This is a genomic window from Aeromonas sp. MTB (genome assembly GCF_056632455.1).
The window spans coordinates 4,139,583-4,197,253 of sequence record NZ_CP147026.1 but is presented as its reverse complement, the minus strand read 5'-3'; the positions used below and the strand labels follow the sequence as shown (position 1 = coordinate 4,197,253).

The 57,671-nt window shown below is 59.6% G+C and carries 51 protein-coding genes (2 of these 51 cut by a window edge); 42 read left to right on the top strand and 9 right to left on the bottom strand.

Annotated features, from left to right (window positions below; genetic code table 11):
- A protein-coding gene (locus WBR25_RS19190; protein WP_005348556.1) for an SDR family oxidoreductase crosses the window boundary here: on the bottom strand, positions 1-488 show its 5' portion. It extends 235 nt beyond the left edge of the window; 488 of the gene's 723 nt are visible here — the first part of the coding sequence; its start codon is at positions 486-488; the stop codon falls past the left edge of the window.
- 142 nt (positions 489-630) lie between these two features.
- On the opposite strand from WBR25_RS19190, the gene WBR25_RS19185 reads away from it, so the two are divergent.
- The 5 genes from WBR25_RS19185 to WBR25_RS19165 all read left to right on the top strand — a co-directional run bounded on the left by WBR25_RS19185 (position 631) and on the right by WBR25_RS19165 (position 5,752).
- Entirely contained in the window at positions 631-1,473 is an 843-nt protein-coding gene (locus tag WBR25_RS19185; protein WP_005339957.1) for a LysR family transcriptional regulator, read from the top strand.
- Between the two features lie 101 nt (positions 1,474-1,574).
- The gene (kefF, locus tag WBR25_RS19180; protein WP_005339958.1) at positions 1,575-2,171 is read left to right on the top strand and encodes a glutathione-regulated potassium-efflux system oxidoreductase KefF; all 597 of its coding nucleotides are present in this window, start codon (positions 1,575-1,577) and stop codon (positions 2,169-2,171) included.
- 67 nt (positions 2,172-2,238) lie between these two features.
- A complete protein-coding gene (locus tag WBR25_RS19175) occupies positions 2,239-4,095 on the top strand; it encodes a monovalent cation:proton antiporter-2 (CPA2) family protein (RefSeq protein ID WP_479748971.1) in 1,857 nt (618 codons plus the stop codon).
- Positions 4,092-4,478: a SirB2 family protein gene (locus WBR25_RS19170; RefSeq protein ID WP_005339984.1), complete on the top strand. Its 387-nt coding sequence runs from the start codon at positions 4,092-4,094 to the stop codon at positions 4,476-4,478. The genes WBR25_RS19175 and WBR25_RS19170 overlap by 4 nt, the downstream gene beginning before the upstream one ends.
- A 287-nt stretch (positions 4,479-4,765) precedes the next feature.
- The gene (locus tag WBR25_RS19165; protein WP_005339987.1) at positions 4,766-5,752 is read left to right on the top strand and encodes a helix-turn-helix transcriptional regulator; all 987 of its coding nucleotides are present in this window, start codon (positions 4,766-4,768) and stop codon (positions 5,750-5,752) included.
- 855 nt (positions 5,753-6,607) lie between these two features.
- On the opposite strand, the gene WBR25_RS19160 is transcribed toward WBR25_RS19165, so the two are convergent.
- Positions 6,608-6,919, bottom strand: a complete 312-nt coding sequence (locus tag WBR25_RS19160; RefSeq protein ID WP_005342853.1) for a DUF1145 domain-containing protein — start codon at positions 6,917-6,919, stop codon at positions 6,608-6,610.
- A gap of 109 nt (positions 6,920-7,028) precedes the next feature.
- Positions 7,029-7,658 carry a 16S rRNA (guanine(966)-N(2))-methyltransferase RsmD gene (gene rsmD / locus WBR25_RS19155; protein ID WP_479748968.1) on the bottom strand — a complete coding sequence of 210 codons (630 nt, stop codon included), beginning with the start codon at positions 7,656-7,658 and terminating at the stop codon, positions 7,029-7,031.
- Positions 7,659-7,768: 110 nt separating this feature from the next.
- On the opposite strand from rsmD, the gene ftsY reads away from it, so the two are divergent.
- The 10 genes from ftsY (at position 7,769) to hutH (ending at position 19,755) form a co-directional block, all read left to right on the top strand.
- On the top strand, positions 7,769-9,610 hold the full coding sequence (gene ftsY / locus WBR25_RS19150) for a signal recognition particle-docking protein FtsY (protein WP_479748966.1): 1,842 nt from the start codon (positions 7,769-7,771) through the stop codon (positions 9,608-9,610).
- An 89-nt stretch (positions 9,611-9,699) separates the two neighbouring features.
- Positions 9,700-10,368 (top strand): cell division ATP-binding protein FtsE, encoded by a 669-nt coding sequence (ftsE, locus tag WBR25_RS19145; RefSeq protein ID WP_005339995.1) that lies wholly within the window; start codon positions 9,700-9,702, stop codon positions 10,366-10,368.
- A complete protein-coding gene (gene ftsX, locus WBR25_RS19140; protein WP_005339996.1) occupies positions 10,368-11,321 on the top strand; it encodes a permease-like cell division protein FtsX in 954 nt (317 codons plus the stop codon). Before ftsE ends, ftsX begins: the two co-directional genes overlap by 1 nt.
- Before the next feature lie 451 nt (positions 11,322-11,772).
- The gene (rpoH, locus tag WBR25_RS19135) at positions 11,773-12,627 is read left to right on the top strand and encodes an RNA polymerase sigma factor RpoH (RefSeq protein WP_267513641.1); all 855 of its coding nucleotides are present in this window, start codon (positions 11,773-11,775) and stop codon (positions 12,625-12,627) included.
- A gap of 125 nt (positions 12,628-12,752) precedes the next feature.
- The gene (gene can / locus WBR25_RS19130) at positions 12,753-13,412 is read left to right on the top strand and encodes a carbonate dehydratase (protein WP_005339998.1); all 660 of its coding nucleotides are present in this window, start codon (positions 12,753-12,755) and stop codon (positions 13,410-13,412) included.
- An 11-nt stretch (positions 13,413-13,423) separates the two neighbouring features.
- Positions 13,424-14,128, top strand: a complete 705-nt coding sequence (gene hutC / locus WBR25_RS19125; RefSeq protein WP_041202733.1) for a histidine utilization repressor — start codon at positions 13,424-13,426, stop codon at positions 14,126-14,128.
- A 154-nt stretch (positions 14,129-14,282) separates the two neighbouring features.
- Positions 14,283-15,518, top strand: a complete 1,236-nt coding sequence (hutI, locus tag WBR25_RS19120) for an imidazolonepropionase (protein WP_274161687.1) — start codon at positions 14,283-14,285, stop codon at positions 15,516-15,518.
- Entirely contained in the window at positions 15,511-16,455 is a 945-nt protein-coding gene (gene hutG, locus WBR25_RS19115; protein ID WP_479748963.1) for a formimidoylglutamase, read from the top strand. The genes hutI and hutG overlap by 8 nt, the downstream gene beginning before the upstream one ends.
- A gap of 53 nt (positions 16,456-16,508) precedes the next feature.
- A complete protein-coding gene (gene hutU, locus WBR25_RS19110) occupies positions 16,509-18,218 on the top strand; it encodes a urocanate hydratase (RefSeq protein WP_479748961.1) in 1,710 nt (569 codons plus the stop codon).
- A 4-nt stretch (positions 18,219-18,222) separates the two neighbouring features.
- Entirely contained in the window at positions 18,223-19,755 is a 1,533-nt protein-coding gene (gene hutH, locus WBR25_RS19105; RefSeq protein ID WP_429186642.1) for a histidine ammonia-lyase, read from the top strand.
- A gap of 145 nt (positions 19,756-19,900) precedes the next feature.
- On the opposite strand, the gene WBR25_RS19100 is transcribed toward hutH, so the two are convergent.
- Positions 19,901-20,998 carry a calcium:cation antiporter gene (locus tag WBR25_RS19100; protein ID WP_479748958.1) on the bottom strand — a complete coding sequence of 366 codons (1,098 nt, stop codon included), beginning with the start codon at positions 20,996-20,998 and terminating at the stop codon, positions 19,901-19,903.
- A 310-nt stretch (positions 20,999-21,308) separates the two neighbouring features.
- Positions 21,309-22,835, bottom strand: a complete 1,527-nt coding sequence (locus WBR25_RS19095; protein ID WP_479748956.1) for an EAL domain-containing protein — start codon at positions 22,833-22,835, stop codon at positions 21,309-21,311.
- A gap of 504 nt (positions 22,836-23,339) precedes the next feature.
- Between WBR25_RS19095 and WBR25_RS19090 the strand changes: the two genes are divergently transcribed.
- Positions 23,340-25,268, top strand: coding sequence for an EAL domain-containing protein (locus WBR25_RS19090; RefSeq protein WP_447993277.1), 1,929 nt, complete (start codon positions 23,340-23,342; stop codon positions 25,266-25,268).
- A gap of 76 nt (positions 25,269-25,344) precedes the next feature.
- Here WBR25_RS19090 and WBR25_RS19085 read toward each other — a convergent pair whose 3' ends face one another.
- Positions 25,345-26,268 carry a 1-aminocyclopropane-1-carboxylate deaminase/D-cysteine desulfhydrase gene (locus WBR25_RS19085; protein ID WP_447993276.1) on the bottom strand — a complete coding sequence of 308 codons (924 nt, stop codon included), beginning with the start codon at positions 26,266-26,268 and terminating at the stop codon, positions 25,345-25,347.
- 87 nt (positions 26,269-26,355) lie between these two features.
- Between WBR25_RS19085 and WBR25_RS19080 the strand changes: the two genes are divergently transcribed.
- From WBR25_RS19080 to tldD, 26 genes are all read left to right on the top strand, one after another.
- Positions 26,356-27,219 (top strand): MSHA biogenesis protein MshI, encoded by an 864-nt coding sequence (locus tag WBR25_RS19080; RefSeq protein ID WP_167565636.1) that lies wholly within the window; start codon positions 26,356-26,358, stop codon positions 27,217-27,219.
- 100 nt (positions 27,220-27,319) lie between these two features.
- Positions 27,320-27,913 carry a PilN domain-containing protein gene (locus tag WBR25_RS19075; RefSeq protein WP_479748953.1) on the top strand — a complete coding sequence of 198 codons (594 nt, stop codon included), beginning with the start codon at positions 27,320-27,322 and terminating at the stop codon, positions 27,911-27,913.
- Positions 27,913-28,560: a hypothetical protein gene (locus tag WBR25_RS19070; RefSeq protein WP_005340017.1), complete on the top strand. Its 648-nt coding sequence runs from the start codon at positions 27,913-27,915 to the stop codon at positions 28,558-28,560. Before WBR25_RS19075 ends, WBR25_RS19070 begins: the two co-directional genes overlap by 1 nt.
- Complete coding sequence (locus WBR25_RS19065) at positions 28,553-28,882, top strand: SctD/MshK family protein (protein ID WP_108613788.1); 330 nt, start codon at positions 28,553-28,555, stop codon at positions 28,880-28,882. Before WBR25_RS19070 ends, WBR25_RS19065 begins: the two co-directional genes overlap by 8 nt.
- A gap of 70 nt (positions 28,883-28,952) precedes the next feature.
- On the top strand, positions 28,953-30,626 hold the full coding sequence (gene mshL / locus WBR25_RS19060) for a pilus (MSHA type) biogenesis protein MshL (RefSeq protein ID WP_069555193.1): 1,674 nt from the start codon (positions 28,953-28,955) through the stop codon (positions 30,624-30,626).
- Between the two features lie 92 nt (positions 30,627-30,718).
- Entirely contained in the window at positions 30,719-31,609 is an 891-nt protein-coding gene (gene mshM / locus WBR25_RS19055; RefSeq protein WP_479748951.1) for an MSHA fimbrial biogenesis protein MshM, read from the top strand.
- On the top strand, positions 31,606-32,700 hold the full coding sequence (locus tag WBR25_RS19050) for a tetratricopeptide repeat protein (protein WP_479748949.1): 1,095 nt from the start codon (positions 31,606-31,608) through the stop codon (positions 32,698-32,700). The genes mshM and WBR25_RS19050 overlap by 4 nt, the downstream gene beginning before the upstream one ends.
- Positions 32,701-32,774: 74 nt before the next feature.
- Complete coding sequence (mshE, locus tag WBR25_RS19045) at positions 32,775-34,484, top strand: MSHA fimbrial ATPase MshE (protein WP_005348611.1); 1,710 nt, start codon at positions 32,775-32,777, stop codon at positions 34,482-34,484.
- A 3-nt stretch (positions 34,485-34,487) separates the two neighbouring features.
- A complete protein-coding gene (locus WBR25_RS19040) occupies positions 34,488-35,708 on the top strand; it encodes a type II secretion system F family protein (protein ID WP_005340027.1) in 1,221 nt (406 codons plus the stop codon).
- A 77-nt stretch (positions 35,709-35,785) separates the two neighbouring features.
- Positions 35,786-36,247 carry a hypothetical protein gene (locus WBR25_RS19035; protein ID WP_139740299.1) on the top strand — a complete coding sequence of 154 codons (462 nt, stop codon included), beginning with the start codon at positions 35,786-35,788 and terminating at the stop codon, positions 36,245-36,247.
- A 77-nt stretch (positions 36,248-36,324) separates the two neighbouring features.
- Positions 36,325-36,996, top strand: coding sequence for a prepilin-type N-terminal cleavage/methylation domain-containing protein (locus tag WBR25_RS19030; protein ID WP_129504847.1), 672 nt, complete (start codon positions 36,325-36,327; stop codon positions 36,994-36,996).
- Positions 36,997-37,010: 14 nt separating this feature from the next.
- Positions 37,011-37,469, top strand: a complete 459-nt coding sequence (locus WBR25_RS19025) for a prepilin-type N-terminal cleavage/methylation domain-containing protein (RefSeq protein ID WP_042052555.1) — start codon at positions 37,011-37,013, stop codon at positions 37,467-37,469.
- A gap of 58 nt (positions 37,470-37,527) precedes the next feature.
- On the top strand, positions 37,528-38,019 hold the full coding sequence (locus WBR25_RS19020; protein ID WP_319889068.1) for a prepilin-type N-terminal cleavage/methylation domain-containing protein: 492 nt from the start codon (positions 37,528-37,530) through the stop codon (positions 38,017-38,019).
- A complete protein-coding gene (locus tag WBR25_RS19015) occupies positions 38,006-38,566 on the top strand; it encodes a prepilin-type N-terminal cleavage/methylation domain-containing protein (protein ID WP_479748946.1) in 561 nt (186 codons plus the stop codon). The genes WBR25_RS19020 and WBR25_RS19015 overlap by 14 nt, the downstream gene beginning before the upstream one ends.
- A gap of 38 nt (positions 38,567-38,604) precedes the next feature.
- Positions 38,605-39,495, top strand: coding sequence for a PilW family protein (locus WBR25_RS19010; RefSeq protein WP_319889067.1), 891 nt, complete (start codon positions 38,605-38,607; stop codon positions 39,493-39,495).
- A gap of 37 nt (positions 39,496-39,532) precedes the next feature.
- Positions 39,533-39,958, top strand: a complete 426-nt coding sequence (locus WBR25_RS19005) for an MSHA biogenesis protein MshP (protein WP_244775544.1) — start codon at positions 39,533-39,535, stop codon at positions 39,956-39,958.
- Positions 39,955-43,641 carry a DUF6701 domain-containing protein gene (locus WBR25_RS19000; RefSeq protein WP_479748944.1) on the top strand — a complete coding sequence of 1,229 codons (3,687 nt, stop codon included), beginning with the start codon at positions 39,955-39,957 and terminating at the stop codon, positions 43,639-43,641. The genes WBR25_RS19005 and WBR25_RS19000 overlap by 4 nt, the downstream gene beginning before the upstream one ends.
- Before the next feature lie 204 nt (positions 43,642-43,845).
- Entirely contained in the window at positions 43,846-44,886 is a 1,041-nt protein-coding gene (locus tag WBR25_RS18995) for a rod shape-determining protein (RefSeq protein WP_005340051.1), read from the top strand.
- Between the two features lie 42 nt (positions 44,887-44,928).
- Positions 44,929-45,819 (top strand): rod shape-determining protein MreC, encoded by an 891-nt coding sequence (gene mreC / locus WBR25_RS18990; protein WP_323912351.1) that lies wholly within the window; start codon positions 44,929-44,931, stop codon positions 45,817-45,819.
- Positions 45,819-46,304: a rod shape-determining protein MreD gene (gene mreD / locus WBR25_RS18985; RefSeq protein ID WP_005340054.1), complete on the top strand. Its 486-nt coding sequence runs from the start codon at positions 45,819-45,821 to the stop codon at positions 46,302-46,304. Before mreC ends, mreD begins: the two co-directional genes overlap by 1 nt.
- Before the next feature lie 2 nt (positions 46,305-46,306).
- The gene (locus tag WBR25_RS18980; RefSeq protein ID WP_005340055.1) at positions 46,307-46,894 is read left to right on the top strand and encodes a Maf family protein; all 588 of its coding nucleotides are present in this window, start codon (positions 46,307-46,309) and stop codon (positions 46,892-46,894) included.
- A 95-nt stretch (positions 46,895-46,989) separates the two neighbouring features.
- Complete coding sequence (gene rng, locus WBR25_RS18975; protein WP_005340056.1) at positions 46,990-48,459, top strand: ribonuclease G; 1,470 nt, start codon at positions 46,990-46,992, stop codon at positions 48,457-48,459.
- Positions 48,460-52,353 (top strand): YhdP family protein, encoded by a 3,894-nt coding sequence (locus WBR25_RS18970; protein ID WP_479748940.1) that lies wholly within the window; start codon positions 48,460-48,462, stop codon positions 52,351-52,353.
- Positions 52,354-52,387: 34 nt separating this feature from the next.
- Positions 52,388-52,708, top strand: coding sequence for a Dabb family protein (locus WBR25_RS18965; RefSeq protein ID WP_479748938.1), 321 nt, complete (start codon positions 52,388-52,390; stop codon positions 52,706-52,708).
- Positions 52,709-52,733: 25 nt separating this feature from the next.
- Complete coding sequence (locus WBR25_RS18960) at positions 52,734-53,540, top strand: carbon-nitrogen hydrolase family protein (RefSeq protein WP_179902705.1); 807 nt, start codon at positions 52,734-52,736, stop codon at positions 53,538-53,540.
- Between the two features lie 133 nt (positions 53,541-53,673).
- A complete protein-coding gene (tldD, locus tag WBR25_RS18955) occupies positions 53,674-55,122 on the top strand; it encodes a metalloprotease TldD (protein ID WP_064338892.1) in 1,449 nt (482 codons plus the stop codon).
- Positions 55,123-55,254: 132 nt separating this feature from the next.
- Here tldD and WBR25_RS18950 read toward each other — a convergent pair whose 3' ends face one another.
- The 3 genes from WBR25_RS18950 to WBR25_RS18940 form a co-directional block, all read right to left on the bottom strand.
- Positions 55,255-55,458: a hypothetical protein gene (locus WBR25_RS18950; protein ID WP_005340062.1), complete on the bottom strand. Its 204-nt coding sequence runs from the start codon at positions 55,456-55,458 to the stop codon at positions 55,255-55,257.
- Between the two features lie 159 nt (positions 55,459-55,617).
- Positions 55,618-56,340 (bottom strand): MarC family NAAT transporter, encoded by a 723-nt coding sequence (locus tag WBR25_RS18945; protein ID WP_236381783.1) that lies wholly within the window; start codon positions 56,338-56,340, stop codon positions 55,618-55,620.
- A 138-nt stretch (positions 56,341-56,478) separates the two neighbouring features.
- A protein-coding gene (locus WBR25_RS18940; RefSeq protein ID WP_101531384.1) for an MFS transporter crosses the window boundary here: on the bottom strand, positions 56,479-57,671 show its 3' portion. It continues 127 nt past the right edge of the window; only the last 1,193 of its 1,320 coding nucleotides appear in the window; the start codon falls outside the window, past its right edge; its stop codon occupies positions 56,479-56,481.

The window sequence follows — 57,671 nt, the reverse complement described above, 5'->3', positions numbered from 1 at the left end:
TCTTCCCGGATGTTCTCGGTCAGGGCGTGCACGGCGAACTTGGTGGCGCAGTAGGCAGCATGGTTCGGGAAGGTCTTGCGACCGGCAATGGAGCTGATGTTGATGATGGTACCGCTGCGGCGCTCCTTCATGCCTGCCAGCACTGCGTGGACGCCGTTCAGCACCCCCATCACGTTGATGTTGAGCATCTGTTGCCACTCGGCGGGATCCTGCACATCTGCCTGACCAAGCAGCATGACACCGGCGTTGTTGACCATGCAGCCGACCGGGCCAAATTTGGCTTCTGCCTGCTGGACGGCGGCTTTCATGGCGGCGGTGTCGGTCACATCGACCCCGATGCAGAGGGTATCGGGCAGGTTCAGTGCCTGCATCGGCTCGACCCGGCGGGCCAGCAATAGCAGCGGATGACCGGCGGCAGAGAAGGCACGGGCGATGGCGGCACCGATCCCGGCAGAGGCACCGGTGATCACGACGAGAGATTTGGACATGGGTCTTTCCTTCTGATTCAAGAGTCGGTTTGAGCAAACAGGTGGCTGGCCAGCACGGAACCCAATCACTATAGTCACTGCATCTATAAGTGATAAATATTGTTTTCCGCTGGTTATCATCTGAAAAAACTATGGTTGGTTTATGCTGGACTTGAGATTGCTGCGTTTCTTCATCGCCATCTATGAAGAGAAGAACATCACGGCGGCAGCCGAGCGCTGCCACGTCAGCCAGCCCTCCCTCTCGGCGGGGCTACGCCAGCTGGAAGAGGCGCTCGGTGACAGCCTGTTTGTCCGGGGCAAAAAGGGGGTGGTGGCGAAAGATCCGGCCCACTATCTCTATCCTCACGCGGTCAAGCTGGTGGAGGAGGCGCGCCGTTTGCCAGAGCTGTTTCGCCAGAAAGCGACGCGTGCGAGGCTCAATATCGCCATCATGCCGGACTTGAGTCGCCGCCGGGTGGCCGGGCTGTTGCAGCAAGTACAGCGCGTGTTGCCGCAACTGGATCTCACCCTCTCCGACTACACCACACCCGCCGACTGCCGTTTGACGCTGGATGCCTTGCGCCGGGAGGACGAGATCTTCCTGCCGCTGTGGGAGGAGGATTACGTGCTCTGCGTGCCGGTCGATCACCCCCTGGCCAGTCGCGAAAGGATCGAGCTGGCCGAGCTGCAACATTATGATTTTATTGAGTGCCCGCCCTGCGAAGCCCATCAGCAGACTATCGGCCTGCTGGCCTGTGACCGCCTTACCCTCAATCTGGTGGCCAAGGCCGAGAGCAAGGGGCTGGTGATGGCGCTGGTGCTGGCGGGGGTCGGCATCAGTTTTCTGCCGGACGGGCTGGTCGAGGATGAGGCGGGGCTCTGTACCCTGCCGGTGAGCGGACCGCGGATGTTTCGCCGGATCGGGCTCTGCTATCCCGCCCACCAGACCCTCAATCCGGCGCTGCGGGAGCTGATCCCCGAGTTGGCAGGCTATGGCGCTTCCTGATAAGGTCGCTCTCCTGTGCACCTTTACGATGCAGTTCCCCAGACTCCCCTTTTCTGTTTACCGCGCCTTGCACAGCAAGGCTTTGTTCGGGTGATGTGGTCATGAAACGCATTCTGGTTATTTTTTCCCATCCCGCGCTGCAGAGCTCGCGGGCCAACAAGCAGCTGTTGCAGGCGATTGAGGGGCTGGAGGGGGTCACGGTTCACGACCTCTATCAGCACTATCCCGACATGTTTATCGATGTGAAGCGGGAGCAGGCGCTGCTCTGTGAGCACGATATCATCGTCTTCCAGCACCCGTTTTACTGGTACTCCTGTCCGGCCATCATGAAAGAGTGGATGGATCTGGTACTGGAGTATGGCTACGCCTACGGCCCCGAAGCCCACGCCCTCAAGGGCAAGCAGTGGCTGAGCGCCATCACCACCGGCGGGGCGCCGGAGTCCTACTGCAGCGAGGGGTACAACAGCCGACCGCTGCTCGATTTTCTGCTGCCATTTCAGCAGGCGGCCACCTTGTGCGGCATGAACTGGCTGCCCCCTTTCGTGCTGCACTCCTTTCACAAGATCAAGGATCCCGCCGCCCTGCGCCGCTGTGGGCAGGACTACCGTCAGCTGCTTTGCGCCTTGCGTGACGATCAGCTGACTCCGGAGCAGCTGGCCGGGCGTCCTTATCTGCGCGACTTGCTGGAGGTGCTCTGATGACACACGGGCAGCTTGTTGGCCGAGCTCATGAGCCGGATCAGATGTTCATGCGGAGGGCCGACTGATGGGCCACGGGATCCTGTTTGATGCCTTTATCTACCTCTCCGCCGCCGTCATCGCGGTGCCGCTGGCCAAGCGCTGGGGGTTGGGCTCGGTGCTCGGCTACCTGCTGGCGGGGATCATCATAGGCCCCTTTCTGCTGGGGCTGGTGGGGGAGCAGAAGGATGTGATGCACTTCGCCGAGTTTGGCGTGGTGCTGATGCTGTTTCTGGTCGGTCTTGAATTGCGTCCGGCCCTCTTGTGGCAGCTGAAGGGGCCGATCCTCGGCACCGGCGGCCTGCAGGTGCTGCTCACCACGGCGGCGCTGACCGGCGTGGCGCACCTGATCGGTCTGCCGCTGCAACAGGGGCTGGCCATCGGCCTCATTTTGGCGCTCTCCTCCACCGCCATAGTTTTGCAGAGCCTGCAGGAGCGCAAGCTGATGCAGAGCGAGAGCGGTCGCTCCGCCTTTGCGGTGCTGCTGTTTCAGGATATTGCGGTCATTCCGATCTTGGCGATCCTGCCGCTGCTGGCCATGGCGCCGGTCGCCAGCAATGGTGGCTCCGAGCTGGCGGGTTGGCAGCATGGTCTGCTGGTAGTCGCGGCCATCTCCGGCATCGTGTTGGGTGGCCACTATCTGATGCGGCCGGTGTTCCGTGCCATCGCCCAGTCCCATATGCGGGAGATCTTCGTCGCCGCCGCCCTGTTGCTGGTGATCGCTATCGCTGTGCTGATGGAGTCGGTGGGGCTTTCGCCTGCACTTGGCTCCTTCCTCGCCGGGGTGGTGCTGGCCGACAGCGAATATCGCCATGAGCTGGAGGCCGACATAGAGCCGTTCAAGGGCTTGCTGCTCGGCCTCTTCTTTATGTCGGTGGGGGCGGGGATCGACTTCGGGCTGTTTGCCGAGCACCCCTTCCTGATACCCACTCTGGTGGTTGGCCTGATGGTGCTCAAATGGCTGGTGTTGATGGCGCTTGGCTTCATTATCCGCATCTCGCCGAGTCAACGCTGGACCTTCGGGCTGGCGTTGGCGCAGGGGGGCGAGTTTGCCTTCGTGCTCTTCTCGTTTGCCGCCCAGAACCGGGTGCTGCCCGGTGAGACCATCTCGCTGCTGACGCTGGTGGTAGCGCTCTCCATGGCGCTCACCCCACTGCTGCTGATCCTCAACGATCGGGTGATCCAGCCCTGGTTCGATTACCGTAACCAGAGCGACGCACCGCAGCATGAGCAACCTGAGCTGGTGGAGCATCCGGTGATCATCGCGGGCTTCGGCCGCTTCGGCCAGATCGTGGGGCGTCTGCTGCATGGTCACGGCATCGGCACCACCATCCTCGAGCAGGATGCCAGCCAGATAGAGACCCTGCGCAAGTATGGCTATCAGGTCTTCTATGGCGATGCCAGCCGGATCGACCTGCTCCATGCCGCCGGGGCGCACAAGGCGAAGTTGCTGGTGCTCTCCATCAACGATCCTGCTACCTCGTTGGCGGTGATCGAGATGGTGCAGAAGCACTTCCCGCACCTGAAGATCCTGGCGCGAGCGCTGGATCGACCCCATGCCCACGAGATCCTGCGCCACGGGGTCGAGAGCGTTCACCGGGAAACCCTGGGCTCTGCGGTCGATCTGGGGGGGGAAGCCCTGACCCAGCTCGGTTTTCGGGCCAACCAGGCCTGGCGGGCGGGGCAGACCTTCAAGCAGCACGATAACTGGCTGTTGCGTGAGCAGGTCAACTATCTGGATGACGAACACACTTATATCAACAAGAGCCTGCAATACCGGGAGATCCTCTCCGATCTGTTGCAAGACGACGAGGAGGGGCAGGAGCGTATCCATGCCCACAACTGGAACAGCGGGCTACCCGACGACGACAAGGAAGCAAAATGATTGCCTATTACCCCATGTTCAAACACCTGCATATGACGCTGGCGCTGGTCAGTCTGCTGCTCTTTATCTATCGCTGGAGTCTGGCGCTGGCCGGCAGCGATCGGTTGCAGCAGAAGTGGCTGAAGATCCTCCCGCATATCAACGACACCTTCCTGCTGCTGTTTGGTGTGTTGCTGGCGGTGGCCTTGCAGTTGAGCCCGGGTCAACAACCCTGGCTGATGGCCAAGCTGGTTGCCCTGGTGCTCTATATCGGTCTGGGTGTCATGGCGCTCAAGCGCCCGGCCCGCGGTCAGAAGCTGGTGGCCGGTGTGGCGGCGCTGGCGGTGTTTGGCTACATGGTCGGTGCGGCCATCACCAAGTCAGCCTGGTCGTGGCTGATGTGAGCCAAAGGGGAGAGTCATGCTCTCCCCTGAAATCATATTCTGCGATGAATTAATTAATTGAAGTTTTATGCTGACAATAAATCGCAACATAGAACTTTCATTTGAGGGATTTTTGGCTAATTTTAGCCTCTAGCGGCTCCTTTTTTTAGTGTATTGTCTTTGTAAATCAATTGTTTAGTGTGTTTTGTATGAAAATGGCGACAGTTGTCGCAGCAAAACTTGCGACATAGACTGTCGCAAGTCACGACTAGCATACAGTCAACGCTAAACCAGTGAAGGCAAGCACCATGAGCAAGAAGCTGTTACGACAACTGACCTTGGCGCGTTGCATCCCGCACCGCCCTTACAAGCTGACCGCCAGCCAACTCCAGGTAAAACTGGAAGAGGAAGGCATCCACGTCAGTCTGCGTACCGTGCAACGGGACCTGGAGGAGATGTCCGGCATGGGACTGTTCGACCTCACCTCGGACGAGCGCAGCAAACCCCATGGCTGGTGCTTCGAGCGCCACGGCCTCAACGACTTTGCCAATATCATGCCGCTCTCGCTGGCGGTGGCCCTGAAAACTTGGAGTGATCAGGCGAGCCAACTGTTGCCGGCGAGTGTACTGACCGAATTGAATCCGCTGGTCGACAAGGCGAGTCAGGTGATCCGCGACAGTCAGAGCGAACTGGCCGAACGCTGGCTGGAGAGTGTCCACCAGTCACCGCGCCCGTTTGCCGGCAACCCGGAGATCCGCCGCAGCACCCTGATCCGCGATGCGCTCTGGCGTGGTCGCAAGTTCAGTGCCGAGATCCAGCGCGTGATCAAAGAGCGCACCGTGTGGCTCTGCTACGACCGTATCAACCCGCTCGGCATTCTCAATCAGCCGGACGGTCCGATCCTGCTCTGCACTCTGTCCGAGCTGGATCCCAAGGTCTACGGCATCCCGTTTGACCATATCAAGAACGTGGAGCTGACCAACTTCAGCGCCACCCAGCCGAAGGATTTCAATATCCAGAAGCTGATCCGCGATCAGGGCTATCAGGATGTGAGCGGCCCAATCCGCTTCGTCGGCCGGATCGATGCCAACAGCCAGTCGCTGGTGGATAACCAGATCCCCGGCAACAATCCGCGTATGACCCGCTATGACAAGCGCAGCGTGGTGGTGGAGACCGAAGTGCAGGACACCCCGGAGTTTCGCAGCTGGTTGAATAACATCGGCGGTGAACTGGAAGTGCTGGCACCGGAATCGCTGCGCAAGGCCTATCTCAATCCGGCCAACCGCTTGAGCTGATTAAAAAATTGGAATGTTGAAGAGTCGAGCCTGGTCTCGGCTCTTTTTTTTGCGGTTTTTTTAAGCATATTTATTCAACTAATTTTTAAGTCTTAACGTCAGGATTGAACCGTTTTCCTGCCCCGTTTTTGGGGGCGAAACCCGTGTAAGAGATCTGCCATAGCTACTGTAAGAGGCTGGCGCTTTGAGCCGTACGCGAAGCCATGCCAGAATGATCGAGCTTTCCTGTGAAACTAAATAAGTGGCTGATATTAAAGGGTTAGTTTTTAAGTTCATTTTTTGAGATGGGAGCTGCATCGGATCTTTATCATCGGATGGCCCTTGTTCGGGGTGCGCATTTCCTTAGTATGGGTCTCACAAGGACGGAGCTGGTTCGGCAGGATGCAGGACAGCGCATAAAGATGGAATAGTCCGCAGGATGTGGACAAGGGACACCTCAGGATGAGCTCGATAATCAGGATGATTATCGTCACGGATGAATAAAGGAACACCGCGGGATGCGGCAGGACACTCTCGGGATGGGAGCAGAACGAACGGAACCTCGTTCTTCAGGATGAACAGGACCTCGCCGGATGCGAGAGGAATACTTCAGGATGAAGTGAGATAACCCGGATGGTTATCTGTCAGGAAGACGCAAGGAACCCCACAGGACGTGGTAATGGACACCTCCAGGATGGAGACAGGGAAGCAGTTCAGGATGAATTGCCAGGCCAGGAACGCCGCAGGACACGCCAACGGATTGGAAAGGGGATATTCCAAAGGATTAGGATAACGTCAGGGATTGCAGGGAGCATTGCAGTTCTACGGACAGGACGACACGACTCTAGGGGACGGCTACCGCCGTCCCCTTTTCTTTTATGGTTTGTCCGAGAGATTGCCGCGCTGGGCGGCGTTGACGATCTCTTGCAGGCGCTGACGAATGTCGACCATGCCAAACACACCAAAGATCAGCACAGTGACAAATTCGGCTTTGGTGACCGCGAAGTAGCGTTTGCAAGCTGCCTTGATCATGCTGGCCTGCAGCCAGTGCAGCAGGGCGACGATCACGCCGCAGACCGGCAGAAAGCCGTTGAGTTTGCCGGGCAGCGGGGCAATCAGGCTCACCAGTACGCCAAACCAGAAGAACAGTATCAGCCCCATCGCCAACAGATTAAAGACTCGCTTCATTGTTTACCTCCCTTAGATAGAGTTGGTAGCAGACCTGATTTGATCGACCTGCTTGTCCTTGAGCCATTGTCCAAATTGACGGGGAGGGGCCACTTCGCCCATCCCCCCTTTAAACTGCAGCATCATTCTTGGTGTCCCGCAGATAGAGCTGGTAGCAGACCTGACCGGCCTGTTTGTCCTTGAGTAGTTGCCAGCTGGCAGGCAGCGCCAGATCGGCTATCTCCTTCTCCCGCTCCAGATAGATGAGGGCGTCCGGTGCCAGCCAGCCGCGCTGCTCCAGCAGTTCGCACACCTGCGGCAGCAGCTCGCGGCGAAACGGCGGATCGAGGAATACCAGATCAAACGGCGTGGCCGGGCCTTGCAGCCAGCTCACAGCATCTGACTGGATCACCTGACCCTGACTGCTGCCGAGGGCGGTCAGGTTCTTCTTGATCTGGTCGGCGGCCCCTTTGTCCATCTCGATCAGGGTCACCTGCTCGGCATAGCGAGACAGCGCCTCCAGCCCGAGTCCGCCGCTACCGGCAAACAGATCCAGGCAGCGGGTGCCGCGAATGTGGGGGGCCAGCCAGTTGAAGATGGTTTCCTTGACGCGATCCGTGGTGGGTCTGAGCCCCTCCACATCCTTGACCGGCAATTTGCGGCCTCGCCACTGGCCGCTGATGATTCTTACAAAGCCCGATTTTCCTTGCGGGGCGGGACTCTTGCTCGGGTTGCTACGGCTGGATTTCACTCTGGGCATCGCGTTTCATCGTCAGAAAATAAAGTGGTAGTATAAGGCGGTTCATTTTTATGCCGACCCGCCAAGGGACGGCTATCTTAGCAGTCAGCCTTTGATGTGAGTATTTTTAGATGGCAAAAGGTTTGTTTTCCTGGCTGGGTTTCGGCCGCAAGAAAGAAGAGGCTGAGGCTGTCCAACCACAGACACCCCAAGCCACCCCCGTTACCGTTGAGCCCGAGGTCACTGCTACCCCCGCTCCCGTTTCCGATACCACTGTTTCCGATAGTACGCCGGCTGTTGCCCCCGAAGTGCCTGCCAGCGCACAGAATCCCGTTTTGCAAGATGATTGCTGCCTGCCGACCGAGCTGGACGACCACGGCCCGCTGGTAGTGGAGGAGTGCGCCTCCGATCTGGAGCCGGTGATCGTCAACGAAGCGCTGATCGCCGAAGAGGAGCGTGCCGCTGACGCCGCTCGCACTGCCGCAGAAGCGCAAGCCGCTGAGGTCAAGGCAGCCGAAGAGGCTCGTATTGCTGCCGAAGCCCGCGCAGCGGAAGAGGCTCGTATTGCTGACGAAGCCCGCGCTGCGGAAGAGGCTCGTATTGCTGCCGAAGCCCACGCAGCGGAAGAGGCTCGTATTGCTGCCGAAGCCCGCGCTGCAGAGGAGGCTCGTATTGCTGCCGAGGCTCGCGCCGCAGAAGAGGCCCGCATCGCCGCCGAAGCTCGCGCCGCGGAAGAATCTCGCATTGCCGCCGAAGCCCGCGCCGCGGAAGAGGCTCGTATCGCCGCCGAAGCACGCGCTGCGGAAGAAGCTCGTATCGCTGCCGAAGCCCGTGCTGCGGAAGAAGCTCGCATTGCTGCTGAAGCTCGCGCTGCGGAGGAGGCTCGCATTGCTGCCGAAGCTCAGGCTGCGGAAGAAGCCCGTATCGCCAAAGAGGCCCAGCGCGCGGAAGATATGCGCCTGGTCGCCGCGATGGAGGCTGAGGCCGCCGCACTAGCTGCTCTGCCGTTGGCCGCCAAGGTGGACGACGACACCCAGGACAAACCGCAGCGGGAGGGCTTCTTTGCTCGCCTCAAGCGCAGTCTGGTGCGCACCAAGGAGAATATCGGCTCAGGTTTCTTCGGCCTGTTTCGTGGCAAGAAGATCGACGACGAGCTGTTTGAAGAGCTGGAAACCCAGCTGCTGACCGCCGATCTCGGTGTGGATACCACCACTCGCATCATCGAAGGGCTGGTGCAGCACGCGGATCGCAAGCAGCTCAAGGATGCCGAGGCGCTCTACGGCCTGCTCAAGCAGGACATGGGCGAGATGCTGGCCAAGGTCGAACAGCCGCTGGTGATCGACACCAGCAAGAAACCTTATGTGATCCTGATGGTCGGCGTAAACGGCGTCGGCAAGACCACCACCATCGGCAAGCTGGCCAAGCAGTTCCAGGCTGAAGGCAAGAGCGTGATGCTGGCGGCGGGTGACACCTTCCGTGCCGCAGCGGTCGAACAGCTGCAGGTTTGGGGTCAGCGCAACAACATTCCGGTGATTGCCCAGCATACCGGTGCCGACTCCGCTTCCGTCATTTATGACGCCATCGAGGCTGCCCGCTCCCGCGGAGCTGACGTGCTGATCGCTGACACCGCCGGTCGCCTGCAGAACAAGAGCAACCTGATGGAAGAGCTCAAGAAGGTAGTGCGGGTGATGAAGAAGCTGGACGATGCGGCGCCCCATGAGATCATGCTGACTCTGGATGCCGGCACCGGCCAGAACGCCCTGAGCCAGGCCAAGCTGTTCAGCGAGGCGGTGGGCCTGACCGGTATCACTCTCACCAAGCTGGATGGCACGGCCAAGGGCGGCGTCATCTTCGCGGTGGCCGACAAGTTCCAGATCCCGATCCGCTATATCGGGGTGGGCGAGGGGATCGACGATCTGCGTCCCTTCGTTGCCAACGACTTCATCGAGGCGCTCTTTAGCCGCGATGAATAAGTCCGGCCGCGATGAGTCAGCTCAGCCGTGATGAGTAAGTGTTCCATGCCCCGACTCCGGTCGGGGTTTGTCAATTTCAGGGAACCGTTATGATTCGTTTTGACAAGGTCAGCAAGGTATACAGCGGCGGCCATCAGGCGCTGCAAAAGGTCAGCTTTCACCTGCGCAAGGGAGAGATGGCCTTTCTGACCGGGCACTCGGGGGCGGGCAAGAGTACCCTCCTCAAACTGATCAGCGTGATGGAGCGTCCGACCGATGGTCGCGTCTTCTTTCATGGTGATGATGTCAGCCATATCCAGCGCAGCCAGATCCCCTATGTTCGCCGCCAGATCGGGATGATCTTTCAGGATCACCGCCTGCTGATGGACAGAACCGTGTTCGACAACGTGGCGCTGCCGCTGGTGATTGATGGTTACAGCCATGCAGACATCAACAAGCGCGTGGCTGCGGCGCTGGACAAGGTGGGGCTGCTTGGCAAGGAGCGTTACCAGCCGCGCATGCTCTCCGGTGGTGAACAGCAGCGGGTCGGTATCGCCCGCGCCATCGTCAACAAGCCGCCGTTGCTGCTGGCGGATGAACCGACCGGCAACCTGGACCCCCAGCTCTCCATGGACATCATGCGGTTATTTCAGGAGTTCAACAATTTTGGGGTCTCGGTACTGATTGCCACCCACGATCTGGGGCTGATTGCTCGCATGCGCTATCGCACCCTGACCCTCAAGGCGGGTCGCATGTATTCGGCTGGGGAGGAGCTCTGATGGCTATCGTTCGTCATAAACAACCGCCGCTGCGCCGTCTGATGATGTACGGGGTTGATCATGTGCGGCAGGCGTTTGCCAGTCTCGGGGAGCTGTGGCGCAATCCGCTCGCCTCCCTGATGACGCTGGCGGTGCTCGGCGTCAGCTTGGCACTGCCTTCCTGTTTCCATGTGCTGCTGAAAAACGCCGAGGTGGTGGAGGGGAGCTGGCAGAGCAGTTCCCAGATCTCCCTTTACCTGCGCAAGGATCTGCCGGAGCAGAGCATTCTCGATCTGCAGCACAGGATCCTGCTCTATCCCGAGGTGGATTCGGTCACCTACCTGAGCCGTGACGATGCGTTGCGGGAGTTTCGCGAGATCTCCGGCTTCGGCGATGCCCTCGATTATCTGGACAGCAACCCGTTACCGCCTGTGCTGAGCGTGATCCCGGATCCGCGCTGGCAGAACCCGGAAGGGGCCGCCGAGCTGCTCAGCAAGCTCAATAACGAGGTGGGGGTCGAACAGGGCAAGCTGGATCTGCAGTGGTTGACCCGGTTGCAGGGGATCATGAACCTGCTGCGCCACACCATTACCGGTATCGCGGTGCTGCTGCTTTCCGCCGTGTTGCTGATCGTCGGCAATACCCTGCGTCTCAACATCCTCAACCAGCGTTCCGAGATTGAAGTGCTCAAGCTGGTGGGGGCGACCGATTCCTTTATTCATCGTCCCTTCCTCTATACCGGCATCTGGTTCGGGGTGATCGGCGGCATGCTGGCCTGGTGGCTGACCGAAGTGATGGTGATCTGGAGCGAAGGGGTGGTGAAGGAGCTGGCGGGCTTGTATAACAGTAACTTCCGGCTGGTTGGTATGGGGGCGGTAGACGGGATCAATCTGATCTTGCTGGGCGCCCTGCTGGGGCTGATTGCCTCCTGGTTCTCGGTCCATCGCCACATTCGCGACATCGAACCATCCTGATTACTTTGTCATCAAAGTAAATCGCTGGATTTTGAGAGGCGGATCAAGTAAAAGAGGGGCCGTTTCTGGCTTGGCCCCCATAGTCAGAGTATTCTGAATAACAATGATCTTCCGGATCTTCGCTAGATCCAGTGAACCTTCTGATTTATAAGCAGTCTATTAAAGCTGAAGCATTTATACGGGTGTGGCCCCTCTGCCTTGCTCGTCAGACTTGGCAAGCATGTGAAGGTTGCGAGCTCCGCAACAATGGACTTAGCATGCTACTTTTCGGGGGTCCTTCATTGTGACCCCCTTTTTTTGACTGTTCATTCATGATTCATCCTGCAGGCTTAAGATAAGCCGGTCTAAAACTGGGCATGTTCTTTGATACACGCCGCAGAATGGCATCCGGTCAGTAGACAGACCCTCTCAGGGTGTTAGACTGATTCGATTGAAAAGTAAGAGGTAACAGATGGGAACTTCATTGCAGCGCACTATGGCTCTGATTCCGCAAGGTAGTCTGGAAGGCTATATCCAGGCAGTAAACTCTATTCCTGTGCTGAGCGCAGAGGAAGAGCGTGAACTGGCTGAGCGTTTGCAGCAGGATGGCGATCTCGAGGCTGCTCGTCAGCTGGTTATGTCGCATCTGCGCTTTGTCGTTCATGTCGCCAAGAGTTATGCCGGTTACGGTCTGCCTCAGGCCGATCTAGTTCAGGAAGGCAACATCGGCCTGATGAAGGCGGTCAAGCGCTTCGACCCGACGGTCGGCGTGCGTCTGGTCTCCTTTGCCGTGCACTGGATCAAGGCCGAAATCCACGAATATGTCCTGCGCAACTGGCGCATGGTCAAGGTGGCCACCACCAAGGCCCAGCGTAAGCTCTTCTTCAACCTGCGCAAATCCAAAAAACGTCTGGGCTGGCTGAACCACGAAGAGGTTCAGGCCGTGGCGACCGATCTCGGCGTATCTGCCGCTGACGTGACCGAAATGGAAGCGCGGATGGCCAACTACGATCAGGCGTTCGATCTGGTGGGTGACGATGAGGAAGAGGGCGGTTTCGCTCCGGTTCACTATCTGGAGGACAAATCCTCCGATCTGGCCGCCACCATCGAGAACGACAACTGGGACGATCACGCGACCCGTCGTCTGAGCTCGGCCCTCGCCACCCTGGATGAGCGCAGCCAGCACATCATCCGCGCCCGCTGGCTCGATGATGACAGCAAGACCACTCTGCAGGAGCTGGCCGATACCTACGGCGTCTCTGCCGAGCGTGTGCGTCAGCTTGAGAAAAACGCACTCAAGAAGCTGAAAGATGCCATGGAAGCCTGATGCTTCCTCTCATAAAAACAGGGCCTGATGGCCCTGTTTTTGTTTCGCAGGGATCTGGTCGGCCTTGCTTTGGTTACCCTTGAGTGTGTTATGTTGCCGCCACTGCCACATTAGGGAGAGCAGAAGTGAAACTGTTGAACGACCTGTTTACCAACAACCGTGAGTGGGCCGAACGGATCAAAGCCGAAGATCCCGCTTTCTTTGCCACTCTTTCTGCCCAGCAGGCCCCCGAATACCTCTGGATTGGTTGTTCCGACAGCCGGGTCCCCGCCAACCAGCTGATGGGGTTGCTGCCGGGGGATGTCTTCGTCCACCGCAACGTCGCCAATCTGGTGGTACATACCGATTTCAACTGCCTCTCCGTGCTGCAATACGCGGTGGAAGTGCTCAAGGTGAAGCACATCATCGTCTGCGGTCACTATGGTTGCGGCGGCGTCAAGGCCGCGATGCAGAACCAGGAGCTGGGGCTCATCGACAACTGGCTGCGCAACATCAAGGATGTCTACTTCAAATATGGTGAAGAGCTCGAGGCCATCGAGGATGAGCATGAGCGCTTCGACTACCTGTGCGAGCTGAACGTGGCCGAGCAGGTCGCCAACGTCTGCCACACCACCATCATCCAGAACGCCTGGCGCAAGGGGCAGGAGCTGGCGGTGCATGGCTGGATCTACGGGATCAAGGATGGCTTGCTGCATGATCTCGATCTCTGCATCAGCGGCCCGGATCAGATCCCCGACGTCTATCGCGCCTGGCCGGACATGCGTCCGCCCCACCGTCGGCGCTAGGGAGCTTCATGGTGGCGCCAGCCCTCTATCTGCAGATCAAACAGCACATTCTGGACGGGATCCGCGAACGCCACTATCAGGCGGGGGACAGGATCCCGACCGAAGCGGCCCTGTGCGAGCAGTTCACTGTGAGCCGGATGACGGTCAACCGGGCGCTGCGGGAACTGGTGGCTGAGGGGTGGCTGGTGCGTACCGCCGGTTCTGGCAGCTTCGTGGCGGACCGGCGCACCGAATCGCCGCTGCTGGCTATTCGCAATATTGCCGACGAGATCGCCGAGCGTGGCGGCGAGTACAGCGCCCGGGTGATCCGGCTGCAGCGGCTGGCCGCCGACGAGAAGGTGGCGGTGCAACTGGGGCTGCGGGTTGGCGCCCCCATCTTTCACAGCCTCATCGTCCATCAGGCCGATGGCGAGCCGTTGCAGCTGGAGGAGCGCTTTGTCGATGCCGGGCGCCTGCCTGGCTATGGCGAGCAGGATTTCACCCTGCAAACTCCCAACCGCTATCTGATGGATGTCTGCCCCCTCTCCGAGATGGAGCACGTAGTGGAAGCCGTGTTACCCAGCGCCGGTGAGGCGGGATTGTTGCAGATCCGCGTAGATTCCCCCTGCCTGTTGTTGCACCGGCGTACCTGGTCGGAGGGGCATCTGGTCTCCTACGCCCGTTTGCTCTCCCCCGGTTCCCGCTACAAGCTCAGTTCCAAGACTCAGCTGGAGTAAATGTCTATACAGCTCGATTTTGCAAAGCCCACCTCCTGGTGGGCTTTTTTGTGCTTAAACTCTAAGTTTGATGCTGTTATCAGGATGTGAATTTCGCTCTTCCTTTCGTCATAGAGATCGACTATAAGAATATGTATATACATTTGAGGTCGCTATGAACAAGGAACTGTTGAACTGCGAGCGGGTCTGGCTCAACGTGACGCCCGCCACCCTGAATGATGAGCTGGCCGACTACGGCCTGCTGCCGCTCCACGCCATCGGCGTAAAGGATGGCAAGATCCATGCGCTGGTGCCGATGGCCGAGTTGAAGGGGCCGTATCCCGCCCATTGGCTGGATATGCAGGGCAAGCTGGTCACCCCCGGCCTTATCGATTGCCACACCCATCTGGTCTTTGCCGGCAGCCGTGCCGAGGAGTTCGAGCTGCGTCAGCAGGGGGTGCCCTATGCCGAGATCGCCCGTCGGGGCGGCGGCATCATCAGCACGGTGTGTGCTACCCGCACCGCCAGCGAAGAGCAACTGTTCGAGCTGGCGTTGCCGAGGGTGACATCCCTGATCCGCGAAGGGGTCACCACGGTGGAGATTAAGTCCGGCTATGGCCTGACGCTGGATGACGAACTCAAGATGCTGCGGGTGGCCCGCCGACTGGGAGAGGCGTTGCCGATCCGGGTCAAGACCACTCTGCTGGCGGCCCATGCGGTGCCGCCTGAATATCGCGACGATCCCGACAGCTGGGTCGAGACCATCTGTCAGGAGATTATCCCGGCCGCCGCCGAGGCGGGTCTGGCCGATGCGGTGGATGTCTTCTGCGAGCACATCGGCTTCTCGTTGGCCCAGACCGAGCAGGTCTATCTGGCGGCGGATCAATATGGCCTGCCGGTGAAGGGGCATATGGATCAGCTCTCCAATCTCGGCGGCAGCACCCTCGCCGCCCACTTTGGCGCCCTCTCGGTGGATCATCTGGAGTATCTGGATCCGGAAGGGATCCTGGCGCTGGCCCACCGTGGCGTGGTCGCCACCCTGCTGCCCACCGCCTTCTACTTCCTCAAAGAGACCAAGCTGCCGCCGGTTGCCGCCTTGCGCAAGGCGGGGGTGGCGATGGCGGTCTCCTCCGACATCAACCCGGGTACCGCCCCCATCGTCTCGCTGCGGATGGCGATGAACATGGCCTGCACCCTGTTTGGCCTGACCCCGGTGGAGGCCATGGTCGGGGTGACCCGTCACGCCGCCAAAGCACTTGGCGAGCAGGATCGCCTTGGCCAGCTCAGGGTGGGCATGGCGGCCGATTTCCTGATCTGGCACTGCGCCCATCCGGCCGAGCTGAGCTACATGGTTGGCGTCGATCAGCTGGCAAGCCGCATCTTCAACGGCGAGGAGACCCTTCATGGATAAGTTCAACCCGATCGACATGTCGCTCTGGCAGGGGCGGCAGGATCCGGAAGATGGCGAACTGGCCCAGCGCTGGCACGACAAGGTGCTGCCCTGGACCGCCGGAGCACAAGACTCTGCCGGTGTAGTACTGCTCGGTTTTGCCTGCGATGAAGGGGTGCGCCGCAACAAGGGGCGTGTCGGCGCCGCCGGTGCGCCGCAAGCGGTGCGCAAGCTGCTGGCCAACACCGCTTGGCATCTGAGTCGCCCCGTCTACGATGGCGGGGATGTGAGCTGTACCGATGGCAATCTCGACGCTGCCCACGGCCGTCTGGCCGAGCAGGTCGCCGCTGCGCTCGATCTGGGCCACTTCCCGCTGGTGCTGGGGGGCGGTCACGAGGTGGCTTTCGGCAGCTGGAGCGGCCTTAACCGTCATCTGGGTGGTAGTGGCAAGGTTGGCATCATCAATTTCGACGCCCACTTCGACCTGCGCATGAAGCAGGAATTGGCAAGCTCCGGCACCCCCTTCTTCCAGATTGCCGAGCAGTGTGCCGCTCAGGGCACGCCGTTTCACTACGCCTGCCTCGGGGTAGCCGAGACCGCCAATACCCAAGCCCTGTTTGCCCGTGCCAAGGCGCTGGGTGTGTGGCATGTGCTGGACGAGGCGATGACCCAGACCGAGCTGCCAGCCTTGCTAAGCGGACTGGACGCCTTTATCGCCCATTGTGATCACCTCTATCTGACCATCGACCTTGATGTGCTGCCCGGAGCCGTAATGCCGGGAGTGAGCGCCCCCGCCGCCCGCGGCGTGGAGCTGGCGGTGATCGAACCGCTGATCGCTCATATCCGGGCCAGCGGCAAGCTGAGGCTTGCCGATCTGGCCGAGTACAACCCGACGCTGGATCAGGATAACCGCAGCGCCCGCGTGGCCGCGCGGCTGGTTCATCTGTTGACCCGTTAACCCTTTGGCCACCCATCGCCGAAGGCACCCTATTGATACAACAAGGAGTGTGTATGTCTGTGCAACAGCAGGATCCCCGTCATGATCCTAACCGCGTGATCCGTGCCCCGCGCGGCACTGAACTGACCGCCAAGAGCTGGCTCACCGAAGCGCCGCTGCGGATGCTGATGAACAACCTGGACCCCGAGGTGGCCGAGCATCCCCAGTCACTGGTGGTCTATGGCGGCATCGGTCGCGCCGCCCGCAACTGGGCCTGCTTCGACAAGATCGTCGAGGTGCTGACCCGGCTCGAGGAGGATCAGACCCTGCTGGTGCAATCCGGCAAGCCGGTCGGGGTGTTCCAGACCCACAAGGATGCGCCGCGGGTGCTGATCGCCAACTCCAATCTGGTGCCGCACTGGGCCAACTGGGAGCACTTCAACGAGCTCGATAAGAAGGGCCTGATGATGTACGGCCAGATGACCGCCGGCTCCTGGATCTACATAGGTACTCAGGGGATCGTGCAGGGCACCTACGAGACCTTCTTCGCGGTGGCCAACCAGCACTTCAACGGCTCGCCTGCGGGCCGCTGGATCCTCACCGGCGGTCTCGGCGGTATGGGCGGCGCCCAGCCGCTGGCCGCCACCATGGCTGGCTTCTCGATGATCGCCGTGGAGTGCGACGAGACCCGTATCGATTTTCGTCTGCGCACCCGTTATGTGGACAAGAAGGCTCACAGCCTGGATGAGGCGCTGGCCATGGTCGAGGAGGCCAAACAGGGCGGCACCGCCGTCTCCGTCGGTCTGCTCGGCAACGCAGCCGACATGTTCGCCGAGCTGGTGGCCCGTGGCATCACCCCGGACGTGGTGACCGACCAGACCTCCGCCCACGACCCGGTGCACGGCTACCTGCCGCAAGGTTGGAGCGTGGCCAAGTGGCGAGAGCTGCAGCAGAGTGCCCCGCAGGAGGTGAATCTGGCCGCTCGTCGCTCCATGGCCCGTCAGGTGGAGGCGATGCTGACCCTGCAAGAGCGCGGCGCGGCGACTCTGGATTACGGCAACAACATCCGTCAGATGGCGCTGGAGGAGGGGGTGGCGAACGCCTTCGACTTCCCCGGCTTCGTCCCCGCCTATATCCGCCCGCTGTTCTGCGAGGGGATCGGCCCGTTCCGCTGGGTGGCCCTCTCTGGCGATCCGGAAGATATCTACAAGACCGATCAGAAGGTGAAAGAGCTGATCCCCGATGATCCTCACCTGCACAACTGGCTCGACATGGCCCGCGAGCGCATCGCGTTTCAGGGACTGCCGGCGCGGATCTGCTGGGTCGGGGTCAAGGATCGGGTACGGCTCGGGTTGGCCTTCAACGAGATGGTGAAAAACGGCGAGCTGAAAGCGCCCATCGTCATTGGCCGCGACCATCTGGATTCCGGCTCGGTGGCGAGCCCGAACCGCGAGACCGAGTCGATGATGGATGGCTCCGATGCCGTCTCCGACTGGCCGCTGCTCAACGCTCTGCTCAACACCGCTGGCGGCGCGACCTGGGTCTCCCTGCACCACGGCGGCGGGGTCGGTATGGGCTTCTCCCAGCACTCCGGCGTGGTGATCGTCTGCGACGGCTCCGATGACGCGGCCCGCCGCGTCGGTCGGGTGCTGCGCAACGATCCGGCCACCGGCGTGATGCGCCATGCCGATGCCGGCTACGAGATTGCCATCAACTGTGCCCATGAGGCGAAACTGGATCTGCCGATGATTGACGGCGCCAACGGTGTCAAAGGAAAGGTGTAACACCATGTTTGAATTGACTATTACTCCGGGCGAGCTGGATCTTGCCACCCTGCGCCGCGTCAGCCGCGAGCCGGTACATGTTTCACTGGATCCGGCCGCCCTGCCGGGGATCCACGCCTCCGCTGCCGTGGTTACCAAGGTGATCGAACAGAACCGGGTGGTGTATGGCATCAACACCGGCTTTGGCCTGTTGGCCAACACCCGCATTCCGGTGGAGCAGCTGGACGAGCTGCAGCGCTCCATCGTGCTCTCCCATGCGGCAGGGATTGGCGAGTACATGGATGACGCCACCGTGCGGCTGATGATGGTGCTCAAGCTCAACTCGCTGGCGCGGGGCTTCTCCGGCATCCGGCTGACGGTGCTTGAGGCCTTGATGACCCTCATCAACGCCGAAGTCTATCCGGTGGTGCCGAAGAAGGGCTCCGTCGGCGCCTCTGGCGATCTGGCACCGCTAGCCCATATGAGCTGCCTGCTGATCGGTGAAGGCAAGGCCCGCCACAAGGGCGAGCTGATCGATGCCGCCACAGCGCTGAAAATCGCCGGGCTGGAGCCTATCGCGCTGGCGCCCAAAGAAGGATTGGCGCTGCTCAACGGCACCCAGGCCAGCACAGCCTTTGCGCTGGAAGGGCTGTTCCACGCCGAGGATCTGTTCGCTGGTGCCATCACCATCGGTGCCATGAGCGTGGAGGCTGCGCTCGGCAGTCGCCGGCCGTTCGATGCCCGCATCCACGAGGTGCGCGGTCAGCGTGGCCAGATCGATGCAGCTGCCTGCTACCGCCACCTGCTGGTGGATGGCAGCGAGATCGGCATGTCCCATCACAACTGCGAGAAGGTACAGGATCCCTACTCATTGCGCTGCCAGCCGCAGGTGATGGGGGCTTGCCTGACCCAGATCCGTCAGGCCGCCGAGGTGCTGGTGTGCGAGGCCAACGCGGTCTCCGACAACCCGCTGGTGTTTGCCGATGACGAGGAGATCCTCTCCGGTGGCAACTTCCATGCAGAACCGGTGGCCTTCGCCGCCGACAATCTGGCGCTGGCTATCGCCGAAATCGGCTCGCTCTCCGAGCGGCGCATGGCGCTGTTGATCGACTCGCGGATGTCCGGTCTGCCGGCGTTTCTGGTCAACAACGGCGGGGTCAACTCCGGCTTTATGATCGCTCAGGTCACCTCGGCGGCGCTCGCCTCCGAGAACAAGACTCTGGCCCATCCCGCTTCGGTGGATAGCCTGCCCACTTCCGCCAATCAGGAGGATCACGTCTCCATGGCGACCTTCGCCGGTCGTCGATTGGCTGACATGGCCGAGAATACCCGCGGCATTCTGGCAGTCGAACTGCTGGCGGCGGCACAGGGGCTCGATTTTCGTGCACCGTTGCGCAGTACCGAGCTGATCGAGCTGGCCAAGGGACGACTGCGGACAGAGGTGAGCTTCTACGACAAAGACAGGTACTTCGCGCCGGATATAGAAGCTGCCGCCGCCCTGCTGGGCCGTGCCAGCTACAACGACCTGATCCCGGCCGGGGTGCTGCCCAGTCTGTAAGCCTTGATTACCCTTCTCTCCTGGCGGGAGAAGGGTTGGGGTTGAGGGGGACGCCGCTTCACTGGCGCCGGTGAGGGCCGGGAGCCGATAACAAAAGACCGCCCAATCGGGCGGTCTTTGCGTGTCTGACGTTGGTTTAACGCAGTTATTCGTGTTCGAACATCAGGAACAGATAGACCACAAACAACACCAGATGGGTCGCTCCATGGAGCACATTGGTGCGGCCGCTGCTGAAGGTTACTTTACAGACCATCAAAGTCGTGACCAGCAGCACCATATCGGCGGGGGAGAGGCCGAGGCGCACCTCCTGATCCAGCATTGAGCCGATAAAGAGCACGGCAGGCACGGTGAGGGCGATGGTGGCCAGCACAGAGCCGAAGTAGAGGTTCATGGCCCGCTGCAGCTGGTTGTTGAAGGCGGCCTTGATGGCGCCGACTGCTTCGGGGGCCAGCACGATGCAGGCGACGATAAAGCCGCCCAGTGCGGCGGGCGCGTCCATGACATGCACCCCGTAGTTGATGGGGATGGCCAGGGTCTTGGCAAGCAGGATCACTACCAGCAGGTAGGCGAGCAGCAGGATGGTGTGATAGACGTTGCTCTGCAGCGGGCCGTGGTGCTCCTCGTAGTCCTCGTGATCGCTGTCGACGAAGAAGTGGCTGTGGCTGCGGGTCTGGATCAGCAGAAAGACCCCGTAGAGCAGGATCGAGATGATGATCAGCATCCACGACATGGCGCGCGACATACTGCCGATTGCACCACCCTCGGTGAAGTTGGGCAGCACCAGACAGAGCAGGGCCAGCGGGATGATGGCCACCAGATAGGATTTCACTCCGTCCAGATTGAAGCTCTGGGTGTGGTAGCGCCAGCCGCCAAACAGCAGGGTGAAGCCCACCAGACCGGTACTCACCAGCATCACTACCGCAAACATGGTATCGCGGGCCATGGTGGGGTTGGGCTCGCCGGTCAGCATCACCGAGGAGATCATCACCACCTCCAGCGAGATGACCGAGAGGGTGAGGATCAGGGTGCCGAAGGGCTCGCCCAGCTTGATGGCGAGGGCATCGGAGTGGCGCACGACCGAGAAGATGGCCCAGGTGACGATGGCCAGTAGTGCCGCTGAAACCGGAAGATAGATCCCGAGCGGAGTTGTCTCTGTCAGCAGGTCACTGCCCTGGGTCTTGAAAAAGAGCAGGGTCAGCAGGCCAACGGGCAGGGCAATCTCTTGCCGGATAACTGTCTTCATAGGCAATGGTTCTCTATTGGGGGTCTTGACGACCGGATGACATAAACAGGCTGCTCGGTTATCGGTTGCGCAATAACCGGCTCCTTATGATAAAGGTTGTTATCCCCGTCAGGGCAGATCATTTTGTTGCTGAATGTAAATAAGGGGTGGCAGGAGGTGGTTCGACTTCACCACTGAGCCGGGCCTGGGTCTGCAGGGGGATTTACCCGCCTGATGGCCGGGCAGGGTTACGGCGCTACCGCCAGCATCAACCTGATGATGTCGAGCTGCTAGCCAAACCGTTTCACGGCCAGATCCTGCCATATCTGCGTTAGCTGGCCTGCTGGTGTTGCAACTGCCACTCCCGTTGCCAGTGGGTCAGTATCTTCAGCGGCATGGGTTTACCGAAGAAGTAGCCCTGGATCAGATAGACGCCGTGCTGGCTCAGATAGTCGACCTGCAGCTGGCTCTCGACCCCTTCGGCGATCATCTCCATGCCCGATTCCCGACCGAAGACGATGATGGCATCCAGCACGCTGCGCTTGAGGTCGTTGGTGCCTATGGTATCGACGAACATCTTGTCGATCTTGATCTGGCGGATCCCCAGGCTCTGCAGGTAGGCAAAGCCGCCGTAGCCGGTACCGAAATCATCCAGCTTGAAGTGATACCCCATTTGTTGCAGCAGGGTGATCTCCTCGGTGGCCGCCTTGATGTCGAGGATCGGCTTGCGCTCCGTCAGCTCGAAGGTGAGCCGTGCGGGTGAGGGGTTTTGGCTGTGAGCGAGCAGGGTGCGCAGCAGGGGCTGCTCGATATGGGCCGCCACCAGATTGACGCTGACCCACTGCTCTGGCGCCAGCTGCGGCAGGTCGGTGATCACCTGCTCCAGCAACTGTTCGGTCATCGGCAGGATCAGCCCCTGCTCCTCTGCATATTCGATAAAGGTGCCCGGAGGGATCAGCTCGTTTCCACGCTGCCAGCGCAGCAGCGCCTCGAATCCCACCACTTGGTGGGTACGGGCATCCACTATCGGCTGGTAGAGGGGAATAAATTCCTTGCGGATCAATCCTGTTTGCAGCAGTCCCTTGAGGGAGCGCCGATAGCTGCGCAGCAGCCAGTATGTGACGCTTAACAGGGTACCGAGCGCGATACCGAACCAGAGACCGTAGTGATTGAGTTGGTCATGGGCATATTGCTCCAGCGCTTTTCCCGCCCAGACCGTCTGTTTGGTGAGTTCATTGGGATCGAAGAAACTGAGGCTGATATTGCTCTCTTCCTGTTTGATCTCCTTGTCGCCACGGGGAAAGTGGACTGTGCTTGCATCGGCATCCTGTCGGCTGAACTCCAGATAGAAGCAGTGGCTGCAGGGGTGTTGCAGCAGGTCGTGGCTCCAGCTGTTATCCAGCACCCAGTAGGCGAGGTTGTCACCGGATCGGTAAAAGGCCATCAGCTCCTGCTCGGTATTGTATTTGGCCACTGTGGCGGTGATCCCCAGCTTGCCAAACTTCTGCCCGCTGTTCTGGAGCTCTTTGATCAGCGGGATCTCCACCCCCAGGCTGGAACAGCTGTTGCCGGAGGCGAGCTCCAGCCCTTGCAGGCGGATATGAGCGCTGTAGAAGCGCGGATCGCGCAGCAGCTCCATGTCTTTGGCGCCACAGTTGAACTCAAATTGTGCCAGTTGTTTGTTGATGGCAGCATCCAGCTCCAGGTGGCGTACTGCCATGGCTCCCTTGAGCTCGGCAACCTTCTCTTCCAGCATATGAAAGGCCATCGGCTTGGCAAACCACAGGCCGAGAAACTGGCTGCCCACGACAGGCAGGACGAACAGCAACAGAGCGATCCAGACGGGTGATTTACGCAAAGGAAGTACCTGCCAGTTTCATGAGACACAAATGGACTTAGCCATCATAGAGCATTAGTGCAATCAATTTGAGTCCGACTTGTCACACTTGTTGATTGATTTTTTAACTGCATGATTTTAAATGTGTTTATTATTAACTTTGGCTAGATTCAATCGCTGACCTGTCATAAATGACAATTGCTCAGCTTATCCGAACTGCATTAGAGTAGCCCTGCGGTTTGACTCACCGTGTGTTCAATACTCCTGTATCTGTTTTTTGTCAGTAGCACAGAGTGTTAGTTTTGATATGAGTGTTCCTTTTGGTCCCCTTTGAGGGACCATTTTTCTGTCTGTCATCCCGCCCTTTCCCGCGTCTGTAGCCCGTCATCTTTGGTATTCTCCCTCTGCTTTGGGTTATGCTTGCCCGCTTAAATTGCAGAAGCGGGATCTTCATCCATAGCTGTGGCCCGATCGCCGCTGCTACCATGAGGCGACATGGATGATGCTGGGCATACGGAAAGGCGCATGAAACTTACTACACAGCTTGTCTCATTTATCACCCTTTGCGTGATCGCAGCCATGGCGACCGTGCTGATTGGCGGGGTGTTCAGCTTTCGCGAGCTGGGCATGGAGTTGCAGCAAAAGAAGGTCGATGCGCTGGTCGAAGTGATCGACAAGCAGCTCGATGTTGCTCACGACATGGAGGATATGAGCCACTGGCTGCCTACCCTGCTGCGGGCTGCCCATGTGGTCGAGCTGGAGGTGCGCCAGAATAACCAGCGGGTCTACTGGTTCCGCGATGTGCGCAATCCGGTCGACGAGCAGCTGCTGGTGCCATACAGCCACCCGCTGCCCCATCAGGCCGGCATGCAGGCCAACTTCAAACTGGAGCGCCCCTTCAAGGAGGCGGAATACTCCATCAAGGCGATGTCCGGCATCTCGCTGGGCATCTTTATCGTGGTGTTCGGTCTCTGGTACTCCATCCGCTGGCTACGCCAGCAGCTGCGCGGGGCCGAGCTGCTGGGCATTCGCGCCCAGCTTATCCTCGATGACAAACTCTCCAAACTGAGTCATGACCCCGGCGAAGAGTGGCCGGTGGCCGCCAGTCAGGCCCTCGATCATCTGCTCGCCGAGCTGGCGGATGCCCGCAAGGAGCGCAGCCGCTTCGACAACTTCATTCGCAGCAACGCCTTCGTCGACAAGATGACCGGCATCGGCAACCGGCTGTTTTTCGACAACCGGCTGGAGAGCGCCATCATGGAGGCGAGCGTGATGAGCGGCGGCGTGCTGTTGATCGATCTCGCCTGTCTGGAGGAGCTGGAGGCCGATCAGTTCGAGCTGCTGGGGCACGATTTGATGATGGAGGCGAGCGCCACCATAGGTGCCTTCGTGCGCAAACACAACGGTGCCCTGCAGGCCCGCTACGCCGGTCAGGTTTTTGCGGTATTGCTGCCCAACATGTCCGAGAGCGAGATGGTGGATAGCGCCAGCCAGCTGCTCAAGAGCCTGCAACGGCTGCACTGGCCGCAGGAGGTCAATCCGGAGACGGCGGTCTATCTCGGCGCAGTCTGTTATCAGGCACAAGACAGCCTGCTCAAGGTGCAGGAGGAGGCGGAGCTGGCCCTCAAGAGCGCTCGTCTGCAGGGGCACAACGGCTGGTTCCTCTACGAGAAGCAGCTGGATGAGGAACAAAGCAGCAAGGGCACGGTACGCTGGCGCACCCTGATCAGCCGCCGTCTCGAAGAGCACGGCATCGAATTTTATACCCAGCCGATCCAGCAGGATCGGGGGCAGGTGGTGTTGCAGCAGGAGCTGCTCACCTATCTGCACGACGAGCAGGGGCGGGCTTTGCAGGCGGGGATCTTCATGCCGATGGCGGAGAAGGTGGGCTTGTTGCTGCAACTGGATCGGCTGGTGGCGGAGCGCACTCTCACTCTGCTGCGCCAACGATCCGAGCAGAGCTGCCCCATCAGCCTGACCCTCAGTGCCCAGAGCCTGCTCAACCGCGAGTTCCAGCGCTGGCTCTTCTTCGCCCTGTTCCAGCTGCCGCGCAGCACCAACGAGCGGCTGATCCTGCAACTCTCCGAATCCCAGGTGACCCGCCACTTCGAGGCGCTCAAGCGGCCGCTGCGCTCCTTGCGGATGCTGGGTTGCCAGCTGGCCATCGATCATGCCGGTCAGGATGTGGTGAGCACCCAGTACATCAAGGAGTTCGAGATCAACTTCCTCAAGCTGCACCCCAGCCTGGTGCGGGAGATCCATGCCCGTCAGGTCAACCAGATGGCGGTCCGCAGTCTGGTCGGCGGCTGCGCCAATACTCGCACCCGGGTGCTGGCAGTGGGGGTGGAGAGTGGCGACGAGTGGAAGATGCTGCGCCACCTCGGGGTGCATGCCGGGCAGGGGCCCTGGTTTGCCGAGCCCCAGCGTCTGGTGCTGGAACCGGCTGGTGAGTGAGATAAACGAGAGAGGGTCGCCTTGGGGCGACCCTCTGTTGTTTGCGATGCTGTTTGCGGTTGCCGTCAGGCGGGGATCACAGTCGCCCCTGCTCCCGCAGCCCGGCGAGCCCTTGCATGCCGCCGGTGTGGATAAAGACGATTTTGCTGCCGGTGGCGATGCGGCCCGCCGCCAGCTCGCGAAACAGACCCCACATTGCCTTGCCGCTGTAGATAGGCTCAAGGGGCAGATCGGTCGTGGCGCTGAAATCCTGCACCCACTGCCAGAGGGTCGGGCTGAACTTGGCATAGCCACCATCGTGGTGATCGAGCGCGATGCGCCAGCCGGGGATATGAGCAGCCGCGGGATGGAGGCGACACACCTCGTCAGCGATAAAGCCGCCTCCTTTCAGTACCGCAATGGCGAGGATCTGCTCCCGATCCCGTTTGCCAGCGATCAGGCCCGCCAGAGTGCCGCCGCTGGCGCAGGGCAGTACCCAGAGATCCGGCGAGAAGGGCACTTCGTCGACCAGTTCCGCCACGCCGGGTATGGCCAGCGGGCTGCTGCCCCCTTCCGGCACGATCAGGGTATCGGGGGCATCGAATTGGGCCAGCCAGTCGGGAGCCTGCCGTCGCCGGTAACTCTGGCGGTCGACAAAAACGAGATCCATGCCCCAGCGCCGGGCATCCCGCAGGGTAGAGTTACTGACGGCGTCATATTCGCCCCGTATGATACCGGTAGTACGAAGACCAGATTGGCACCCCGCTGCCGCCAGCGCGTGGATATGATTGGAGTAGGCGCCGCCAAACGAGAGCAGATGCCGTTTGCGATGCTCTTTGGCATGCCGCAGGTGGTACTTGAGCTTGCGCCACTTGTTGCCGGAGATGGCCGGATGGATCAGATCATCCCGCTTGCACCACAGCTCGACGCCATAGCGGGTCAGCAACGGATGGTGGAGGCGTTGCAGGGGGGAAGGGAGGATGGCTTGACCCTCTGACTCGGCGGAAAGGCTGGCTTGCAATGGTGAGTCCGTCTTTTAATCTGGAGGCTAATCTGCTGTTTATGTTAATATTTCATACATTTAATCACTATTGATGGGCGGGCTTACATGAAACAACTGTTCAGACGGTCGACGCCAAGCCGCCAGGTCGGGCTCTTGCTGGCCAATGACAGGATCATGCTGGCTGCGGTGGGCAATCCCCCCGTCTTCGCGACGCGCACCATCAACGGCCCACAGGAGTGGGCAGTGGCCATGAACGAGCTGTTCAGCCGTCATGGGCTGGCCAAGTCTACGGTGCGGGTGGCCCTCGCCGCCAGCCTTTATCAACAGATCCAGATCGACAAGCCTGCCGTGCCTGACGCCGAGATGGCGGGGGCGCTCCCCTGGGCCATCAAGGACTATGTCAGCGAACCCGTGCTGCAACTGGCGATGGATTATGTGGACTTGCCCACCCCGCCTGCCGGTCGTCCGCGCATCAATGTGATCTGCTTGCCCAAGAGCCGGGTGCAACAGCTGGCCGATGCCATCAATGGCATCGCTACCCTGCAATCCATCATCAGCGACGAATTGGCGCTCACCTCTCTCTATGACGCGGATGACACGGTGCGCATGCTGCTGTGGCAGCCCAAGGGGCAGGATCTGCAACTGCTGGTCTTCCATCAGGGCGGGCTCTGCTTCTCCCGCCAGCTGCGCGGTTTTACCAGCCTGACTGGCGAACATGAGCCGGACAGCATGCTGCTCGATTCACTGGCGCTGGAGATCCAGCGCTCCCTCGACTATCTGGCGGGCCAGCTGAAATTGCCCGAGCTGGGGCAGATGCAGTTCGCCGTCGCCTCGCCCTTTATCGGTACCCTGGTGCGCCACATGGAGCAGACCTTCGGCTTTGCCGTCTCCGCCATGGCCAACAAGGCGGTGCTGGCCGGCGTCGAATACCTCTCGGCTTATGCTGCCGCATTGGGGGATGATCAATGAGAGTGTTATTCCCCCTTGCTGCCATGGTCAACAAGACAATGTTGCTGGCTGGCGTCGAATACCTTTCTGCCTACGCAGCCGCCATCGGGGAGGATGCGTGATGAAACGTCAGATAAACCTCTATGGCGCCGAGTTTCGCCCCAAGCGGCAGTGGGCCAGCCTCAATCAGATGGCGCTGGTATGGGGCTTTGCGCTGCTGCTGATCCTGTTGACGGGTGTCGGTTACAGCTGGCAGCAGCAGCAGGTCAGCCGGGAGCTGGCGCAGCGCTCTGCCGAGCTGGAACTCAAGCGCAGCGAGGCGCAGCGGCTCGATGCCGAGCTGGCGCGCCATCAGGCAGATCCCCGGCTGCAACAGCAACTGGTCAACAAGCAGGATGAGCTGACGGCCAAACAGGGGCTGATGCGCCAATTGGGCAGCCTGACCCTGCAAAAATCCCAGGGCTACGCCAGCGTGATGGCGGATCTCTCCCGCATTCGCAACCGCAACCTCTCGTTGCAGCGCATCGAGATCAACGAAGGGCGGATCAACCTCTCCGGCTTTGCCGGACGCAGTCAGGATGTGCCGGCCTGGGTCAACCGCTTCAAGCAGACCCCGAGTCTGGTGGGCAAGGAGTTTGGTGAACTGACCCTCGGCCGTGACAAGGAGGGTCGTCTGACCTTCCAGTTGAGCGGCATTGCGCGGGAGAAACCCTGATGAACCTGAAAGCACAATGGCAGGCATGGGGCCAGCGTATCGCCGTGTTGAGCCAGCGGGAGCGGGTGTTGATCCTGCTGACTGGTCTGGTGCTGCTGGGCGCGGCTGGACTCTACGGCTGGCTCGATGGCGCTGATACTCGCCTGCAGCAGGATCGCATGGCCCTGAGTGCCGCCGAGCGTGACCTCGAGATCATGGAGCTGGAAAACCTCGGCAAGCAGGCCCGGCTCAAGCGGGATCCCAATCAGGGAGTTCGCGACCAGCTGGCGCAGGTCGAAGCGGATCTGGCCCGGATCGACGATGAGCTGAAGGCCCAGACCGTCGATCTGATCCCGGCGCACGAGATGCCGCTGGTGCTGGAGGCGCTGCTCTCCCGCTCCGCCAACCTTCACATGCTGGCGCTCAGTTCGCTGGAGCCGACCCCGCTGATGGCGGGAGAGCAGAAGGTCAATCTCTACAAGCATGGTATCCGGCTTCAGCTTGAAGGCGGCTATTTCGATGTGTATCAATATCTTAAAGCGCTGGAAGCCTTGCCGCGTCACTTCTACTGGAAGCAGTTCGACTATCAGGTCAAAGCCTATCCCGGCGCGGTGGTGGAGATGGAGATCTACACCCTGAGTACCAGCAAGGAGTTTATCCGTGGCTAGAGTGTTTGCGTTGTGCTGTTGCCTGTTCAGCTTGCTGGTACAGGCGGAGCAGGTCGAGGTATTGCAGGATCCCACCGCGCCGCTGGCGGACGTGGCGGCTGGCGCCCGTGCGACCGGCGAGAGCAGTGCCGGTTTGCCGAAGCTGCAGAGTGTGGTGCTGGGCAATGGCCCGGCACTGGCGGTACTCAATGGCAAGAGTTATCGGGTCGGACAACAGGTGGACGGCTATACGCTGGTGGCCATCAATGCCGATGCCGTGGTGCTGGAAAAGGCGGGAAAACGCCATGCGGTAACACTGTTTGCCAGCAAGATCCGGGTTTGAGTCGTGCTTGCCTCTCGAGAGGTGAATCGGCTTTATCGAGTTTAATTGCAAGTCAGGGTGCCCTAATTACATGAAAAAACACCGTCTCTGTCTGATCTCCGTGGCCATGATGGCTGCAGGCTGTACCACGTATCAGCACCCCGAGCCGACCCAGGCCAAGGATGCCCTCAAACAGGCCATGAACGAACAGCAGAAACAGGCTGCCCCGCTGACCGCGTTGCCCAAATCGGTGCAAAGTGAATTGCTGCAGCTGAACCGGCCGCAGATGCCGGTCGGCATGCCGGAGAAGCGGCTGCGTATCGCGGCTCACGACGTGGAGGCGGTGGAGTTTTTCGGTTCCCTGTTCAAGGGCTCCCGCTACAGCGTGGCGGTTCACCCCGGGGTGGCCGGGCTGGTCTCCGTCGAGCTCAAGGATGTGACTCTGCCGGAGGTGCTGGCGGTGGTGGGCGACATGTACGGCTTCGACGTGCAGCGCAAGGGCAATGTCTTCCATATCTATCCGGCGGGTCTGCGCACCGAAACCATCCCGGTCAACTATCTGATGATGTCCCGCCGTGGCCTCTCCCGCACCTCGGTCAGCACCGGCGGGGTGACGGCCAATGACAGCAATAACAGCAGCGACAGCAGTTTTGACAGTGCGTCGAACAACAACAGCGGCAGCAACAGCTCAACCAGCAACAACTCGAGCGGTGACAACAACAACGGCACCCGTATCGAAACCGACACCAACAGCGACTACTGGACTGATCTGCGCGACTCCCTGCAGACCCTGATTGGCACGGGTGACGGTCGCGCCGTGATCACCAGCCCGCAGGCAGGTCTGGTCACCATTCGCGCCTACCCGAAAGAGCTCAAGGCGGTGCGTGAATTCCTGACCCAGTCCGAGAGTCACCTCAAGCGGCAGGTGGTGCTGGAGGCGCGGATCATCGAAGTTGCTCTCAATGAAGGGTATGAGCAGGGGGTGGACTGGAGCGGTCTTTCTGCCAGCTGGGATGGCAACAAGGGGATTACCGGTGGGCAGTCGCTTGCCAATACTCAGCTGCCTAGCACCCCCAACCAGATCTTCAGTGCGCTGGGGGGCGGCGCCGGTTTCAAGATCTCTGACGGCAACTTCAATGTGGCGGTCAACCTGCTCAAGACCCAGGGCGATGTGAATACCCTCTCCAGTCCCCGTGTCACCGCAACCAACAACCAGAAGGCGGTGATCAAGGTGGGGACGGACGAGTATTACGTCACCAATGCGTCCACCACTATTACCACTACCTCGACGGGCACAGACAAGACACCTAACGTGGAGCTGACCCCCTTCTTCTCCGGTATCGCACTGGACGTAACGCCGCAGATCGATGAAGAGGGGAAGGTGCTGCTGCATATCCATCCCTCGGTTATCGATACCGAAGAGCAAAACAAGGTGATCGACATGGGTACCTCGGGTGGCAAGTTGCAACTGCCGCTCGCCAAGAGCTCGATCCGCGAGTCGGATACCGTGGTGCAGGCCAATAACGGTGACATCATCGTTATCGGCGGTCTGATGAAGACCGACAAGCAGGAGATCGTCAGCAAGGTGCCGCTGCTGGGGGATATTCCCTGGGTGGGCGAAGCCTTTACCAACCGCCGCGAGAGCACCAAGAAGGTGGAGCTGGTGATCATGCTCAAACCGACCGTGGTGGAGAAAGATACCTGGCAAAACGAGCTGCAACGCTCCTCCGAGCTGCTCGACAAGTGGTATCCGGCCAAGGGCTGACCCATGACACCAGATGCGGTCACCCTTATCCCGAACGGCCTGTGCTGCCTTGCCAGCACAGGCTGCTTGCTTGTCGTGGCAGGTGAGATCTCATGTACCTGACCCACTTCGGCCTGCAGGAGGCGCCGTTCAGCCTCACCCCCAATACCGGCTTCTACTACGGCCTGCCGCCTCACGAAGAGGCGCTGCAGGTGTTGAACTGGGCGCTGGCGCAGGGGGAGGGCTTTATCAAGGTGACCGGCGAGGTGGGTACCGGCAAGACCCTGCTCTGCCGCAAGTTGCTCAGCGAGCTGGGCTCGGAAGCGCGTCCGGTGCGGCTTGCCTGGTTGCCCAATCCCCACCTCACTCCGGCCGAACTGCGCATCGCGCTGGCGCTGGAGCTGGGGTTGGCGGTACGGGATCAGAGCGAGCTGGATCTGACCGATCGTATCCATCGTCACCTGATCAGTCTGCACCAGCAGGGCAGCCGGGTGGTGGTGCTGATCGACGAGGCGCAAGCGCTGCCGGACGAGACGCTGGAGGCGATCCGCCTGTTCGGCAATCTCGAGACCGAATCGAGCAAGCTGCTGCAGATCGTGCTGTTCGGCCAGCCGGAGCTAGATGCCAGACTGGCCAAGCCGCATCTGCGCCAACTGCGCCAGCGGATTGGCTTCTCCTACTGCCTGCGGGCGCTGCGTTTTGACGAGACTCGCGCCTATCTGGAGCACAGATTGCAGGTCTCCGGGTATCGCGGGGCACCGCTGTTCGCAGGTCGAGCCATGCGTCTGTTGTGGCGCGCATCGCGAGGGATCCCGAGACTTATCAATATCCTGGCGCAGAAGTGCCTGATGCTGGCCTATGGTCAGGGTGTGCGTCAGATCGACAGTCGTCTGGTCCGGCTTGCCATTCGCGATACCGACGATGCCAGCCGCTTTGCGCCACGGCGCTGGTGGCCCCTGTTACTGTTGCTGGGGTGCGCCCTGGCTTATGGAGTCTGGCCATGAGCGTCATTAACCAGATGCTGAAAGATCTGGATCAGCGTCAGCAAGGATCCGATGGAGCTGCCGTCTATATTGCCCCTGCGCGTCAGCAGGGATGGTGGATGTTGCTGCTGACCCTGATCTGCGGTCTGGCACTGGGGATCCTCGGTTGGCGAACCTGGATCTACTGGCAGCAGACCCAACCCGTGACGGCTGCCAGTGAAGTGATCGCCCCCGATGCTGTGACTCCCGATGTTGTGGCAAGGGCCGCCGCGCCAGTCAGCCAGCCCGAGTCGGTCGAGGTGGCGGCCGCGCTGCCGTTGCCAAGTCAGGACGAGGTGAATGATGAGGCAGGCGAGAGTGACTCGGATAGCATGGCCGACGGTGCGCCCTTTGATGCCTCCAGCGATGTTGACGAGTCCGAGCCGACCGATGAAGAGCTGCAGCCCGAGCTTTACGCCGAACTGGCGGCAGAGCAGCAGGCAGTCGCCAGCGCGCCGCGCAAGCCGAGCGTATTGAAGATCGAGACGGTCGAGCTGTCGGCCAAGGAGCTGGCGGCACTGGCGGAGCGCAAGGCGACCACCGCCATGGCCAAGGGAAGCCTGCGGGATGCGCAGGACAACTACTATCAGGTGCTGGCCCACGATCCCTACAACCAGGGGGCGCGCGAGCAGCTGGCGGGGCTGCTCTACGGCGAGGGCCGCCTGACCGAGGCGCGTCAGCTGCTGGAAGAGGGGATCCGGCTCGATCCCCAACAGGCCGATTTTCGTCTGCTACTGGCCCGCCTTGCCATCAGCGAGGGGCAGCAGCAGCAAGCGCTTGGCTGGCTGTCCGGCTATCAGCCGGATCTCGCCAGCAACATGGACTACTACGCCACCTGGGCCGGGCTGACTCAGGAGCTGGGCCAGAATGCCGATGCGGCGGCGCTCTATGTGAAGCTGCTGCGTCAGCAGCCGGATCAGGGCCGCTGGTGGCTTGGCCTCGGCGTGGCCGAGGATGGTCAGGGTCACAGCCAGCGGGCGCTCGATGCCTATCGCAACGCCTTGCTGCACGGCAACCTCGGCGAGGCATCGACCAACTGGCTGGAACAACGAATTGGCCAACTAACCCCTTGATAAACAGCAGGTTCGATTAGCGAAGCGGAATCGGATGCGGCAACGGGTGTGAAGTAACAGAGATCGGAGCAAACATGGCACAACCCAGACTGAAAATGCGCCTCGGCGACCTGCTGGTACAAGAGCAGATCATCTCTGATGATCAGCTGCAGCTTGCCCTGCAGCAGCAGCGTCAGACCGGCCGCAAGCTGGGCACCACCCTCATCGACCTCGGCTTTATCAGCGAGGTGCAGCTGTTGCAGTTCCTCGCCCGCCAGCTGGATGTGCCCTTCTTCGATCTCAACAACCTGACCATCGACGCCGCTGCGGTGCCACTGCTGCCCGAAGTGCAGGCACGTCGCTATCGGGCGCTGGCGGTCAACCTCACCGACGACAAGGTGACGGTGGCCATGTCGGATCCGGCGGATCTGAGCGCACTGGATGCCGTCGCCGCCCTGCTCAGCCCGCGCATCATGGTGCTGGCGGTGGCGCGGGAAGGGCAGTTGCTGGAGTATTTCGACCGCCTCTATCGCCGTACCCGCGAGATAGAGAGCTTCGCCGAACAGCTGCAGGAGGAGTATCAGGACTCCGGCTTCGAGCTGGGCTCCAGCAATCTGGGGGCCAACGACGAGGGAGAGGCGACGGTGGCCAAGCTGCTGCGCTCCCTGTTCGAGGATGCGGTGCAGGTAGGGGCGTCGGATATCCACATCGAACCGGATGAAAAAGTGCTGCGTATTCGCCAACGGATCGACGGCATCCTCCACGAGAACATCCTCAACGAGGTGCGCATCGCCCAGGCGCTGGTGCTGCGCCTCAAGCTGGTGGCGGGGCTCGATATCTCCGAAAAGCGCTTGCCGCAGGATGGCCGTTTCAACATGAAGGTGCGCGGCCGCGATGTGGACGTGCGGATGTCCACCATGCCGGTGCAGTATGGCGAGTCGGTGGTGATGCGTCTGCTGGATCAATCCTCTGGCATCCTGTCGCTGACCGAGACCGGCATGCCGCCTGAGATCCTGACCCGTTTCCGTCGCCAGCTCAAACGCCCGCACGGGATGATTCTGGTGACCGGCCCGACCGGGAGCGGCAAGACCACCACCCTCTATGGCGCCCTCTCCGAGCTCAACCAGTCCAGCAACAAGATCATCACGGTAGAAGACCCGGTGGAGTATCGTCTCTCCCGCGTCAATCAGGTGCAGGTCAACCCCAAGATCGGCCTCACCTTCTCCAACGTGCTGCGCTCCACCCTGCGTCAGGATCCGGACATCCTGCTGGTGGGGGAGATGCGGGACAACGAGACGGTTGAGATCGGTCTGCGTGGTGCCATCACAGGTCACCTGGTGCTGACCACACTGCACACCAACGATGCGGTGACCAGTGCCTTGCGCCTTATCGACATGGGGGCGCCCGGCTATCTGGTGGCGAGCGCCCTGCGGGCTGTGGTCGCCCAGCGGCTGGTGCGGCGGGTATGTGAGCACTGCGTCGAGGAGAAGGCGCCCGACGAAGGGCAGGCCACCTGGCTCACCGTGCTCTCCGGCGAGGCGCCTGGCCAGCACACCTATCACAAGGGCCGGGGTTGCCAGAGCTGCAACTTTACCGGTTATTCCGGCCGGATCGGGGTCTACGAGCTGCTGGAGCTGGATCAGCCGATGATGGATGCCCTGCGCCGCAACGATGCGGAAGGGTTCGCCAAGGCGGCCCGTCAACACGAACACTACCGGCCGCTTGCCCTCACTGCCCTCGATTATGCCCGTCAGGGGATCACCTCGGTGGATGAGGTGCTGCGACTGGCCGAGGATTTGGGGTAAGCGATGGCTAACTTTGCCTATAAGGGGCGTGACAGCCAGGGCAACGCCACCAGTGGCGTGGTAGAAGCGGCCAACGAGATGGCCGCCGCCGAGCAGCTGATGCGCCGTGGCGTGATGCCCACCGAGCTCAAACCGGGCAAGGCCAAATCCGCTGCCATCGACTGGTCACTGTTGCTGGAAGGGGGCGTCAAGCTGGATGAGCTGGTGATCTTCAGCCGCCAGATGTATGCCCTGACCCGGGCCGGGATCCCTATCTTGCGTGCCATTGCCGGGTTGGAGGAGAGCACTCACAGCAAGCCGCTCAAACGGGCGCTGCACTCGCTGGGGGAAGATCTCGGCAACGGTCGTCCGCTCTCCAGCTCGATGCAGGCGCACCCCAAGGTATTCAGCAGCCTGTTTGTCGCCATCATCCATGTGGGTGAGAACACAGGTCAGCTGGAAGAGTCCTTTTTGCAGCTCGCCAACTATTTCGAGCTTGAGCTGGAGACTCGCAAGCGGATCAAGACCGCCATGCGCTACCCCAGCTTCGTGATGATCGCCATCGGTATCGCCATGGTGATCCTCAATATCATGGTGATCCCGGTGTTTGCCGGGATGTTCGCCAAATTCGGGGTGGAGTTGCCGCTGGCGACCCGCATTCTGCTCGCCACCTCGCACTTTTTTGTCAACTACTGGTGGCTGCTGCTCGCTATTCTGGCGGGGATGGTGTTCGGTTGGCGCCGCTGGGTCGCCACCACCAAGGGCAAGCTGACCTGGCACCGCTGGCAGCTCAAGTTGCCGATCGTCGGCACCATCATAGAGCGCTCCCTGCTGGCCCGTTTTGCCCGCAGTTTTTCCATGATGCTCAAGGCAGGGGTGCCGCTGAACACCGCGCTGACCCTGGTGGCCGATGCGGTGGATAACGCTTATATGGCGGGGCGGGTGCGGGATATGCGCGCCGGTATCGAGCGGGGCGAGAGCCTGCTTCGCACCGCCAGCAGCAGCGGCCTGTTCACCCCGCTGGTGATGCAGATGATCGCCGTGGGGGAGGAGACCGGTCAGGTCGATGACCTGCTGCACGAAGCGGCCGAGTATTACGAGCGCGAGGTGGATTATGACCTCAAGAGTCTCACCGCCCGCATCGAGCCGATCCTGATCGGGATCGTGGCAGTAATGGTGTTGATCCTGGCGCTGGGTATCTTCACCCCCATGTGGGACATGATGCGCGCAGTTCGCGGCAAGTAACTCGGCATCTTCACGCTTGAATGGTGGGACATGATGAGAGCCGTAAGAGGCAAGTGAGCGGTGGAGTCGAGGGCTGGATGAACAGACAGACGCAGCAGGATGATCGCTGGCTGACCGGATATAGGCGGATCGCCGTGATCATCCTGCTGATGGTGATCGTGGCGACCCTGGTGCGTAGCTATCAGGGCCACCGGGAAGAGGCGCAGCAGCTCACTCTCACCTTGCTGGGGGAACAATTTGCCGAGCGGGCACAGCGTTTGCACGGCATTTGGCTCGATGAGCGGCGCCCGCAGACACTGCATGTCGCCGGCAAGGGGTGGCAGTTTGATGCCCGAGGGTGGCCCCTGGGGTTAGTGCCGCTGCAATCCCCTTCGGAAAATTGCCGTCAGTTGTGGCTGGCTCTGATGGGTGAGACGAAGGGGGGCATGCCTCCTCTGCAGATTCTGGCCCGCCCCGATGGCAGTGGTTGCGAGATGGGGTTGGATGGTTATTGGCTTGTTTATCAGTTTTCTGACGGGCGGGTGATGAAAAAGCCTTGAATGAAACTAATCATATGACCCAACTACATGATTTTTTTGGGCCTGCATGAAATAATGTGGGGCATTACGGAGGGAGCATGACAATGAAACCAATGGCACCAACAATGCCGGAAAACGGGATGAGGAGACAGTCTGCCGGCTTTTCCCTCATTGAGCTGGTGATCGTTATCGTGATCCTGGGGATCCTGGCGGTGACTGCACTGCCGCGCTTTCTCGATGTGACTGACGAAGCGAAAAAGGCCAGCGTGGAAGGGGTCTCTGGCGGTTTTGCTACCGGCGTTTCACTGGTGCGGGCGCAATGGGAGGCGGAAGGTCGCGCCAAACAGGACAGCCTCAACACTGTGCTCTATGACGGTAGTCGCTTCTATCTGACCACTCCGACCGATACCCAGATCAGCAACGGCGAGCTGTCGCCGGGCTATCCCATGGATACCGTTGCAAGCGGTAATCCCGATGTGGATCCGGCTAATCTGACCGCCGAACGTTGTCTCAATATTTGGGAGGGGTTACTGCAAAACCCGCCCAAGGCTACGGCCAGCTTCAATGAAGTGCGCGGTAGCGGCAATGACCTGAAATACTATGCCACAGTGAGCAGTAATGGACTGGATTCGGTGTGCCGTTACTATTTGGTCAATAGTTTGAGTAAGGGCAGTGATGGCAAGTATCAGGATCCGCAAGGCAAGACTGATGCATTTATGAGTTTCAGTTACCGTCCGGCGTCCGGTCAGGTGACCACAAATATTAATTAACAGAGGAAAGTGAAATGAAAAAACAGGCGGGTTTTACCCTGATCGAACTGGTTATCGTGATCATCATTCTGGGTATTCTGGCGGTCACCGCTGCACCCAAGTTCCTGAATCTGCAGGATGATGCACGTACATCAACTCTAAAAGGTGTGGAGGGTTCTCTGAACTCCGCAGGTGCGATGGTTTATAGCAAATCAGTTATCGCCGGTAATGATAAGTTGCCTGATACGACCTTGGATATAGGCAACGGTGTCAATGTCGCGATTGCTTATGGCTACCCGAAAGCAACTGAGGCAGACCTGAAAAAGGTGCTCGATTTGAGTGCCGGCGATTGGAGTTTTGGTACCCCGGCATCAAGTAGTATCAAAATTTTCCCAGCTGGAGTTTCTGCTGGTACTGCGACAAATTGTTTTGTTACTTATACCCAAGCAGCATCTGGCTCTTTGCCAACTACAGAAGTTAAAGATTGTAAATAAGCCTGATACACACAAAGATGGAGAGCGACTGTCTCTCCATCTTTTTAAAGGGCTAGATATGCCAGAACAAAATCGAGGCTTTACCCTGATTGAACTGGTACTAGTGATCCTGTTACTCGGGATTCTGGCCGCCTTTGCCGTGCCCAAATGGCTGGGCAAAGGCGGCTTTGAAACTCAAACCGTGCGTGACGAACTGCTGACCCGCTTGCGGCTGGTACAGACCGTTAATATGCATGAGCCAGCCAGCCGTTGTACCCAGCTGGTGGTTGCCTCTCCCCGTTTTGCCCATCGTACTTATGCTGCGTGTCCTGCCAGCGATGATCTGAGCATTGGCTGGACTGATAATCTGCGCACCCGTGGTCGGTTGGTGACCGCCTCTGACGGAATCACTCTTTCCCTGAACAGCAACAAAAGCTTCGTACTCCGCTTCGATCAGATGGGCAGACCGCTAGGCAGCTGTGCCAACGGTTGTACCTTGCTGGTGAGTGATGGTCGCGAAACCAGCCGCATCAAGATTGAGTCAGAGGGGTTTATTCATGAGATCCCTTAAGCGTGGTTTTACCCTGATCGAGCTGATCGTCAGCATAGTGCTGCTGGCGGTGGCGCTGACCGGCATTCTCGGTTTACTCATCAATCAGGCGCCGCAGGCGGTGGATCCGGTGCAGCAGGTACGCGCCGCCCAGCTTGCCCAGCGCCTCTCCGGCGAGATCTTGCAAAAGTCGTTTGATGAACATTCGGATCATAATGGTGGTCGTTATCGTTGTGGCGAGCAGGTGGCAGGGGTGACCATCTCTTCCTGCTCCACCAGTTATGGCCCGGATGGCGAGCCCGCATCCTATGCCTATAACGATGTGGATGATTTCGATACCGCAGGTGGCTGGGTGGATGCCAACACCCTGACCCAAACTGAGGTGGGAGTCAGCAGCGAGGAGTATCGCAACTATCAGGTGAAAATTGCGGTGCGTGGAGCCGATTTCAGCGACGGCACCTTCAAGAGTTGTGCCGCCCCCTGCTCTGTGGGCAAGCGCATTGATCTGCAGATCAAGCTACCGGATCAGAGCGTGCTCGATTTCTCCTTTTATCGGGGGAACTACTGATGGATCGCTCCGCTGTTGGGTGTTGCTTACCTGTCCGAATGTCCGCGCCTGTAACCACTTCCGGCGTTCGATTACGCCTGGCGGCCAATCGAACCTACCGTAAACCTCGGGGTAATCGTGGCTTTACCCTGGTCGAGCTGGTGATGGTCATCCTGCTGCTCGGGATAATGGCGACCTTTACCAGCCAGTTTATCGGTATCGGTACCCAGATTTATGGCGATGCCAGCAGCCGTGAGCAACTGATGAGCGATGCCCGCTTCGCCATGGAGCGGCTTAACCGCGAACTGCGCGATGCGGTGCCGGGCTCGGAGCGGATCGAGACGACTGGCGGGACATGGGTCGACACCGGTGCCTGTTTGCGGTTCTGGCCCATCAGCACCTCCAGCCGCTATTTGGCGCTTAACCGCGCCATGTCGGGGAGCACGGCCACCCTTGAGCTGGTGATGGCGACCCCGGCTTCTGCTGCCAATCCGCTGGATGTGGATGCCACCGCCGTTAAAAAAGACGATCAGCTGATTGTATTCCCCGTGCCGGACAAAAATGTCGGTTCGCTTACTGCAGGCTGCGATTATGGCCGTTGTGTAGCCAGGGTTACCGATGTGCTGACGCCCGTATCCGGAGCGCAAACCATCCGCTATACCAGTGCCGAGAGTCTGACTGGCCTCTCTCCAGGCAGCCGGGTCTACTTTGCCAACCAGCAGGTTCGCTACTGTGTGGAAGGAAACACGCTGACCCGTGCCACAGCCCCCATTGGAGCATCCTTACCTGCACAGGGCGTGTTGATGGCGGATTCCCTTCGTATTGGCACCTTCTATCGGGAAACCTCGGCGTTTAACGCCGAAGGGGAGTTTGGCATGCGCTTTGTCTTCGAGCGCAAGGGGGAGTCGGTCACCTTCAACCACAAGATAGAGGTGTTCAATGTGCCCTGATCCACAGGCTTTCGGACGGATGCGAGGCAGTGCCTTGATGATCGCCCTGTTTGTGATTGTGGTGATGGCGCTGCTGGCGGCTGCAATGGGCCGTTTTCTGGTCGATAGCGGCGAGAAAAATACCGTGGAGGTGCGCAGCGTGCGGGCCCTGCTGGCCGCCCAGAGCGGTCTGGAAGTGGCACTCTATCGGTTGTTCCCCAAGCGCACTCTTGCCCAACCGAACCCACCTGCGGTCTGCCTGGCAAGCAGCCCACTGAGCTTTGCCAGCAATCCAGGGCTGACCAACTGTCAGGCTGTGGTTCGTTGCGCCACGGTGCCGGTGACCTATAACGGATCTGTGACCAATGGCTATCGTCTCGAGAGTGTCGGAACCTGTGGCAGCTCGGACCTTAACAGTGCCAACCCTGATTTTGCCGTGAGCCGAACCCTGATGGTCGAAGCTTATGATGGAGGCCAGATATGAGCCAAAAAATGAAGTGTTTTTTGCTATGGCTGCTGCTTTTGGTCTCTCAGTTGGCTCGAGCAGATATTGTTTTACCTGGACAGTTTTTGATTGGTGATAATACAAGTAATGCCCTTCGTCCAACTACCTTGGTTTCGACTCGATTTTCGGCTTACATACCTGTCAACCCTATCCATTTTTATATTAGTCACCCTGTGACCTTATCCGAGCTCCGGCTTGAGAGCGCTACTGGTTTGGATGCAGGAGCTAATTTTGTTATTTGGGACAGCCTAGGAAATGTAGTGCTGAATGAGAGGGCTAATGACTATTCACGGGATAGGGTATCTCGTTATGGCGGATGGTTGCTAAACCCCGGTGAGTACAAGATGGCTGTTTGGGGTGGTTGTTTTTCAAATGGGTACTATTGGGGGGCGTATGACCCTTATTGTAGAGACTGGGATGACTTTTCATTCAAAGATATAAGGTTGGTAACCAATGGTGCTACGACAGCGTTTCATTTTATTGAACGTTCCCATATAGGTGAGAATACTGATGCTACTCGCTGGTATCCCCCCGCGCCAAACGGTACTTATATATTATATCAATTCACGCTTAATAAGCGGTCACAATTGAATGCACTCACGTTATATAACTTGCGTGATTGGGGAGTGAATAACGGTTCACGCATGTTCATCCGTCCAGTTGGTAGTGCATATACACCATTGGTTTATTACTTCAATAGCAATGGGGATGTCAATTGGAATATAAACTATGAGCTTGCTGCTGGTAATTACGAATTATGGATCGAAACAGTAAATGCCAGAGATAGGGATGATATAAGCTGGGATGATATGATCCTGCGTTACACGCCTAAAAATGATATTCCTGTACTTGATGATTTATGTACACAGGTTTTTCCTTATCCAGCCCAAGGTCGAGAAAGTAGCGACAGAATTGACTTCTCAGGGAATACGAATTATACGGCAGGGCAGTTATTTGGTTCTCAAGGGGGTCGCCTTGGATACGGTCCTAATGGTCAGATAAAAGGTACATCTGGTCTAAACTGTGATAATAGCGCTTGTGTTGCTGCAGGTATGGTAAATGGCTGGTCTGGCGCTCCCTCTTCCCGGTTTCCATTAAGTGCAGGTAGTAACATTTCCGTTGGTTTTGCCGAAACGCGTTTTCTCACTGCCGTAGAGGGCAATCAGTTTGGGACAATTAGCACAGCTCATCAGTCACAAATAAATATCGAGAACTCGGGTATTAGCATTAAAGTTCTTGACTTGGGAAGTGGGCGTGGTGGTAGAGATTATACGGTGAAGTTGGCCGCTGGCGATTACTGGATCGAAACATTGAAGATGAATAATGATACATCGATCATTGTTGATGGCCCGGTTCGTATATTTGTTAAAAATCTCGATATGGGATCGGCTAGCTACATTAACAGTCCTGGCTCAAATATTTCCGGTGACATCAGCAAGTTACTGATGGTTGTTTATGATAGTGCATATTTAGCCAATGGTTCAACCCTATCCGGGATGGTCTATCAAGCAGATAGCTCAGCTAAAACTATTAACTTATCTTCTGCTTCATATTTAATGGGGCGCGTGAATGGTAAATCCGTGGTGTTAGGCAATAACTCGCGCATCGATAGCCAATCTTTCCAATGTACAGCTACGGCGGTTGTTGACCATTATGAGGTTTATTATCCTTCTTCCTCATTGACGTGTGAACCCGCACAGGTTCGGCTTGCCGCGTGTCTTGATAACAGTTGTAGCCAACTTTATAAAGGTAATGCCAGTGTCAGTATGACGCCGAGCAACGGATGGAGTAGTAACCCGGTCAGCTTGGGTAGTTCAGGAACAGCTGATATCACATTATCTTCTCTGGCTGCCAAGAGTGTTGTCATTGGGTTATCAAGCGCAAATCCCTCGGCGTTATTACGTTGTTATCGCGATGGTGTGCTTGATAGCAGTTGTTCTATGAATTTTTCCGATGCTGCTCTGCAGTTTGATTTCTCCACCTTTTATGCCGGTAGTTCAACAAACTCGACGATTCGAGCCATTAAATCCAGCGATGTTGGAGCAACCAAGGTATGCGTTCCATTATTGACAGGAAATCAGACCCTGCAATTCGGCTCTACCAAGGTCGTGTCTGATACTGCCAGCAATGCAGTGCCGACGATCAATGGCAGCACAATATCGCCAAGTGGGAACGTTAACGTATCGTTCGATAGCAATGGAGTTGGCCAGTTGACGTTGCAATATCCGGATGCCGGTGTGTTGCGACTGGATACTACTTTCCTTAAGAAGGATGTCACAGGCACCCTCAAGTTGACCGGTAGTGATACCGTTGCCGTGATTCCCAAAGCGATCGCACTCCAGGCTCAAGGACAGAGTGTGTGCTCGGGAAATAACGACAGTACTTATGCCACTTGTCCTATCTATCGCAAAGCGGGCGAGCCTTTTACTTTACAAGCCAGTGCAGTCAATACTCAGGATCAGTTAACCCCAGGGTTTACTACCAGTAATAAAACGCTCTCTTGGGCCCTGTTAGCGCCGACAACGGGCGTCAGCGGAGCATTTTCGCCAACCACGATCACGTTGGCGAGCGGGGTAGCAAACGTGACGGCGAATTGGTCTGAGGTCGGGGTGATCCGGTTAGGCGTCAGCAACTTTGTGCCTTATCCCGCTTATCAGGATGAATTACCCCAACTTGAGACTGTGTTGCGATGGAGCGTACCCATCGGTCGTTTTGTCCCTTGGGATTACAGTTTGAGTAATGGCTTTATCACGCCTGCCTGCAATGCCTTTACATACATGAGCCAGCCCTTTGCCAGCGGTTTTGTCCTCACTGCACGCAATCTGCAGAAAGGGACGACACAGAACTATCAGGGGGCGTTCGCTAAAGGGGTTGCTGAGATGGTGGCGGCTAATGCTCTGGATGGGGTTGCTCGTGACAAGCGTATTACACTATCTCCCTCGCTCAGCTGGGCAAGTGGCGTCGCCAGTATAAATCAGCAGTCGCCTTTGGGGCTGAATACCCGCTTTGATCGTGCTGCGAGTCCAGAAGCACCGTTTGCCACGTTGAGCTTTGGTATCAAAGTCGATGATCAGGATGGCGGTACTACGCTGTTGGCGAATCCGAATATGAATGCGGGTGTAGCAGGGGATTGTTCCAAATCGGGGCAAGGGTGTAATGCGGTGCTGCTGGGTACTCAAAAGCTGTTGTACGGCCGCCTGCAGGCTGGTACGGCGGCTGGCCTGGCCTCGGCGCCGCTGGCCATTCCACTGCAGATGCAATATTACGAAGCGGGCAACTGGCTGCAAAACAAGGAAGATCAATGTACCCAGCTCTCTTTGGCCAATCAGGGGTTCACTTTCCTCAATCCGAGTCACACCTTTGATGCGGCGACTCGCGAGCTGAATTTGGGGGCGGGTCGCAAGATCAAGCTGGGGTTGGGCAGTTCTGCACCGGGTGGGGATGCTGCACTGGCGAAAGATGGGGAGATCTTGTTCCACTTTGCCAAGCCGGACATCTCGGTGCGCATTCCCTACAAGGTCGATTTGGCAAAACAGCCATCATCGCCACTCTGGTTGTCTGACCCAACGAGTGCCAATGACGGCAACCTGCAAGGTGAGGCCATTTTCGGCTCCAGCCGGGGTAATGACAGAATTATTTATCGGCGCGAAGTATTGCAGTAATTGATGTGTAAGGGGGGTTGGCTCAACAGCATCCCCCTAAATCCTTGTTTATTAGTGTTTGCAAGCGTGTGCGAGTGAGTGATGACTCGCATTTTTGTCGCGCCTGATTGATTGGCGACAGTTTGAGCGCTTGCCCATTGGGGTGGGCATTGGTAAAGTTAGCCGGTTTTCTGCACCTCCAAATTCTTAGGATTTCCCGTAGCCATGTTCAAAAAGCTCAGAGGCGTTTTTTCCAACGATCTGTCGATCGATTTGGGAACTGCCAACACCCTGATCTATGTAAAAGATCAAGGGATCGTCCTTAACGAACCCTCAGTTGTCGCCATTCGCCAAGAGCGCGGGAACGCCAAATCGGTCGCTGCTGTCGGTCATGCCGCCAAGCAGATGCTGGGCCGTACCCCGGGCAACATTTCCGCAATCCGCCCGATGAAAGACGGCGTGATCGCCGATTTCTACGTGACCGAGAAGATGCTGCAGCACTTCATCAAGCAGGTTCACGACAACAACTATTTCCGCCCCAGCCCGCGCGTGCTGGTGTGTGTACCGTGCGGTTCCACCCAGGTTGAGCGTCGCGCCATCAAGGAGTCCGCACTGGGCGCCGGTGCCCGTGAGGTCTACCTGATCGATGAGCCTATGGCTGCTGCCATCGGTGCCGGCCTGCCGGTGTCCGAAGCGACCGGTTCCATGGTGGTTGATATCGGTGGTGGTACCACTGAAGTGGCCATCATCTCCCTGAACGGTGTGGTCTACTCCCAGTCTGTCCGTATCGGTGGCGACAAGTTTGACGAAGCGATCATCAGCTACGTCCGTCGCAACTACGGCAGCCTGATCGGTGAAGCTACTGCCGAGCGCATCAAGCACGAGATCGGCTCCGCCTATCCGGGCGAAGAGGTGCGCGAGATTGAAGTCCGTGGTCGCAACCTGGCTGAAGGTGTACCGCGCAGCTTCACTCTCAACTCCAACGAAATCCTGGAAGCGCTGCAAGAGCCGCTGTCCGGTATCGTGGCTGCCGTCATGGTGGCGCTGGAGCAATCTCCGCCGGAACTGGCTTCCGACATCTCCGAGCGCGGCATGGTGCTGACCGGTGGTGGCGCACTGCTGAAAGATATCGACCGTCTGCTGATGGAAGAGACCGGCATTCCTGTCGTCGTGGCCGAAGATCCCCTCACCTGTGTGGCCCGTGGCGGCGGCAAGGCGCTGGAGCTGATCGATATGCACGGTGGCGATCTGTTCCACTACGAATAAGACCCAAAGCCGGCCAGCGTGCCGGCTCTTTTTTGACGACCCATGAAACCCATTTTTGGTAGAGGCCCTTCGCTTCAGTTACGGTTGTTTCTCGCCGTCATCATCTCCATCGCTGCCATCGTCGCGGATTCCCGCTTCGGTGTGTTTACCCATGTCCGCGTCTACCTCAGTTCGTTAGTCAGTCCCCTGCAATACATGGCCAATGCGCCGGGTACCCTGCTCGACACCATGTCGACCCAGGTGCAAACCCGCGCCGATCTCATCGAGCAGACCAAACAGCAGGAGCAGCAGCTGTTTACCCTGCGTGCCCGTCTGCTCAAAATGGATCAGCTGGAACACGAGAACCAGCGGCTGCGTGAGCTGCTGGGTTCGCCGGTGCACAAGGAGTCCCGCAAGATGGTGGCCGAGCTGCTGTCGGTGGATTCCGACCCCTTCAGCCATCAGGTGCTGATCAACAAGGGGGCGCTGGATGGCGTCTACAACGGTCAGGCGGTGATCAACGATCAGGGGGTGATTGGTCAGGTGCTCCACGTGGGCTCCACCACCAGTCGCGTGCTGCTGATCACCGACTCCAGCCACGGCATTCCGGTGCGGGTGTTGCGCAACGATTTGCGCGCCATTGCTTCCGGCAGTGGCGAGCTAGACAAGCTTGAACTGCGCAACCTGCCGCGCAACACCGATATTCAGGTGGGTGACCTGCTGGTCACCTCGGGTCTGGGTGGCCGCTTCCCGGAAGGTTATCCGGTGGCGACTGTGACCCGCTCCGAGTATGTGGAGGGCAAGCCCTTCGCCCAGGTCGAGGCCAAGCCGCTGGTGGAGCTGGACAGACTGCGCTATCTGCTGCTGCTGTGGACCGACAAGAAGCCTGAAGTACATCATGAGGATGGCGAACGGGCGGCTCCCGCTGCGTCCGCCGCAGGAGCCACCCGCTAATGCTAGAACCCGCCAGCGGCAGGATCTGGATCTGGATCTCGATCCTGCTGGCCTTGAGCCTGTCGATCCTGCCGCTTCCTTTCGAATTTGACCCCTTCCGCCCGGACTGGCTAGCCATGGTGCTCATCTACTGGGCACTGGCCTTGCCGCACCGGACCAACGTTGGCACCGCCTGGGTGGCGGGCCTGCTGCTGGATGTGCTGCTTGGCAGCACCCTCGGCGTGCGGGCGATGGCGATGGCCATCACCACCTATCTGGCGGCCTTCCAGTTCCAGAAGATCCGCAACTTCTCCCTCTGGCAGCAGGCACTGATCATCGGTGGCCTCTCGCTGGTGGGTAAAATGACGGTATTCTGGGCCGAGCATCTGTTCAGCCAGGCCAGTCTCAACTTCTCCTACTTTTGGTCGACGTTGACGACGATGCTAATATGGCCCTGGGTGTTTCTGGTGCTGCGCAAGGTGCGGCGCCGCTTCAATATCAGGTAAATATGAACAAAAACAACGAACCACAACTCTATCTCGCCTCGGCTTCTCCCCGTCGCCGTGAACTGCTGACCCAGATTGGCTACCGCTTCGAGGTGCTGAAACTGGATGTGCCCGAGCAGCGGGAAGAGGGTGAAAAGGCGCAGGATTATGTCTGCCGTCTCGCCCGTGACAAGGCGATGGCGGGCGTGGCGTGTGCGCCGACGGCGTTGCCGGTGCTGGGTGCCGACACCATAGTGGTGCTGGGCGACCGGGTACTGGAGAAACCGTCCGATCTGCTGGATGCCAAAGATATGCTGGAGTCCCTCTCCGGCAAGGTGCATCAGGTGATGACGGCGGTGGCGCTGGCCAGCAAGGATCGTTGTGACGTGCGTCTGGTCACCACCAACGTGGCGTTTCGCAAGCTGGACGAGGCCGAGATCGAGGCCTACTGGCAGACCGGTGAGCCCTGTGACAAGGCCGGGGCTTATGGCATTCAGGGTATTGCCGGCAAGTTTGTCAGTCGCATCGAAGGGAGCTATAGCGCCGTGGTCGGCCTGCCCCTGCTGGAGACAGACCTGCTGATCAAGCATCATCTGGAACAGCTCAAATAATTTCCCGTCAGCTGTGCTCTGCTGCGTTTCTCCCTTGCGCGCGTTGTACCGGATTGGCTCTATAGAATTCAAAACTGGAACAGGCAAGGTTACTTATGTCGGTAGAACTGCTGGTTAACGTTACCCCCTCCGAAACCCGGGTCGCTCTGGTCGAAAACGGTCTGCTGCAGGAAGTGCATGTAGAGCGTCAGGCCAAGCGCGGCATAGTGGGCAATATCTACAAAGGCAAGATCAGCCGGGTACTCCCGGGTATGCAGGCAGCCTTCGTCGATATTGGCATGGACAAGGCAGCCTTTTTGCACGCCTCTGATATCGTCCCTCACACCGAGTGTGTGGCGGTGAAGGAGAAGGAGCAGTTCCAGGTCGGTAACATCGCCGAGCTGGTGCGTCAGGGGCAGGACATCATGGTGCAGGTGGTGAAAGATCCACTGGGTACCAAGGGTGCCCGTCTCACAACCGATATCACCCTGCCATCCCGCTATCTGGTCTTTATGCCGGGCAGTGCCCACGTCGGTGTCTCCCAACGTATCGAGTCCGAAGCAGAGCGGGAGCGCCTCAAGCGTACCGTAGCTGGCTATGTGGACGAGCTGGGTGGCTACATCATCCGCACCGCTGCCGAAGGGGTGGGGGAGCAGGAGCTGGAGCAGGATGCTGCCTTCCTGAAACGGCTGTGGCGCAAGATCCTCGAACGCAAGCAGAAGTATCCACCCTGCAAGATCCTCTACGAGGATCCCAGTCTGGCATTCCGGGTAGTGCGCGACTTCGTCGGTGCCGAGCTCGACAAGATCCGCGTTGACTCCCGCCAGAGCTTCGATCAGCTCAAGCGCTTCACCGAAGAGTACGTGCCTGAGCTGGCCAGCAAGCTGGAGTACTACCCAGGCGAGTCGCCGATCTTCGATCTCTACGACGTGGAGAACGAGATCCAGCGGGCGCTGGAGCGCAAGGTAGAGCTGAAATCCGGCGGCTACCTCATCATCGACCAGACCGAAGCCATGACCACGGTGGATATCAACACCGGCGCCTTTGTCGGCCATCGCAATCTGGAAGAGACCATCTTCAACACCAACGTCGAGGCGACGGCGGCCATCGCCCGCCATCTGCGCCTGCGCAATCTCGGCGGCATCATCATCATCGACTTCATCGACATGCAGTCGGAAGATCACCGCCGTCGGGTGCTGCACAGCCTGGAGCAGGCGCTCTCAAAGGATCGCGCCAAGACCAACGTCAATGGCTTCTCCCAGCTCGGCCTGGTGGAGATGACCCGCAAGCGTACCCGCGAGAGTCTGGAGCATGTGCTCTGCTCCGAATGCCCCGAGTGCAAGGGGCGTGGGCGGGTCAAGACGGTGGAGTCGGTCTGCTTCGAGATCCTGCGGGAGATTATCCGGGTCAATCGCGCCTACGATGCGGATCAGTTCACCGTCTACGCGGCCCCAGCCGTGGCCGACTACCTCCATGGCGAGGAGTCCCACAGTCTGGCGGAGCTGGAAGTGTTCATCGGCAAGCAGGTGCGGGTAGTGAGCGAACCCCTCTGTGGTCAGGAGCAGTTCGACGTGGTGATGATGTAATTGGTCTATCGCTGGCTGAGTCGGGGCTGGTTGGCCCTGGGGGTCCTGTTCGTACTGATGGCCATGCTGGTCACCTTGGTACGGGTCGGGGGCCCTTTGCTGAATCAATACCGGGAGAGTCTGATCCACACTCTGCTGGGTGATTCACAACTCAAGGTCAGCGTGGAGCAAGTGGGGCTGGACTGGACACAGTCCGGGCCCGCCCTCGAACTGCAGCAACTCGCCATCGCCCCGGATTCGGGGCGTTTTGCCGTACAGCTCGGCAAAGCCTGGGTGCATCTCGACTTCTGGCGCACCATTAACGAGCTAAAGCCGGTGTTTGGCGAGCTGATCCTGAGCGATGGCGATATCACCATCGACTTGGGCCAACCGGCTGATGACAGCCCCTCCGGCGATCCCCAGCAGGGCGCCCTGCTGCGCTTTCTGCTGACCCAGCTATCTACCTTCGATGTGCACAACACCCGCCTCAGCGTCACCACCTCCCTCGGTGATCTGCGCGCCCTCGACATCGCCCAACTGCGCTGGCAGAACAGTGGCAAGCGCCATCAGGGGGTAGGCAAGGCTTACCTCATCAACGGGGTGGGCGAGAGCACCCTCGATCTTATTCTGGATGTGGACGCCCCGACGGCCCGGCTCGATCGCCTCAAGGGGCAACTCTATCTGGGGGCCCGCCAGCTCGATATCACACCGACCCTGGCCAAAATCCATGCGGGCGAACCCAAGGTTGCCGGTCAGCTCGACTTCCAGCTCTGGAGCGAGTTTGACAGCGGCAAGCTGGGCAATACCCTGCTGGCGTTTGGCAACAACTACCTGATCTGGAAGGATCCCAAGAAAGGGGATATGCACCGTTTCGGCCTCGATGGCGGCAAGATCCAGCTGCGCCGTGAGGGCACCGACTGGCAACTGGCCAGCCATAACGTCACCTTCAAGCTGGATGGCAAACCCTGGTTGCAGAGCCGCTTGCAACTGGAACGGATCGGGGATCGGGTGCAGGGCTATCTGCCCAGCATAGAGTTCGACAAGATCACCCAGATCAGTCAGCTGGTCTCGGCGCTCTACCCCACACTCTGCGAGACCCTGCGCCAGACCAATCCGCAGGGTTCGGTGCAGGATCTGACGCTGCTGGCCAATGCCGACTGGCAGGAGCTCTCCCTCAGTGGCCGCTTCAGCAAGGTGCGTCTCAAGGCCTGGCAGGATATACCCGGGATGCAGGATCTCAACGGCGAGTTCTGGCTTACCCCGACCGGCGGTAGCGCCAGATTGGCGCTGGCGAACGACAAGGTGGATCCCGCCCGTCACTTCAAGATGCCGATCCCGGTCGACAACTTCTCGGCCCGCCTCGACTGGTGGCGTGAGGAACAGGGCTGGGTGCTCTACGGGCAGGATATCGCGCTGGATAACCCGGATCTGACCCTGTGCAGCCGTTTCCGCCTCGATCTGTTCGAGCACCCTTTCCTCGCCCTGACCGGTCGCATCGATGTGAAGAATGCGGGCCATGCGGATCGCTACTTCCCGCTGCAGGCGATGGACAAGGGGCTGGTGGATTACCTGAGCGGCGCCATCAAGGGGGGCAAGGCCAAGGGGGCCGACCTGCTCTGGTATGGGGAGTTTCGGGATTTCCCCTACGACAACGGCAAGGGCATCTTCCAGGTGGCGGTGCCGCTGGAGCAGGCCACCTACGAGTTCTTCCCCGGTTGGCAACCGCTCACCGACCTGCAGATCGATCTCTTGTTCCAGAATGCCGGTCTCGATATGCGCAGCCGATCCACCAAACTCGGCAAGGCGAGCTCCGACTCGGTGCATGCCTGGATCCCGGATCTCTCCCCTGGCGCCCACCTCTATGTGGATGCCAAGGTGCAGGGGGAAGGCAAGGCCATCAGCGACTACCTGCAGGACTCCCCGCTGGGCAGTTCGGTAGGTCAGGCGCTGCGGGAGATCGAGATCCGCGGCCCGATGGCCGGTTCGGTCAAGCTCGATATTCCTCTCGATGGCGAGAGTGAGGTGAAGGCGAGCGGCGATGCCACCTTCAGCAACAACAAGGTGCGGGTCGCCAGTCTGGATCTGCCGCTGGAGAAGGTGCAGGGACGCCTTGAATATGACAACGAACAGACCCGCTTCAGCAACCTCAAGGCGAGCCTGTGGAACCAGCCGCTGACCCTCGACTATCAGGGGCGCCAGCATCCGGATCACTATCAGGTCGACCTCGATTTCAAGGGGCAGTGGGATAGTCGCCGCCAACCCGCCGCCATCTCTTCATTCGGCATTCTCAACGGCCGCAGCAACTGGGGCGGCAAGCTCGGGTTGACCCTGCCCGACAGCAAGCCGTTCAGTTTCCAGCTGGCGCTCGACTCCAACCTGCAGGGGATGGCGCTGGATCTGCCGCTGCCGCTGGCCAAGAGCAGCGCCAGCCGGCTGCCGCTCAAGGTGATCGCCCGTGGCCGGGATGGCAGCGCCGACATTCGTGCCGTACTGGGGGCTGATGTGGATATGCAGACCCGACTGGTCTACGGCGAAGGGGTACCTTATCTCAGCCGGGTGCGGGTCGATGTGGGTCAGCCGGGCGCCCGGGTGCTGCGCGATGCCCCCATGCTGCTCGCCATCAACCAGCAGGAGGCCGATGTCGGTGGCTGGCTGGCCAGACTCAAGCAGTGGTTGCCAGCGCACAACCAGACTGGCAATGCGGTGGTTGGCCCCGCCTTCCTGCCGCAGGAGTGGTGGGTGGATGGACAGCTGGCTCGCGCCTATATCGGCAGTGCCACCCTCAAGGCGGCGCGTTTCACCGTGGGGCCGACCAATCAGGCGACCGAGGTGATGATCGACAGTCCCGATGTGATGGGGGTGATCCGCCTGCCTGCAGTAGCCAATCGTCCGGTGGATGCCAAGTTTGCCCGTATCTACTGGTCCGGCAAGAGTTCGGATCTCAGCCCGGATCCCGATGCGCAGCAGGACAACGCCATCATGGCATCCATCCCCTGGTTGAAGGTGAGCTGTGTCGATTGCCGCTTTGGCGAGCTGCCTCTTGGTGAAGTGAAAGGGGAGCTGGTGCCCGGCGCCAACAAGGTGACCCTCAAGGGGCTGGATGTGCGGCTGGCTGGGAGTCAGCTCACCGGCAGCGTCGACTGGCTGGCCAATGGCAACCGGATGGAGACCCGCGCCCGTGGCAAGCTGACCAGCAACAACAGCGAGCTGCTGCTCAAGCGGCTCGGCTACACCTCGCCCATCGGCGATGCCCCCGGCTCCCTCGCTTTTGATCTGAACTGGCAGGATGTGCCCTATCGTCCGAACCTACCGACTCTGGGGGGAAGTGCCAACTATCAGCTGGAGGGCGGCACCCTGCGGGAGGTCAATGACAAGGGGGCGCGACTGCTCTCCCTGCTCAGCCTCGATTCCCTGCTGCGCAAACTGCGGCTCGATTTTCGCGATGTGTTCGACAAGGGCTTCTACTTCGAATCCATGTCCGCCTCTGCCACCATCAAGCAGGGGCAGGTAAGCAACGATGATTTCTATATGAAGGGGGCGGCAGGCAACCTGCGCGGTGAGGGGATCGCCGATCTGGTGCGCTGGCGGCTCGACTACGAGCTGAGCTTCTCTCCCAATCTGGGGGGCACCCTGCCGGTGGTGGCGGCCTTCTCCATCACGCCGGTCACGGGTCTCTATGTTCTGGCCCTCTCCAAACTGCTGGAGCCGGTGGTGGATGTGGTGACCCGTATCGATTTTCGCATCTCGGGCCCGCTCGACGCACCCAAGCTGATCGAGGCGGGACGAGATCGCGCGCGCATCAAGCTCAACCAGCAGCAGAAAGAGACGGTTGACGCCGTTGCCCCCAGCCTGCCGACCCAAGAGGTGACCCCTTTCCTGCTGAGCCCCAAACACGCAGGGCCCGCTCAGCGCTGAACGAGCGGCCCGGCACCATCACAAGGAGTGAGCCATGATCCGACATATCCTGCTGATCGCCTTCAAGCCGGGCACCCAGCCTGCCCGGATAGACGCGGTGCGTAACGCTTTTCTCGCCATTCCCCATCAGGTCAGCGGCGTGACCGCCGTGGAGTGGGGGGAGAATGACAGCCCGGAGGGGAGGGATGGTGGCTTTACCCACAGCGTACTGATGACCTTCGCCGACGAAGCGGCTCGCCAGCGCTATCTGCCCCATCCTGATCACGATGCCCTCAAGGCTATCTTCCGTCCTGTGCTGGAGCGAATCATTGTACTGGATTACACCCTGCAGGCGGGGGATGCTGTCACCGTCTGATGGCCCAAGCGACAAGGAGAACGTCATGTGGTTAGCCGCAATACAGCTGGTATCTGGCCGTCACTGGCAGGATAACCGGGAGCAGATCGCCACCGAGTTGGCCATGCTGCCCAAGGATCGGCCGCTGCTGGTGCTGCTGCCGGAAAACTTTGCCCTGTTTGGCGAACGGCAGGGCTATCTGGATGGCGCGGAGGCCATAGGTGAGGGCCCGATCCAGCAGCAGCTGGCCAAATGGGCCCGCGATTACGGCATCTGGCTGGTGGCCGGGGCTATGCCGACCACCATCTCAGGTTCCGACCATATCCATACCAGCTCGCTGGTGTTTGACCCAAGCGGTGAGCTCAGGGGCCACTACCACAAGATCCACCTGTTCGACGTGGATGTGGCGGATAATCACGGTCGCTACCGTGAGTCCGAGACCTTCAGCCCGGGGGAGGCGCCTGTGTTGGTGGACTCTCCCTTTGGTCCCCTCGGCCTCTCGATCTGTTATGATTTGCGCTTTCCCGAGCTCTACCGCCAGTTGGCCCGTGCCGGTGCCCGCGTGCTGCTGGTACCCGCCGCCTTTACCGCCGTGACCGGCGAGGCGCACTGGGAGCCGCTGCTGCGGGCTCGCGCTATCGAAAACCAGTGCTACGTAGTCGCTGCCAATCAGGGCGGCACTCACGAGACAGGGCGCCAGACCTGGGGCCACAGCATGGTGATCGACCCCTGGGGTCGGGTGCTGGCGAGCAAAGAGTCTGGGCGCGGCACTGTGCTGGCGCAGATGGAGCCCGGGCTTATCGACAAATTGAAACGCACTATGCCAGTGCTGCAACACGCCCGTTTGCTCTGATGGTGTGGTGAAAAATTGAAACGCAGCCGTTTGTCCGTGCTGGAGCATGCCCGTTTGTTGTGATGGTGTGGCTTGTTGCCAACCCGTCGGCAAGACGATTTAAAACAGCTCGTTACGAGAGTGGAGAAGAAGATTGAGTCTATTGAGCCAGGTTAGTGCCTCCCTGTTGGCCCCGAACGATCTCGACGAAGGGCGCCTGCAGCAGCTGCTCGGCAGCCTGATGAGCCATCAGGTGGAGTTCGGTGACCTCTATTTCCAGCGCAGCTGGCACGAGTCCTGGATGCTGGAAGATGGCATCGTCAAGGATGGCAGCTACAACATCGATCAGGGGGTCGGGGTGCGCGCCGTCAGCGGCGAGAAGACCGGCTTCGCCTACTCGGACGAGCTGAGCCTGCTGGCGCTGCAACAGTCGGTGACTGCCGCTCGCGGCATCGCCGCCGCAGGTGCTCACGGCAAGGTGAAGGCGTGGGCCCGCACCGAAGCGAACCTGCTCTATCCGGCCATGGATCCGCTGCAGACCCTCGACAAGCATCAGAAGATCGCTCTGCTGGAGCAGATGGACAAGTTCGCCAGAAGTCTGGACCCCGCCATCAATCAGGTGATGGCCTCCATCAGCGGCGTCTACGAAGAGGTGCTGGTGGCCGCCACCGACGGCACCCTGGCCGCCGATGTGCGTCCGCTGGTGCGTCTGTCGGTGACCGTGATCGCCGAGAAGGGCGAGCGCCGCGAGCGTGGCAGTGCCGGTGGCGGCGGCCGCTTTGGTTACGACTGGTTCCTCGAACTGGACGGGCTGGAGAGCCGCGCCTTTGGCTATGTGCGTGAAGCGGTGCGTCAGGCGCTGGTCAATCTGGAAGCCATCGACGCGCCAGCAGGCACCATGCCGGTGGTGCTGGGCTCCGGCTGGCCCGGCGTGCTGCTGCACGAGGCGGTGGGCCACGGTCTGGAGGGGGATTTCAACCGCAAGGGATCTTCCGCATTTGCTGGCCGCATCGGCGAGCAGGTGGCCTCCAAGCACTGTACCATCGTCGATGATGGCACCCTGCCGGGTCGCCGTGGTTCCGTCTCCATCGATGATGAGGGGACGCCGGGTGGTTATAACGTGCTGATCGAGAACGGCATCCTCAAGGGTTACCTGCAGGACAAGCAGAATGCCCGTCTGATGGGTGTGCCGCTCACCGGCAACGGTCGCCGCGAATCCTACGCTGCCATGCCGATGCCGCGCATGACCAACACCTACATGCTGGCGGGTCAGTACGATCCGGCCGAGATCATCGCCTCGGTGAAGAAGGGCATTTATGCCCCCAACTTCGGCGGCGGTCAGGTGGACATCACCTCCGGCAAGTTTGTCTTCTCCGCCTCCGAGGCCTATCTCATCGAGGATGGCAAGATCACAGCTCCCATCAAGGGCGCGACCCTGATCGGCAACGGCCCCGAAGCGATGAGCCAGGTCTCCATGGTGGGCAGCGATCTTGCGCTGGATCGCGGTGTTGGCATCTGCGGCAAGGAGGGGCAGAGCGTACCGGTCGGTGTCGGCCAGCCCACCCTTAAACTGGATCAGCTCACCGTGGGTGGCACGTCGTAGGTTCGGGTTAGCCGCGTAGCGGCGTAACCCGATGCATTCAAACCCCGGCTCTTGCCGGGGTTTTGCTATTCAGGGAATCACAGGCAACAAAAAGCCCCGGTCGTTGGACCGGGGCTGGCGGGTTATTCGGTATCAGTTGACGGATATGGCGCGGGCGTCGATGAAATAGCGAGCGTTACCCTGTTTGTCGATCTGGATTTTGGCAACCAGTTGCTCCTGATCTTTATATTCCCAGCGTTGCTCGATCTTGGCGAGGGATGGGCTCGCAATCCCAACCACGTTCAGGTACTCGTGAAACAGGCTATGGCTCCCTATTTCGGTCAGCATCTTGTCCATCTGCATACTCTCCTGAAGTTGAGTGGGTATTCATCAACAAACCTATCAGCGTCCATCTGAATAAAGTCTGTATGAAAAACAAACTAACTCATTTGTGTGTCAATAACATGATCAGGAACAAGATCAGTGCAGATCGTCAGGGACTTTTTGATACCGTTTTCAATCAGAGCCGGTGGGCTTCTGCGGCAACTGATCAAACGTGCCGGAAGCCTGCGGTAGTGTCGGCGCGGTTTGCACGGTCTGGCCGCCGTGGAAGACCGGATCCTGTGCCACTTCCTTGATGCCGTTGATGCAAAACTGCATACCCATGCAGACCAGCAGGAAGCCCATGATGCGGGTCATGGCATCGATGCCGGTGGCGCCCAGGATCTTGCAGACCGGATCCGCCAGCTTCAACACTCCCCAGCTGATCAGGCTCATCAGGGCAAACGCCGTTACTACACCGGCGTAGATGGTGAGGCGGTTGTACTCGTCAGGCAGTTCGGCAATCTGGGCGGCACCGCTTATTACCAGCGCCATGGTGCCCGGCCCGCACATGCTGGGCATGGTGAGCGGTACGAAGGCAATGCTCTGGTTTATATCGACCCCGCTCTGCTGGCTGGGGGCGGGGAACAGCATGCGAAAGCCGATAAAGCCGATGATGAGGCCACCGGCCAGGCGCAAGCCCGGAATGGAGATCCCGAACAGATCCAGGATCGAGGATCCGATAAAGAAGGTGATGCAGAGGGTGCAGAACAGATAGATGGCGGCCAGATTGACCTGACGGCGCACGTGTTCGCGCGACATCCCCTTGCTCAGCCCCAGCAGCAGGGTGGCCGTGGTGGGCGGGTTGACCATGGGCAGCAGTGCCAGCAAGGTGAGTAATACGACCTGAAAGAACATCTTGAGCCTCGGATAAAGAGTTGGACGTCATGGGGCGATGCGGGTGGCAGGCCCCAGAGGGAGGCTATCTTATGCTGGCGAAACTGAACATAAGCAGTACAAAAAAGCCCCGGCAGATACCGGGGCTTGTTGTTCGGGTCAGGCCGCTTGCGGCGCTTGCTGCTGCCGGATGGCTCGTTGCTGGAACCAGAGCCAGAGACCTATGGCGAAACCCAGCACTGACAGACTCACCACATAGTGGGAGGGGGCCAGCATGTCGCTCTTCATCCAGAGGGTCACCGCCATCGGGGTGAGGCCGCCGAAGATGGCGTAGGCCACGTTGTAGGAGAATGACAGACCGGAGAAGCGCACCACCGGCGGGAAGGCGTTGACCATCACGTAAGGCACGGCGCCGACAATCCCGACCGCAAAGCCTGCCAGCATATAGAGCGGCACCAGCTGGCTCGTACCAGCCGCCAGACCGTGATAGAAGGCGTAGCTGGAGCCCGCCAGCAGCAGGGAGCCGAACATGAAGGTGAGACCGCTGCCCAGTAGGTCGATCAGTCGGCCATAGACGATGCAGCCGAGGGTCAGGGCCACGATCGCCAGCGAGTTGGCGGTCAGGGCGTCAGCCGGGCTGATGCCATAGACCTTCTGCAGATAGGTCGGGGTCATCAGGATCACCACCACGATACCGGCGGAGAGCAGCCAGGTGAGCAGCATGGAGACCACCACGCTGCTCTTGTGGTTGCGCAGCACCGACTTGAGGGGCAGTTCGTCAGCCAGGGTCTTGTTGGCTTTCATCTCGGCGAAGACCGGGGTTTCGTGCAACCAGCGACGCAGGTACATGGCGACGATGCCGAAGATACCGCCCAGCAGGAAGGGCACTCGCCAGCCCCACTCGCTCACTTCGGCCGGGGTCAGGCTCTTGTTGACCGCAGTGGCGATGAGGGAGCCGAGCAGGATGCCGGCCGTCAATCCCGCCGTGAGCGTGCCGCAGGCGACCCCGACCCGACGGGCAGGAACGTGCTCGGCGACAAATACCCAGGCGCCGGGCACTTCACCGCCGATGGCAGCGCCTTGCAGGATACGCAGTCCCAGCAGAGCGATGGGTGCGCCGATGCCGAGCACCGCATAGGTGGGCAGCAGACCGATCAACAGGGTCGGCAGCGCCATCATGATGATGCTGAGGGTGAACATCCGCTTGCGACCGATGAGATCGCCAAAGTGGGCCATGATGATGCCGCCAAGTGGGCGGGCCAGATAACCGGCGGCGAAGATGCCGAAGGTCTGGAACTGGCGCAGCCACTCGGGAATATCGGCCGGGAAGAACAGCTCGCCGATGACCACGG

What these genes read in the sequence shown, in the direction of transcription:
- WBR25_RS19185 (WP_005339957.1), top strand. Translation starts at nt 631, where the DNA reads ATGCTGGACTTGAGATTGCTGCGTTTCTTCATCGCCATCTATGAAGAG.
- kefF (WP_005339958.1), top strand. Translation starts at nt 1,575, where the DNA reads ATGAAACGCATTCTGGTTATTTTTTCCCATCCCGCGCTGCAGAGCTCG.
- WBR25_RS19175 (WP_479748971.1), top strand. Translation starts at nt 2,239, where the DNA reads ATGGGCCACGGGATCCTGTTTGATGCCTTTATCTACCTCTCCGCCGCC.
- WBR25_RS19170 (WP_005339984.1), top strand. Translation starts at nt 4,092, where the DNA reads ATGATTGCCTATTACCCCATGTTCAAACACCTGCATATGACGCTGGCG.
- WBR25_RS19165 (WP_005339987.1), top strand. Translation starts at nt 4,766, where the DNA reads ATGAGCAAGAAGCTGTTACGACAACTGACCTTGGCGCGTTGCATCCCG.
- WBR25_RS19160 (WP_005342853.1), bottom strand. Translation starts at nt 6,919, where the DNA reads ATGAAGCGAGTCTTTAATCTGTTGGCGATGGGGCTGATACTGTTCTTC.
- rsmD (WP_479748968.1), bottom strand. Translation starts at nt 7,658, where the DNA reads ATGCCCAGAGTGAAATCCAGCCGTAGCAACCCGAGCAAGAGTCCCGCC.
- ftsY (WP_479748966.1), top strand. Translation starts at nt 7,769, where the DNA reads ATGGCAAAAGGTTTGTTTTCCTGGCTGGGTTTCGGCCGCAAGAAAGAA.
- ftsE (WP_005339995.1), top strand. Translation starts at nt 9,700, where the DNA reads ATGATTCGTTTTGACAAGGTCAGCAAGGTATACAGCGGCGGCCATCAG.
- ftsX (WP_005339996.1), top strand. Translation starts at nt 10,368, where the DNA reads ATGGCTATCGTTCGTCATAAACAACCGCCGCTGCGCCGTCTGATGATG.
- rpoH (WP_267513641.1), top strand. Translation starts at nt 11,773, where the DNA reads ATGGGAACTTCATTGCAGCGCACTATGGCTCTGATTCCGCAAGGTAGT.
- hutI (WP_274161687.1), top strand. Translation starts at nt 14,283, where the DNA reads ATGAACAAGGAACTGTTGAACTGCGAGCGGGTCTGGCTCAACGTGACG.
- hutG (WP_479748963.1), top strand. Translation starts at nt 15,511, where the DNA reads ATGGATAAGTTCAACCCGATCGACATGTCGCTCTGGCAGGGGCGGCAG.
- hutU (WP_479748961.1), top strand. Translation starts at nt 16,509, where the DNA reads ATGTCTGTGCAACAGCAGGATCCCCGTCATGATCCTAACCGCGTGATC.
- hutH (WP_429186642.1), top strand. Translation starts at nt 18,223, where the DNA reads ATGTTTGAATTGACTATTACTCCGGGCGAGCTGGATCTTGCCACCCTG.
- WBR25_RS19100 (WP_479748958.1), bottom strand. Translation starts at nt 20,998, where the DNA reads ATGAAGACAGTTATCCGGCAAGAGATTGCCCTGCCCGTTGGCCTGCTG.
- WBR25_RS19090 (WP_447993277.1), top strand. Translation starts at nt 23,340, where the DNA reads ATGAAACTTACTACACAGCTTGTCTCATTTATCACCCTTTGCGTGATC.
- WBR25_RS19080 (WP_167565636.1), top strand. Translation starts at nt 26,356, where the DNA reads ATGAAACAACTGTTCAGACGGTCGACGCCAAGCCGCCAGGTCGGGCTC.
- WBR25_RS19075 (WP_479748953.1), top strand. Translation starts at nt 27,320, where the DNA reads ATGAAACGTCAGATAAACCTCTATGGCGCCGAGTTTCGCCCCAAGCGG.
- WBR25_RS19070 (WP_005340017.1), top strand. Translation starts at nt 27,913, where the DNA reads ATGAACCTGAAAGCACAATGGCAGGCATGGGGCCAGCGTATCGCCGTG.
- mshL (WP_069555193.1), top strand. Translation starts at nt 28,953, where the DNA reads ATGAAAAAACACCGTCTCTGTCTGATCTCCGTGGCCATGATGGCTGCA.
- mshM (WP_479748951.1), top strand. Translation starts at nt 30,719, where the DNA reads ATGTACCTGACCCACTTCGGCCTGCAGGAGGCGCCGTTCAGCCTCACC.
- WBR25_RS19050 (WP_479748949.1), top strand. Translation starts at nt 31,606, where the DNA reads ATGAGCGTCATTAACCAGATGCTGAAAGATCTGGATCAGCGTCAGCAA.
- mshE (WP_005348611.1), top strand. Translation starts at nt 32,775, where the DNA reads ATGGCACAACCCAGACTGAAAATGCGCCTCGGCGACCTGCTGGTACAA.
- WBR25_RS19040 (WP_005340027.1), top strand. Translation starts at nt 34,488, where the DNA reads ATGGCTAACTTTGCCTATAAGGGGCGTGACAGCCAGGGCAACGCCACC.
- WBR25_RS19035 (WP_139740299.1), top strand. Translation starts at nt 35,786, where the DNA reads ATGAACAGACAGACGCAGCAGGATGATCGCTGGCTGACCGGATATAGG.
- WBR25_RS19030 (WP_129504847.1), top strand. Translation starts at nt 36,325, where the DNA reads ATGACAATGAAACCAATGGCACCAACAATGCCGGAAAACGGGATGAGG.
- WBR25_RS19025 (WP_042052555.1), top strand. Translation starts at nt 37,011, where the DNA reads ATGAAAAAACAGGCGGGTTTTACCCTGATCGAACTGGTTATCGTGATC.
- WBR25_RS19020 (WP_319889068.1), top strand. Translation starts at nt 37,528, where the DNA reads ATGCCAGAACAAAATCGAGGCTTTACCCTGATTGAACTGGTACTAGTG.
- WBR25_RS19015 (WP_479748946.1), top strand. Translation starts at nt 38,006, where the DNA reads ATGAGATCCCTTAAGCGTGGTTTTACCCTGATCGAGCTGATCGTCAGC.
- WBR25_RS19010 (WP_319889067.1), top strand. Translation starts at nt 38,605, where the DNA reads ATGTCCGCGCCTGTAACCACTTCCGGCGTTCGATTACGCCTGGCGGCC.
- WBR25_RS19005 (WP_244775544.1), top strand. Translation starts at nt 39,533, where the DNA reads ATGATCGCCCTGTTTGTGATTGTGGTGATGGCGCTGCTGGCGGCTGCA.
- WBR25_RS19000 (WP_479748944.1), top strand. Translation starts at nt 39,955, where the DNA reads ATGAGCCAAAAAATGAAGTGTTTTTTGCTATGGCTGCTGCTTTTGGTC.
- WBR25_RS18995 (WP_005340051.1), top strand. Translation starts at nt 43,846, where the DNA reads ATGTTCAAAAAGCTCAGAGGCGTTTTTTCCAACGATCTGTCGATCGAT.
- mreC (WP_323912351.1), top strand. Translation starts at nt 44,929, where the DNA reads ATGAAACCCATTTTTGGTAGAGGCCCTTCGCTTCAGTTACGGTTGTTT.
- mreD (WP_005340054.1), top strand. Translation starts at nt 45,819, where the DNA reads ATGCTAGAACCCGCCAGCGGCAGGATCTGGATCTGGATCTCGATCCTG.
- WBR25_RS18980 (WP_005340055.1), top strand. Translation starts at nt 46,307, where the DNA reads ATGAACAAAAACAACGAACCACAACTCTATCTCGCCTCGGCTTCTCCC.
- rng (WP_005340056.1), top strand. Translation starts at nt 46,990, where the DNA reads ATGTCGGTAGAACTGCTGGTTAACGTTACCCCCTCCGAAACCCGGGTC.
- WBR25_RS18965 (WP_479748938.1), top strand. Translation starts at nt 52,388, where the DNA reads ATGATCCGACATATCCTGCTGATCGCCTTCAAGCCGGGCACCCAGCCT.
- WBR25_RS18960 (WP_179902705.1), top strand. Translation starts at nt 52,734, where the DNA reads ATGTGGTTAGCCGCAATACAGCTGGTATCTGGCCGTCACTGGCAGGAT.
- WBR25_RS18950 (WP_005340062.1), bottom strand. Translation starts at nt 55,458, where the DNA reads ATGGACAAGATGCTGACCGAAATAGGGAGCCATAGCCTGTTTCACGAG.
- WBR25_RS18945 (WP_236381783.1), bottom strand. Translation starts at nt 56,340, where the DNA reads ATGTTCTTTCAGGTCGTATTACTCACCTTGCTGGCACTGCTGCCCATG.